At 63.6% G+C, this 57,671-nt stretch carries 50 protein-coding genes, 1 tRNA gene and 1 riboswitch (1 of these 52 running past the window's edge); of the genes, 29 read left to right on the top strand and 22 right to left on the bottom strand.

Translation table 11 applies throughout. The features are described 5' to 3' along the window. From M3B90_RS07510 to M3B90_RS07500, 3 genes are all read right to left on the bottom strand, one after another. Positions 1-7: the 5' portion of a creatininase gene (locus tag M3B90_RS07510; protein ID WP_259889508.1), read on the bottom strand. 836 nt of this gene lie to the left of the window's left edge; the window shows 7 of its 843 coding nt (coding positions 1-7); it begins with the start codon at positions 5-7; the stop codon falls past the left edge of the window. A gap of 117 nt (positions 8-124) precedes the next feature. Continuing rightward, on the bottom strand, positions 125-1,372 hold the full coding sequence (locus tag M3B90_RS07505) for an aminopeptidase P family protein (protein ID WP_259889505.1): 1,248 nt from the start codon (positions 1,370-1,372) through the stop codon (positions 125-127). A gap of 16 nt (positions 1,373-1,388) precedes the next feature. Further along, positions 1,389-1,526, bottom strand: a complete 138-nt coding sequence (locus M3B90_RS07500) for a hypothetical protein (protein WP_259889503.1) — start codon at positions 1,524-1,526, stop codon at positions 1,389-1,391. A 184-nt stretch (positions 1,527-1,710) separates the two neighbouring features. Here M3B90_RS07500 and M3B90_RS07495 point away from each other — a divergent pair, with 184 nt between their 5' ends. The 4 genes from M3B90_RS07495 (at position 1,711) to M3B90_RS07480 (ending at position 6,341) form a co-directional block, all read left to right on the top strand. After that, positions 1,711-2,964: a carboxylate--amine ligase gene (locus tag M3B90_RS07495; RefSeq protein ID WP_259889500.1), complete on the top strand. Its 1,254-nt coding sequence runs from the start codon at positions 1,711-1,713 to the stop codon at positions 2,962-2,964. A 231-nt stretch (positions 2,965-3,195) separates the two neighbouring features. Continuing rightward, positions 3,196-4,494, top strand: a complete 1,299-nt coding sequence (locus M3B90_RS07490; RefSeq protein ID WP_259889498.1) for a glycosyltransferase family 4 protein — start codon at positions 3,196-3,198, stop codon at positions 4,492-4,494. After that, positions 4,491-5,276: a TVP38/TMEM64 family protein gene (locus M3B90_RS07485; RefSeq protein WP_259889496.1), complete on the top strand. Its 786-nt coding sequence runs from the start codon at positions 4,491-4,493 to the stop codon at positions 5,274-5,276. Before M3B90_RS07490 ends, M3B90_RS07485 begins: the two co-directional genes overlap by 4 nt. A 6-nt stretch (positions 5,277-5,282) precedes the next feature. Further along, on the top strand, positions 5,283-6,341 hold the full coding sequence (locus M3B90_RS07480; protein ID WP_259889494.1) for a glycosyltransferase family 4 protein: 1,059 nt from the start codon (positions 5,283-5,285) through the stop codon (positions 6,339-6,341). Here the strand turns inward: M3B90_RS07480 and M3B90_RS07475 are convergent. The 4 genes from M3B90_RS07475 to dnaK all read right to left on the bottom strand — a co-directional run bounded on the left by M3B90_RS07475 (position 6,338) and on the right by dnaK (position 10,461). Continuing rightward, positions 6,338-6,775 carry a heat shock protein transcriptional repressor HspR gene (locus M3B90_RS07475; RefSeq protein WP_259889492.1) on the bottom strand — a complete coding sequence of 146 codons (438 nt, stop codon included), beginning with the start codon at positions 6,773-6,775 and terminating at the stop codon, positions 6,338-6,340. The genes M3B90_RS07480 and M3B90_RS07475 overlap by 4 nt on opposite strands. 32 nt (positions 6,776-6,807) lie before the next feature. Next, positions 6,808-7,812, bottom strand: a complete 1,005-nt coding sequence (locus tag M3B90_RS07470; protein ID WP_259889490.1) for a DnaJ C-terminal domain-containing protein — start codon at positions 7,810-7,812, stop codon at positions 6,808-6,810. A gap of 139 nt (positions 7,813-7,951) precedes the next feature. Further along, positions 7,952-8,602, bottom strand: a complete 651-nt coding sequence (locus M3B90_RS07465; protein WP_259889487.1) for a nucleotide exchange factor GrpE — start codon at positions 8,600-8,602, stop codon at positions 7,952-7,954. Next, entirely contained in the window at positions 8,599-10,461 is a 1,863-nt protein-coding gene (dnaK, locus tag M3B90_RS07460; protein WP_259889484.1) for a molecular chaperone DnaK, read from the bottom strand. Before dnaK ends, M3B90_RS07465 begins: the two co-directional genes overlap by 4 nt. A 302-nt stretch (positions 10,462-10,763) precedes the next feature. Here dnaK and M3B90_RS07455 point away from each other — a divergent pair, with 302 nt between their 5' ends. Then, positions 10,764-11,324, top strand: a complete 561-nt coding sequence (locus tag M3B90_RS07455; protein WP_259889482.1) for a methylated-DNA--[protein]-cysteine S-methyltransferase — start codon at positions 10,764-10,766, stop codon at positions 11,322-11,324. Between the two features lie 47 nt (positions 11,325-11,371). On the opposite strand, the gene M3B90_RS07450 is transcribed toward M3B90_RS07455, so the two are convergent. Genes M3B90_RS07450 through M3B90_RS07435 form a run of 4 tightly spaced genes read right to left on the bottom strand, consistent with a single transcriptional unit; the run spans position 11,372 to position 14,830 of the window. Next, entirely contained in the window at positions 11,372-12,160 is a 789-nt protein-coding gene (locus tag M3B90_RS07450) for an amino acid ABC transporter ATP-binding protein (protein ID WP_311199956.1), read from the bottom strand. Beyond that, on the bottom strand, positions 12,147-12,833 hold the full coding sequence (locus M3B90_RS07445; RefSeq protein ID WP_259889480.1) for an amino acid ABC transporter permease: 687 nt from the start codon (positions 12,831-12,833) through the stop codon (positions 12,147-12,149). The genes M3B90_RS07450 and M3B90_RS07445 overlap by 14 nt, the downstream gene beginning before the upstream one ends. Before the next feature lie 21 nt (positions 12,834-12,854). Then, complete coding sequence (locus tag M3B90_RS07440; RefSeq protein ID WP_101686840.1) at positions 12,855-13,658, bottom strand: transporter substrate-binding domain-containing protein; 804 nt, start codon at positions 13,656-13,658, stop codon at positions 12,855-12,857. Positions 13,659-13,693: 35 nt separating this feature from the next. Then, positions 13,694-14,830, bottom strand: coding sequence for a PLP-dependent aspartate aminotransferase family protein (locus M3B90_RS07435; protein WP_259889476.1), 1,137 nt, complete (start codon positions 14,828-14,830; stop codon positions 13,694-13,696). 280 nt (positions 14,831-15,110) lie between these two features. Here M3B90_RS07435 and M3B90_RS07430 point away from each other — a divergent pair, with 280 nt between their 5' ends. After that, positions 15,111-15,836, top strand: a complete 726-nt coding sequence (locus M3B90_RS07430) for an ABC transporter ATP-binding protein (RefSeq protein ID WP_061211270.1) — start codon at positions 15,111-15,113, stop codon at positions 15,834-15,836. Further along, positions 15,833-18,388, top strand: coding sequence for an FtsX-like permease family protein (locus tag M3B90_RS07425; RefSeq protein ID WP_259889474.1), 2,556 nt, complete (start codon positions 15,833-15,835; stop codon positions 18,386-18,388). Before M3B90_RS07430 ends, M3B90_RS07425 begins: the two co-directional genes overlap by 4 nt. A 167-nt stretch (positions 18,389-18,555) precedes the next feature. On the opposite strand, the gene M3B90_RS07420 is transcribed toward M3B90_RS07425, so the two are convergent. Next, positions 18,556-19,635 carry an ADP-ribosylglycohydrolase family protein gene (locus M3B90_RS07420; RefSeq protein WP_259889471.1) on the bottom strand — a complete coding sequence of 360 codons (1,080 nt, stop codon included), beginning with the start codon at positions 19,633-19,635 and terminating at the stop codon, positions 18,556-18,558. A gap of 191 nt (positions 19,636-19,826) precedes the next feature. Here M3B90_RS07420 and M3B90_RS07415 point away from each other — a divergent pair, with 191 nt between their 5' ends. Continuing rightward, positions 19,827-20,648, top strand: a complete 822-nt coding sequence (locus tag M3B90_RS07415; RefSeq protein WP_259889469.1) for a hypothetical protein — start codon at positions 19,827-19,829, stop codon at positions 20,646-20,648. 70 nt (positions 20,649-20,718) lie between these two features. Here M3B90_RS07415 and M3B90_RS07410 read toward each other — a convergent pair whose 3' ends face one another. After that, complete coding sequence (locus M3B90_RS07410) at positions 20,719-21,735, bottom strand: YeiH family protein (RefSeq protein WP_259873608.1); 1,017 nt, start codon at positions 21,733-21,735, stop codon at positions 20,719-20,721. Positions 21,736-21,875: 140 nt separating this feature from the next. On the opposite strand from M3B90_RS07410, the gene M3B90_RS07405 reads away from it, so the two are divergent. The 6 genes from M3B90_RS07405 to M3B90_RS07380 all read left to right on the top strand — a co-directional run bounded on the left by M3B90_RS07405 (position 21,876) and on the right by M3B90_RS07380 (position 28,467). Beyond that, positions 21,876-23,870 (top strand): M13 family metallopeptidase, encoded by a 1,995-nt coding sequence (locus M3B90_RS07405; protein ID WP_259889467.1) that lies wholly within the window; start codon positions 21,876-21,878, stop codon positions 23,868-23,870. Positions 23,871-23,873: 3 nt separating this feature from the next. After that, positions 23,874-24,458 (top strand): hypothetical protein, encoded by a 585-nt coding sequence (locus tag M3B90_RS07400; protein ID WP_061211265.1) that lies wholly within the window; start codon positions 23,874-23,876, stop codon positions 24,456-24,458. Between the two features lie 46 nt (positions 24,459-24,504). Further along, a riboswitch (TPP riboswitch) is annotated at positions 24,505-24,610 on the top strand. A gap of 53 nt (positions 24,611-24,663) precedes the next feature. Next, positions 24,664-25,308 carry an ECF transporter S component gene (locus M3B90_RS07395; protein ID WP_061211264.1) on the top strand — a complete coding sequence of 215 codons (645 nt, stop codon included), beginning with the start codon at positions 24,664-24,666 and terminating at the stop codon, positions 25,306-25,308. Continuing rightward, positions 25,305-25,913 carry an ECF transporter S component gene (locus M3B90_RS07390; RefSeq protein ID WP_259889464.1) on the top strand — a complete coding sequence of 203 codons (609 nt, stop codon included), beginning with the start codon at positions 25,305-25,307 and terminating at the stop codon, positions 25,911-25,913. Before M3B90_RS07395 ends, M3B90_RS07390 begins: the two co-directional genes overlap by 4 nt. Further along, the gene (locus M3B90_RS07385) at positions 25,910-28,075 is read left to right on the top strand and encodes an ATP-binding cassette domain-containing protein (RefSeq protein ID WP_259889463.1); all 2,166 of its coding nucleotides are present in this window, start codon (positions 25,910-25,912) and stop codon (positions 28,073-28,075) included. Before M3B90_RS07390 ends, M3B90_RS07385 begins: the two co-directional genes overlap by 4 nt. Further along, complete coding sequence (locus tag M3B90_RS07380) at positions 28,072-28,467, top strand: ankyrin repeat domain-containing protein (protein ID WP_061211262.1); 396 nt, start codon at positions 28,072-28,074, stop codon at positions 28,465-28,467. The genes M3B90_RS07385 and M3B90_RS07380 overlap by 4 nt, the downstream gene beginning before the upstream one ends. Here the strand turns inward: M3B90_RS07380 and M3B90_RS07375 are convergent. Beyond that, complete coding sequence (locus M3B90_RS07375; protein ID WP_061211261.1) at positions 28,455-29,465, bottom strand: N-acetylglucosamine kinase; 1,011 nt, start codon at positions 29,463-29,465, stop codon at positions 28,455-28,457. The two genes, M3B90_RS07380 and M3B90_RS07375, sit on opposite strands and share 13 nt — an antisense overlap. A gap of 130 nt (positions 29,466-29,595) precedes the next feature. On the opposite strand from M3B90_RS07375, the gene M3B90_RS07370 reads away from it, so the two are divergent. The 8 genes from M3B90_RS07370 to M3B90_RS07335 all read left to right on the top strand — a co-directional run bounded on the left by M3B90_RS07370 (position 29,596) and on the right by M3B90_RS07335 (position 39,166). Next, positions 29,596-30,900 (top strand): sugar ABC transporter substrate-binding protein, encoded by a 1,305-nt coding sequence (locus M3B90_RS07370; RefSeq protein ID WP_061211260.1) that lies wholly within the window; start codon positions 29,596-29,598, stop codon positions 30,898-30,900. An 89-nt stretch (positions 30,901-30,989) separates the two neighbouring features. Beyond that, complete coding sequence (locus M3B90_RS07365) at positions 30,990-31,958, top strand: carbohydrate ABC transporter permease (protein ID WP_016664252.1); 969 nt, start codon at positions 30,990-30,992, stop codon at positions 31,956-31,958. Continuing rightward, the gene (locus tag M3B90_RS07360; protein ID WP_082738649.1) at positions 31,955-32,821 is read left to right on the top strand and encodes a carbohydrate ABC transporter permease; all 867 of its coding nucleotides are present in this window, start codon (positions 31,955-31,957) and stop codon (positions 32,819-32,821) included. The genes M3B90_RS07365 and M3B90_RS07360 overlap by 4 nt, the downstream gene beginning before the upstream one ends. Positions 32,822-32,830: 9 nt before the next feature. After that, the gene (locus tag M3B90_RS07355; protein WP_259889462.1) at positions 32,831-34,330 is read left to right on the top strand and encodes a glycoside hydrolase family 3 N-terminal domain-containing protein; all 1,500 of its coding nucleotides are present in this window, start codon (positions 32,831-32,833) and stop codon (positions 34,328-34,330) included. Further along, complete coding sequence (locus M3B90_RS07350) at positions 34,327-35,550, top strand: anhydro-N-acetylmuramic acid kinase (protein WP_259889460.1); 1,224 nt, start codon at positions 34,327-34,329, stop codon at positions 35,548-35,550. The genes M3B90_RS07355 and M3B90_RS07350 overlap by 4 nt, the downstream gene beginning before the upstream one ends. Beyond that, positions 35,543-36,541, top strand: a complete 999-nt coding sequence (gene murQ / locus M3B90_RS07345) for an N-acetylmuramic acid 6-phosphate etherase (protein WP_259889458.1) — start codon at positions 35,543-35,545, stop codon at positions 36,539-36,541. The genes M3B90_RS07350 and murQ overlap by 8 nt, the downstream gene beginning before the upstream one ends. 10 nt (positions 36,542-36,551) lie before the next feature. Beyond that, positions 36,552-37,463, top strand: coding sequence for a MurR/RpiR family transcriptional regulator (locus M3B90_RS07340; protein WP_016664247.1), 912 nt, complete (start codon positions 36,552-36,554; stop codon positions 37,461-37,463). A gap of 122 nt (positions 37,464-37,585) precedes the next feature. Beyond that, a complete protein-coding gene (locus M3B90_RS07335) occupies positions 37,586-39,166 on the top strand; it encodes a glycoside hydrolase family 10 protein (protein WP_259889456.1) in 1,581 nt (526 codons plus the stop codon). 104 nt (positions 39,167-39,270) lie between these two features. Here the strand turns inward: M3B90_RS07335 and M3B90_RS07330 are convergent, their stop codons facing one another. Genes M3B90_RS07330 through M3B90_RS07310 form a run of 5 tightly spaced genes read right to left on the bottom strand, consistent with a single transcriptional unit; the run spans position 39,271 to position 42,911 of the window. After that, the gene (locus M3B90_RS07330; RefSeq protein ID WP_259889455.1) at positions 39,271-40,239 is read right to left on the bottom strand and encodes an isoaspartyl peptidase/L-asparaginase family protein; all 969 of its coding nucleotides are present in this window, start codon (positions 40,237-40,239) and stop codon (positions 39,271-39,273) included. Positions 40,240-40,260: 21 nt separating this feature from the next. Beyond that, positions 40,261-40,761: a GNAT family N-acetyltransferase gene (locus tag M3B90_RS07325; RefSeq protein ID WP_259889514.1), complete on the bottom strand. Its 501-nt coding sequence runs from the start codon at positions 40,759-40,761 to the stop codon at positions 40,261-40,263. A 1-nt stretch (position 40,762) separates the two neighbouring features. Beyond that, positions 40,763-41,770 (bottom strand): Fpg/Nei family DNA glycosylase, encoded by a 1,008-nt coding sequence (locus tag M3B90_RS07320; RefSeq protein WP_259889454.1) that lies wholly within the window; start codon positions 41,768-41,770, stop codon positions 40,763-40,765. Between the two features lie 17 nt (positions 41,771-41,787). After that, positions 41,788-42,252, bottom strand: a complete 465-nt coding sequence (locus tag M3B90_RS07315; protein ID WP_259889451.1) for a ribose-5-phosphate isomerase — start codon at positions 42,250-42,252, stop codon at positions 41,788-41,790. A gap of 38 nt (positions 42,253-42,290) precedes the next feature. After that, the gene (locus tag M3B90_RS07310; protein WP_259889450.1) at positions 42,291-42,911 is read right to left on the bottom strand and encodes a disulfide bond formation protein DsbA; all 621 of its coding nucleotides are present in this window, start codon (positions 42,909-42,911) and stop codon (positions 42,291-42,293) included. A gap of 109 nt (positions 42,912-43,020) precedes the next feature. On the opposite strand from M3B90_RS07310, the gene M3B90_RS07305 reads away from it, so the two are divergent. The 4 genes from M3B90_RS07305 to nagE all read left to right on the top strand — a co-directional run bounded on the left by M3B90_RS07305 (position 43,021) and on the right by nagE (position 49,620). Next, positions 43,021-44,799, top strand: a complete 1,779-nt coding sequence (locus M3B90_RS07305; protein WP_259889449.1) for an ABC transporter ATP-binding protein — start codon at positions 43,021-43,023, stop codon at positions 44,797-44,799. Then, positions 44,796-46,643 carry an ABC transporter ATP-binding protein gene (locus M3B90_RS07300; RefSeq protein ID WP_259889448.1) on the top strand — a complete coding sequence of 616 codons (1,848 nt, stop codon included), beginning with the start codon at positions 44,796-44,798 and terminating at the stop codon, positions 46,641-46,643. The genes M3B90_RS07305 and M3B90_RS07300 overlap by 4 nt, the downstream gene beginning before the upstream one ends. Positions 46,644-46,852: 209 nt before the next feature. Then, positions 46,853-47,515: a DUF402 domain-containing protein gene (locus M3B90_RS07295; RefSeq protein ID WP_259889447.1), complete on the top strand. Its 663-nt coding sequence runs from the start codon at positions 46,853-46,855 to the stop codon at positions 47,513-47,515. Between the two features lie 110 nt (positions 47,516-47,625). Continuing rightward, positions 47,626-49,620 (top strand): N-acetylglucosamine-specific PTS transporter subunit IIBC, encoded by a 1,995-nt coding sequence (gene nagE / locus M3B90_RS07290; RefSeq protein ID WP_259889445.1) that lies wholly within the window; start codon positions 47,626-47,628, stop codon positions 49,618-49,620. A gap of 64 nt (positions 49,621-49,684) precedes the next feature. Here the strand turns inward: nagE and selB are convergent, their stop codons facing one another. The 3 genes from selB to M3B90_RS07275 form a co-directional block, all read right to left on the bottom strand. Next, positions 49,685-51,490 (bottom strand): selenocysteine-specific translation elongation factor, encoded by a 1,806-nt coding sequence (selB, locus tag M3B90_RS07285; protein ID WP_259889444.1) that lies wholly within the window; start codon positions 51,488-51,490, stop codon positions 49,685-49,687. Positions 51,491-51,500: 10 nt separating this feature from the next. Continuing rightward, complete coding sequence (gene selA, locus M3B90_RS07280; RefSeq protein ID WP_259889443.1) at positions 51,501-52,856, bottom strand: L-seryl-tRNA(Sec) selenium transferase; 1,356 nt, start codon at positions 52,854-52,856, stop codon at positions 51,501-51,503. A 110-nt stretch (positions 52,857-52,966) separates the two neighbouring features. After that, positions 52,967-53,061, bottom strand: a tRNA-Sec gene (locus M3B90_RS07275). A 40-nt stretch (positions 53,062-53,101) separates the two neighbouring features. Here M3B90_RS07275 and selD point away from each other — a divergent pair. The 3 genes from selD to M3B90_RS07260 form a co-directional block, all read left to right on the top strand. Beyond that, positions 53,102-54,142, top strand: coding sequence for a selenide, water dikinase SelD (selD, locus tag M3B90_RS07270; protein ID WP_259889442.1), 1,041 nt, complete (start codon positions 53,102-53,104; stop codon positions 54,140-54,142). A gap of 39 nt (positions 54,143-54,181) precedes the next feature. Continuing rightward, positions 54,182-55,630, top strand: coding sequence for a beta-N-acetylhexosaminidase (locus M3B90_RS07265; RefSeq protein ID WP_259889439.1), 1,449 nt, complete (start codon positions 54,182-54,184; stop codon positions 55,628-55,630). A 375-nt stretch (positions 55,631-56,005) separates the two neighbouring features. Continuing rightward, positions 56,006-57,671, top strand: a 1,666-nt coding sequence (locus M3B90_RS07260; RefSeq protein WP_259889437.1) for a Rib/alpha-like domain-containing protein, incomplete at its 3' end; no start/stop codon positions are given.

The raw sequence follows: 57,671 nt of genomic DNA, 5'->3' as shown, positions 1-57,671 counted from the left end.
TTACCACGGTCAGCTCCTGGTGACGGGGAGGGACAAAGAGTTTCGAGCACAACTGACGAAAAGAGCCTAGGCGGCGCGACCTCCAGGCGGTTGCCGCGCCGCGTGTTGCTCACAATGCGAGACCTCAGGCCGGGATGATGTTCTTGTCCGGGCCGTACGGGAACTTCGTGATGTCCTCCGTCGAGTCCTCACCCACCACGACGATGTCGTGCTCACGGTAGCCGCCAGCGCCCGGCTGGCCTTCCGGAATCGTGATCATGGGTTCCATAGAAACGACCATGCCGGGCTCGATCACGGTCTCGATGTCCTCGCGAAGCTCGAGACCCGCCTCACGACCGTAGTAGTGCGAAAGCACGCCAAACGAGTGGCCGTAGCCGAACGTACGGTTCGGAAGAAGTCCGTAATCGACATAGATCTTGTTGAGTTCGGCAGCGATGTCTTTACATACCGCACCCGGCTTGATGAGCTCGAGGCCCGCCTCATGAACTTCAACGTTAATGTCCCAGTAGCGACGAGCCTCGGGGCTCGGCTCTCCCACGAAGAGGGTGCGCTCGAGAGCGGTGTAGTAGCCCGACGTCATCGGGAAGCAGTTAAGCGAGAGGATGTCGCCAGCCTCGAGCTTGCGGGTTGTCGGCCAGTTGTGCGCACCATCGGTATTGATCCCCGACTGGAACCACACCCACGTATCGCGCACCTCGCGGTGCGGGAAGGTCTTCGCGATTTCATGCACCATCGCCTCGGTGCCCGCGAGCGCAACTTCGTATTCGGTGACGCCTGGTCGGATGGCCTCGCGGATCGCGTCGCCGCCGAGATCTGCGATACGTGCACCGTGCTTGATGACCTCAATCTCCTCGGCACTCTTGACCATTCGCTGTCGCATCGACTCGAGCGAGATATCAACAAGCTCCGCGCCGTTCAGAGCGTTTTCGAGACGGCCACGAAGAAGGGTGGGAAGCGAATCGTCCTCGACGCCAACGCGCTTTGCGGTGACGCCCGCGCGGCGCAAAGCTTCCCGGATGCCTTCGTAGTAGTTGTCACGGTTCCAGTCGGTATACACGATGTTGTCGCCGTAGCTCGTGCGCCACGGCATCCCCGCGTCTATGTTTGCGGAAATCGTGCACGTGCTTTCCTGCGTCACGACGAAGGCGTAGTGGCGCCCGAAGTACGTGAAGAGGAAGTCGGAGTAGTACTTGATGCCGTGGAAGCTCGTGAGAACAACGGCGTCAAGGTCTTTTACCGCCATGATGTCGCGAAGGCCGTTGATCCGGCGCTCCATTTCGGCATCGGAGAAGGTGAGCTTCTGCTTTTCGCCGTTCTGGATGGTCTTGAGAGCTTCGAGTTCGGATACGGAGGTAGCGGGCTTCTCAGTCATGGATTTCTCCTTTGGCTCACGCGAGGTTTTCGCGGATCGGTACGCAGCGCTGCGTAGGGGCGATCGCGCGGATGGGCTGCGCTGAGCATCGCGCGATCGGTGCGGCCGGACATCCCGGCTGCGGCACGAGGAGCATCGAGTACACAACTTGCATAGTTGCATCCTCGGTTGCATTCTCGGCAACCCTGTTGCATTACCAGTATGCACCTGTTCTCTGAAAATGTCACTGACATGCTCCAGACACTTTCGACGAACAAAATTGAGAGCCGCACAAAACGCTCCACTAAACTGGCTCGGTCCATGCATCACTGCCGACAACGAACGACCAGGAGTCCCACGTGACACCACACTTTGACGTAGTCCTCCTCGGGGGCGATATCGGGATCTATGGGCTCGCAAGGGCCTTCCACGAGGAATATGCGGTCACGTCAACCGTGGTTTCGCGCGTGATCGCCGGCCCGGTTGCACATTCCCGCATTCTCGAGAACCGCCCCGTGGGGGCCGAGGGGACTGAAGCAGATCTCCTTGCGGAGCTCATTCGCGTGGGCAAGGAGAAAAAGGCCACCAAACCCGATTTGCCGATTCTCGTCCTCCCAAATGCGGACTGGCTCGTCAAATTGCTCAACGACAACCGTTCGCTTCTCGAGAAGTGGTACATCCTTCCCACCCTGACGGCGGAGGTGATGGAGCAGGTGTCGGATAAGGCTGAGTTTGCAAAGCTGTGCGCTACCGCATCGATTCCCACTCCTCGAACGCTCACGATCGATTTTCGACCGGAGCACCGAGGGAGTGACGGCACTCCCGTCATTCCCGAGATCCCGTTCGAGTTTCCCATCGTTGCGAAGACTGCCTCATCCGCCGCATATGCGCACCTCCACTTTGAAGGCAAGCGAAAGGTCTACTCACTCAAAGCCTTGAGCGAGCTCGAAGAGCTCGTTCGCACACTCGATAACGCGGGCTTCAACGATCGGTTCGTCGTTCAAGAAATGATTCCCGGCGACGACACGTGCATGCGATCGGTGACGGCGTACGTGGATTCCACTGGAGAAGTCACACTTCTCGGTGGAGCCCAGGTGCTCCTTGAGGAGCACACACCGGGGGCACTAGGAAACCCGTGCGCAATGGTGACTGCCGATCTTGGAGATCTCTTCGACCACGCCGTCAGTTTTCTTTCCACAAGCGGCTACCGAGGCTTCGCTAACTTCGACATCAAAGTTGACCCGCGCGATGGGACTGGCAAATTTTTCGAAGTGAACCCCCGCATCGGGCGAAATAACTACTACATGACCGCCGCCGGTGCCAACGTCGCGAAAGCCATCGTCACCGATACGGTCGATCACGCGCGACTCCCGCGACTCGAGGCCGATAGCGGCATTCTTTACTCGGTCGTTCCCCGCCCTCTCTTGATGCGATACATCATCGACCCCGTACTGAAGTCTCGCGTTCGTCAAATTCCACGCTCGAGGCGCACTAACCCCCTTGCATCGCCGGTGGAAGGCTCGCGGCGCCGCGCTTATGTGGCCCTCGCGCTCCTCAATCAAGTCAAGAAATTCGCTCAGCACTACCCGCGCCCTTCGGCAAACGGTTTCTAACCCCGGGGCTTTTCCGGGAAAACTCCGGGGTGGCGTTCGCCGCACTCCCCCACGCGGCACATAGTCTCGAAGGGCGAAGTGTTGTGGCCGCGCATCCGCACCCTGCGGGTTTCGAGCATCGCTCAGGAGCGAGACTTCAGCCCCGCGGGTATGGTTTCTCAGTCTCGAGGATGATCGAGTCGATCCTCAAGGCCGATGTGCCCACAGGCCTCCGCGACTCACGATGGAGACATGATGATGCACAGAAGTGATCGAGAGCCTCTCAAGGTCCTGATTACAACCGACTGGTATGAGCCGGTTGTCAATGGGGTCGTCACTAGCGTTCTCACGCTCAAGAAGCAACTCGAAATGCTCGGTTGCGACGTGCGCGTCTTGACCCTCGCCGAGTCCCTCAGGTCGTCCTCGCGCGATGGCGTCTACCGCCTCGCTTCTCTCAATGCCTCGATGTTCTACGACCATGCTCGCATCTCGGTACTCCCAAACCGGAGAATCCGCCGCGAAATTGAGCAGTGGCACCCGGATGTCATTCACTCACAGTGCGAGTTCTCGACCTTCCTGTGGGCCCGCACGATCGCCAAGGCCCTGCGCATCCCGATCGTGCACACGTATCACACGATTTACGAGGACTACACCCACTACTACGCGCCTACGAAGACCATGGGCAAGAAAATGATCACGGCCTTCTCGAAGAAGTTCTGCGAGCAGGTGAGTGCGGTTATCACTCCGACGGCCAAGGTGGAAAGGCTTCTGCGCGGCTACGGAGTGACGCAGCCCATCGCCGTGATCCCCACCGGTCTTGATCTTTCTCGCTTCCGCGCCGCTCACTCGCGCGCCGACCTTGAACGCAGTCGCGAAATACGCCGTGAACTTGGGATCGCCTCGGACACAAAAATTCTCGTATCGGTGTGCCGCCTCGCAAAAGAAAAGAGCGTGGACGATGTTCTTCGCCACCTCGCAAAAGCGCGCCCCGCGAACACCGTGTTCGTTCTCGTGGGCGATGGCCCCCTGCGCAATGAGCTCGAAGATCTCGTGGATCACCTTGGCATCAGGGATATGGTGCGCTTTGCCGGTTTTCGCCCGCCCGAGGAAGTCGCCGACTACTACCGCGTGGCGGATCTTTTCGTCTCCGCATCGCTTAGCGAAACTCAGGGCCTCACGTTCATTGAAGCCATGGCGTGCGGCGTTCCGCTCCTGTGCCGCAAGGATGATTCCCTCGAGGGCGTGATCCTCGAGGGCAAAACGGGTTACACCTACGAGAACTCGGCTCAGTTCGCCGCGCGCCTCGCCGACATCCTCGAGGATGATGCGTTGCGCGCGCGCATGGCAGCCTGCGCTACTGATCGCGCCGCCAAGGTTTTCTCGGCTGATGCCTTTGGCCAATCGGCAAAAGAGGTCTACGAACAAGTGCTTGCAAGCGTCGGAACCGGGCGCCGCCGCACCCCGCTGTCCTTGAAGATTTCCACCCACCACGAGGCTTCAGCACCAAAGCCCCGCCCCACGAGCACCGGAGAAGAGCGCCTGGCCGCATGAGTGCACACGAGGACACCACGACCACGCCCCCCACGACCTCCTCTCCCGCATTCCCGGGGGCCGAAAAGATCCCGTTTACACCGACTGAGCGGTCAAGGACCAACTCCGCACCGGCGGTCGAACGCCGCGAGGATGGAGCCGCGAACGAACCCCACCATTCACGCTTCGGTGAGCACGCAGCCGAACGCGTCACGGCCCATAAGAAGGCCATTCAGATCGCGGTCAAGGTCATGCCATTCGTGGGCCTCGCCTTTTCGATTGCGCTCGTCGCGTGGGGTATCCATACCGGCACTCTTGAATCGCTTGAATCCCTCCAGGCGTATATCGACTCGCTCGGCATTTGGGGCCCGCTCGGTTTCATGGCTGCAAGTTTCGCCTCGGTCATGTTCCCCATCATTCCCGCCGGCCTTCTCGTCATCGCCGCGCCCGTGTTATTCGGGCCGATTGAAGGCACGATCTACAACTGGATCGCGGTGTGCGCGGGCTCGATCACGAACTTTATTGTGGCGCGCCAGGTGGGCATGGCCCTTATCGAGGCGATGTTCAGCGAGAAAACGATCGAGAAGTATCTTGGCTGGACGCGCAAGCCTGGCTTTACCACGGCCTTCGCCGCCGCGATCGTGCTCCCCATCGCCCCCGACGACCTCCTGTGCTACCTGGCGGGAACCACGAAGATGAAGTTCTCAACGTACACGTGGATCATCCTGCTCGGGAAGATTCCCACCCTTGTCGCGTATGGCCTGGGCATTAGCGCCCTCGTCACGCGATTCCTTCCCTGGTAAACGCGCATGTCTATCACCAAACCCAGCATTCATGCGTTCTCCAAAGCTGATTCCGTCGCGGGCCAGGGCGTGGGAAGCGCCTATCTCGAGCAAGTGGCGCTCATAAGCGCCGAGCTCGGCAATGAGTTCGATGTTCTTCCTCGCGCGCGACTCGGCAACTTCGGCGACATCAACCACTTCCATTCGATCAACCCCGAATACCGGGCCGCGATTCCGTTCGCGAAGCGACACGGAGCAACCCTCGCCCACGTCCATTTCATCCCTGAAACTGTCGACGACTCGATCGCGATGCCGAAGCCTGCGCGCTGGGCGTTTTACCGCTACATGCTCAATTTCTACCGCGCAGCTGATGCACTCGTGACGGTCAACCCGTGGTTCATCACGGCACTCGAAAACCAGTACGGCTTCGATCCCTCCACGATTACGTTCATTCCCAATTTCGTCTCCGAAGAGCAATTCCATCCCCTCGACCGCGACGAGAAAACTGGGCGCCGACGCCGCTCATGGGGTGCGGAAGAAGGCCGCTTCGTCGTCATGTGTGCTGGGCAATTGCAAACCCGCAAGGGTTTCTTCGACCTGCTCGAGGTCGCGCGCGTGATGCCCGAGGCGCTCTTCGTGTGGGCGGGCGATTTCTCGTTTGGGCGCATCACGAGCGGCTACGAGCAGATCAAGAAAGCTAAGGAGAATCTCCCCGCGAACGTCAAGCTCATCGGGCTCGTCCCTCGCGAGGAGATGAATGAGTGCTTCAATGCTGCCGATGCCTTCTTTTTGCCGAGCTATGAAGAGCTTTTCCCCATGACAATCCTCGAGGCCATGGCGACCGACACCCCGATCGTCGTGCGCGATCTCGTGTACTACGAGGGTGTGCTTTTCGACCATGCGACGAGGGTCCAGGCGGGTCGGGGCGAGATCGACGGTTTCGTCAAGGCACTCACGAGGCTCAAGGACTCCCGAGACGCATACGCGAAGGCACGGGAAGCTGCACGCGAGGGCGCCGCTCGGTATTCTCGGGGGTCAGTCGCACAGCAGTGGCGAGAGTTCTACAGGGGCCTCCTCAAGCGCTAGCGAGAGGCGCCTCCCGGCCTCCACACGACGAGCGCTCCCGCCTGGCGACGCCTCGGCCTTTGGCCGCGGCGAATCGCCTCGACCTCGCCAGTTTGCGAAGTCGCGAAGATGCGGCTATCGCGGCGGCGCTGTTCATCGCGCTCCTCTGTCACCTCGTCGAGTTCGGCGCGAAGCCTCTCGACCTCGTTTTGCAGCTCGAGGATGCGCTTAATGCCCGCAAGGTTGATGCCTTCTTCCTGAGAGAGCGCCTGAACTTGCCGAAGCTGCGCAATATTCCACGCGCTATAGCGCCTCCCCCGCCCTCGGGTTCGCTGTGGCGAGACGATCCCGAGGCGGTCGTAGGTGCGCAGGGTCTGCGGGTGCATGCCCGTGAGTTCGGCCGCGACCGAGATGACGAAGACGCCCGCGTGTTCATCGAATCGTGACTGCGCCATGTCTCCTCCTCTCGTCGTCGAACCATCTGCAGTTACTTGGCGGCAAGCTCCGCAAGATCTGCCCGGGGATTGAAGTCACTCGTGGCCTCGGCAAAGTCGCGAAGCGCCTTTTCGGCATTCTCGTCCAGCGTATTGGGTAGCGCGATCGTGAGAGTGACGAGTAGATCGCCCTCGCCCTTCTTCGTGCGCACGCCCTTCCCCTTTGCGCGGAGGGTACGCCCCGCAGGAGTGCCCGCGGGAACCTTCATGGTCACGTGCCCACCTTCGAGAAGCGGCACCCGCACCTTCGCACCGAATGCTGCCTCCGAGGCGGTGATGGGAATTTCAACGCGAAGGTTGGCCCCATCCATGGTGTAGAGCGGGTGGGGTGCAACGTGGGCGGTCAGCATGAGGTCGCCGGGAGCACCACCACTCGCCGACGCCTGCCCTTTGCCCCTGAGGCGGATCTTTTGCCCGTCGTGCACGCCCGCGGGGATGCGCGTCGTGATGTTCCGCCCAGCCGCGCTGAACGACACCTCGGTCCCGAGCACGGCGTCGCGGAAGCTCAGCTTCACGCTCGCGGTGACATCCGCACCCTTTTGAGGTGCTTGGCGACCGAAGCCGCCATTGGGTGAGAACCCAGCACGGCCCGCGCCACTGGCGCCGCTAAAGCCGCCACCGCCGAACATCCCCATGATGTCCTCGATATTGACACCGCCCGCGCCACCGCCGAAGCCTCCGCCGCCGGTAAAGGCACCGAAGAGGTCCTCGAATCCGCCGCTCGAGGCACCTCCGGGCCCCGAGGCGAATCGAGCGCCGCCCGCGCCCATCGCGCGGATCGCGTCGTATTGCTTGCGCTGCTCAGCGTCGTTCAGGATCGAGTAGGCCTCGCCTACTTCCTTGAAGCGCTCTTCTGCTTTGGCATCCCCGGGATGCCTGTCCGGATGCAGCTCCTTCGCCTTCTTGCGATAGGCCTTCTTAATCTCTGCTGCGGAGGCGTCCTGGGAGACGCCGAGGATCTTATAGAAATCCTTGCTCAGCCACTCTTGCTGGCTCATGGTGTCTCCTCGTGAAAAGTCGTGATCAATGGAGCGAGGCGGCGGGTTGGTGTTCCCGCCGCCTCGCGGTATGGAGGGAAGCGTCGGACTTCCGCACGCACCCGGGTGGGCACGCTTTGGGGCCGACGCTTACCTCGCGTTAATTCGGGCCGACGGTTCCCACGCGTGCCGGGCGCAGGACGCGCTCACCCATCATGTAGCCGGGCTGCATGATGACGTCGAGGCTCGTTTTTTCGGCCTCCTCGCTGCTCGAGTGCATGAGCGCCTCGTGCTTCTCGGGGTCGAACTCCTCGCCTTTCTCACCGAAACGCGTGAGGCCGTGCGCGCCGAGCGCTTCCTCGAGCTTCGTCGTGATCGACGCGAACGGTGTGCCCTCGGTGATGTCGCCGTGCTGGCGAGCAAGCTCGATGTCGTCGAGCACGCTCAAGAGCGAGGTGAGAACCTTCGCGACGGCCTGCTGCTGGCCCACGACGGCGCTCTGTTCGATGCGCCTACGCGAGTTCACGTACTCGGCCTGGTCGCGCTTGAGCTGCTCTTCGAGCTCGGTGACCTTCGCCTTGAGCGCTTCGGTCTCAGCGACCGCGCCGTCGTAGAGGGCTCCCGCTTCGGCGGAGAGATCGTCGACCTCTTCACCGCTCGCAGGGGTCTCGGCGTTTTCGGGGGTGTCCGTGGCGGGCGCCGAGGCTTCCTCCGGCGCGCCGCCATCGTGCTGCTCGTTCATTTCTGGCTCCTCGCCTTTCGTGGACGTGCGCTTATCGGTGAACGTGAACGGTTTGTCGTTCTCGCTCACTTGTCGTCCTCGTCGTCAACGATCTCAGCGTCGACGACATCGTCGTCTTCGCTCGAGCCCGCGTCGGCGTTCTCGGCTCCCGCGGCGCCTGCTTCCTGCTCAGCCTGTGCGGCCGAGTAGATCGCGGTGCCGATCGCCTGGAGCTTCTCGCTCAGGGTTTCGCGTGCCGATTCGAGGTCGCTCGTCGAAGCGTCTTCTTTGGCGAGCAGTTCCTTGGCTTCCTTGATCGCGTCTTCGACCGCGGTCTTGTCGGCATCCGGAACCTTGTCACCGTTGTCCTTGAGGAGCTTGTCGCCCTGGTAGGTGAGCTGCTCGAGGGTGTTGCGGGCGTCGGCGTTCTTGCGACGCTCCGCATCCTCGGCGGCGTGCGCCTCGGCGTCCTTCACCATGCGGTCGATCTCTTCGTCCGAGAGACCCGAGCCGCCCGTGATCTGAATCGACTGCTCGTTACCGGTGCCGCGGTCCTTCGCGGACACGTTCACGATGCCGTTGGAGTCGATGTCGAAGGTCACTTCGATCTGCGGCATGCCGGCGGGTGCCGGTGCGATTCCGGAGAGCTCGAAGGTGCCGAGCAGCTTGTTGTCACGCGTGAACTGACGCTCACCCTGGTACACCTGAATGGCGACCGAGGGCTGGTTGTCGTCAGCGGTCGAGAAGACCTCGGAGGTCTTGGTCGGGATCGCCGAGTTGCGCTCGATGAGTTTGGTCATGAGCCCGCCCTTGGTTTCGATGCCGAGCGAGAGCGGCGTGACGTCCATGAGGAGCACGTCCTTGCGGTCGCCCTTGATCACGGCGGCCTGGAGCGCAGCGCCGTATGCCACGACCTCGTCGGGGTTGACGCCCTTGTTGGGCTCCTTGCCGGTGAGCGAGGTGACAACCTCGGTCACGGCCGGCATACGGGTCGAGCCACCCACGAGGATGACGTGGTCGATGTCGGAGACCGAGACGTCGGCATCTTTGATGACCTGGTGGAACGGCGCCTTCGTACGCTCGAGAAGATCGCTTGTGAGCTCTTCGAAGTGCGAGCGTGTGAGCTTCTCGTCGAGGTGGATCGGGCCGTTTTCGCTCATCGAGAGGTACTGAAGCGAGATGTTGGTCGAAGTCGAGCTCGAGAGCTCCTTCTTCGCCTGCTCAGCGGCTTCCTTGAGGCGGTGAAGCGCGATGCGGTCCTTCGAGAGGTCCACACCGTCCTTGTTCTTGACCTGGCCCACGAGGTAGTCAACGATGCGCTGGTCCCAATCGTCACCGCCGAGGCGGTTGTCGCCCGCGGTCGCGACGACCTGGATAGCCGAGCCGTCCTCATCCTTCGAGATCTCGAGGAGGGAGACGTCGAACGTACCGCCACCGAGGTCGAACACGAGGATGCGCTCGTCGTCCTTACCCTTTTCGAGACCGTACGCGAGAGCGGCGGCGGTGGGCTCGTTGATGATGCGCAGGACGTTGAGGCCCGCGATCTGGCCGGCGTCCTTCGTGGCCTGGCGTTCCGCGTCGTTGAAGTAGGCGGGGACGGTGATGACCGCGTCGGTCACGGTCTGGCCGAGGTAGGACTCAGCATCGCGCTTGAGCTTGCCGAGGGTTCGGGCCGAGATCTCCTGCGGGGTGTATTTCTTGTCGTCAACTTCGGTCGTCCAGTCGGTGCCCATGTGGCGCTTGACAGACGAATACGTACGGTCAACGTTGGTCGCGGCCTGGCGCTTGGCGACTTCACCGACGAGGACTTCGCCGGACTTCGAGAAGGCCACAACCGAGGGGGTCGTGCGAGCGCCTTCGGCGTTCGCGATAACGGTGGGTTCGCCACCTTCGAGAACGGCGACAACAGAGTTGGTGGTGCCGAGGTCGATTCCTACTGCCTGTGACATAAGTGTTCTCCTTCCGCGTGTGCGACCGGTGGATTCCTGTGGTGGCCGCACCGCTATCAACTTGGCTGTGCTCAAGAACGCGATTAGTCAACGCTCCCCGAAGTTGGGTTGTCAATCGACGTATCACTCAACTTGAGTTCATTAGGCTCAACTCTTCTACTGGCGAGCTTATTCCACAGATTTCTACATATGCCTCACGTCACATTTTGTGCGCACTTGCGCCCATAAAAGGGTTCCAAGGCACACGTGTCACAATCACCACAGCAGCTTCACCCACCTTCGAGCACCAGAAAGATACGGCCATGCCCACCCACTGCGCAGCTCCGCTCACGCTCGAATTCACGGAAATCGCCTCCCCGCTCGGGGCGCTCACGCTCGCCGCAACCGAGCGAGGCCTCGTGCGGATCGCCTTCGATAGTGACGACGTCACGGCCACCAAAGCCCTCACCGAAGCCCAGCTTTGCAAAGCCGCGCACGCCTCAGCTCAGGCACCCGCATTCGAGCCCCACGAGGTGCTTAGCGCGGCTAAGGATCAGATCCTCGACTTTCTCGACGGCAACCGTCGGACCTTCAGCTTCCCGCTCGACCGCTCCCTTTCCCAGGGGTTTCGCCGCACGGTGCATGAGGCAATCGAACAGATCGGCTTCGGCGAGCAGCAAAGCTACAGGTGGATCGCAGAGCGCGCCGGCAACCCCAAAGCGGTGCGCGCAGTGGGCACGGCGTGCGGCACAAATCCCCTCCCGATCGTGGTCCCGTGCCACAGAGTCATAAAATCCGACGGCAGCCTCGGCGGCTATAGCGGCGGGATCGAGAAAAAGCGTTTCCTGCTCGCACTCGAGGAGGGCGACGCGCCACGTGCGTGACGCCGCGAAATGGCAACCGTCGGCCTCTCCCCTACCGTTTCGAACTCCTAGACGGACCCCACGACGCTCACAAAACGCTTGAGGCGCTCATCCTCAGAGTTGAAGAAGTGTTCGGGATCGCCGTCGAAGAGGATCTTTCCTTCCTCAAGAAACACGACGCGGTCGGCAACGCTTCGCGCAAACTGGAGCGAATGCGTCACAACGACGAGGGTGCGGTGCTCGCTCGCGAGAGACGAGAGCACCGCGATAACCTCGGCGGCAAGCTCCGGATCAAGCGCAGACGTCGGTTCGTCGAACAGGAGATAGTCGGTACTCAACGCAAGAGCGCGGGCAATTGCAACCCGCTGCTGCTGACCGCCAGATAGCCGCGCGGGATAGGCGTCAATCTTGTCCGCAAGCCCCACGCGCTCGAGGGCGCGAATACCCAGCTCACGCGCGTGGGCCTTCGACATCCCGCGCGACGTGATCGGCGCAAGCGTCACGTTCTCAAGAGCCGTGAGGTGCGGAAACAGGTTGAACTGCTGGAACACCATGGTCGAGTGACGCCTGATTTCGCGGACCTTCTGATCCGAAAGCTTGCCGCTCACGTCTATCGGGCCACTTCCGAAATCAAGCGTGCCCTCATCCGGCTTTTCGAGCAGGTTGATGGAACGCAAAAGCGTGGATTTACCCGAGCCCGAGGGGCCGAGCAGAACGGTCGTGCGCCCCGGCTCGATGTCAAGGTCGATGTGATCGAGTGCGGTAAGCGCACCAAAACGCTTCGTGATCGAGCGCAGCCTCAGTGGGCTGCGCGCCTCACCCGCATTGAGGTCAGCAGAGGTCTCAGTCGCGCTCAACGTACACGCTCGCTTTCTTTTCTAGCCACGCCTGCACGAGACTCAACACGGAAATAAGAACAAGGTAAATCGCCGCTACGAGGACGTAGAGGTAGAACGGCTCGAACGTTGCGGCAGCTCGCTGCTGCGCCACCATGAACATGTCGAGCAGCGTAATCGTCGAGACGAGGCTCGTGCCCTTCACGAGGTCAATGAAGTCATTGCTGAGCGGTGGGAGCGCAATGCGGAAAGCCTGCGGGGCAATCACCCTGAGGAACGTCGTGCGGCGATCGAGATCGAGCGTCGCCGCCGCCTCGAACTGACCGCGCGGGATTGAGAGGATTGACGCGCGCACCGCCTCGGAAGCGTAGGCCCCACTGTTCAGGGCGAGGGTTCCGACGGCCGCAGTCCACGGGTCGAGCACGAGCGATGGGACGAGCTTCGGTAGTCCGTAAAACACGATGAAGAGCTGCACGAGCAGAGGCGTTCCGCGAAACACCCACACGTACAGCCACGCGATCGCCTTGAGCGGACGGAAACGCGAAAGTCTCGCGCTGGCCGTGATGATGGCCAGCACGAGGGCGATCGCAAAAGCGATGAGCGAGAGCGGAATCGTGACCTTGAGGGTCGCGAGGAGCATGGGGCCAATCGCCCCTGCCCACACCTCTAGGGCTCGCGAAAAATCAATATTCACGAGGGAATCTCCGTGGGGCGCTTAGTTCTTGGGAGTGAGGTCAAGCCCGAGCCAGTCCTTGTCGATCTTTGCGATCGTGCCATCGTCGAGGAGCTCGGTAATAGCCTCGTTGATCTTCTCGGTGAGAGGACTGCCCTTCTTGAGCGCCCCGGCGATAAGAACCTCGGTTTCAAGCTTCTCGTCCAGGACCTTGATCGGCGCGTCGGGGTGTTCCTCAAGATAGGTGTCGAACGCAACGACCTCGTTCGCCGTGACGTCGGCTCGGCCGCTGGACACAAGTTCGACCGATTCGGCGAAGCCCGGGGATGCGACAATTTCGGCCCCCGCGTCCGTCATGACCTGCCCCCAGTTTGAGGTGGTCGTCTGCGCCGCGCGGCGCCCCTTGACATCGGCGAGAGACGTGATGTCCGAGCCCTCCGGGACGCCAAGGCGACCCTGGGTCTGTGCATAGGGAACAGTAAGGTCAAAAGCTTTCTTGCGCTCATCGGTCACGGCGACGTTGTTCATGACGAGGTCGTACTGCCCGGCATCGAGGCCAGCAAGCAAGCTGTCCCATTTCGCCTCGACGTATTGGACCTTCTTGCCGATCTTCTCGGCGATCGCCTCGACGATGTCGATCTCGAAGCCCACAAGCTTCCCCGAGTCATCGTGGAAGTTGTACGGCTTGTACACGCCCTCAACACCAACCTTGAGCACGCCCTCTGCGGAGCCCGAGCCACCGGCCTGCTTTCCACCATCGGACGAGCCGCATGCGGCAAGGGCCAGGGCGGCAGCAGAAATGCCGGAGGTCGCAAGGATTGAGCGGCGCGAAATGGAACGAGACATAGTGAGCTCCTTTATGAGAGTGATGGGGAAAGTGGCTACTTCTGCGCGGCGTCGAGCGCCTTGGCAAAGTCAGCCAGGAGGTCGTCGATATTCTCGATGCCCGCACTGAAGCGCACGAGGCCATCGGTGATGCCAGCACGGTCGCGTGCGGCTTGCGTCATGCCGTCGTGGCTCATCGTCGCCGGGATCGACAGAAGCGATTCGACTCCTCCGAGACTCACGGCGAACGAGGGGATTTCGAGCGCATGGAGGAACTTCTTGAGGTCGTAGCCTTGCGCGAGTTCGAATGAGAAGACGGCGCCGATACCTTGGGCTTGACGCTCGTGCACCTCCCGTTCAGCCTCGCTGAAGGACCCGGCTGAGAGCACCGTCTGGACTGCGGGGTGATCGCTCAAGAAGGCGACGAGCTTCTCAGCGTTTTCTTGCTGACGGGCGATGCGCAGCGGAAGAGTCTTGATGGCCTGGAGAAGCCGGAAAGAGGTCAATGGTTCGAGTACGCCGCCGAAGACCTTCTGGCTGAGACGAATGTTCTCGGCGAGCTCGTCATCATTCGTCGTGACAGCACCCGCAAGGAGGTCGCTGTGGCCGCCGAGGAATTTGGTCGCGGACTGAACGACGAGGTCCGCGCCGAAGTCGAGGGGTCGCTGGAGGACCGCGGTCATGAATGTGTTGTCGATGACGAGGAGAGCGCCGTGCGCGTGGGCGAGCTTCGCGAGGCGCTCGATATCGACGACGCGAAGCGTGGGGTTGCCGGGTGTTTCGACGAAGATCATGCGCGTGTTCTCGCTCAGGTCTTCGCTCGTAATAGAACCGAGGTCGTCGAAGAACGTGCCCGTCAAGCCAGCGCGAGGGAAGATCTTTTCGACGTAGCGGAAAGTGCCGCCATACACGTTGGATGAAAAGAGCACTTCGTCACCCGGGCTCAAGAGGCTGAAAACCGAACTCACTGCGGCCATCCCGGTCGCAAAAGCGAATCCGTGTTTCGCTTCCTCGAGGCTCGCGATGACCGACTCGAGGTCGGCGCGCGAAGGGTTCGAGCCGCGTTGATAGGCGTAGTCACCGCTCACCGAGTCGATATCGAGTTCAAAGGTCGAGGAGAGGTGGACGGGCGGCACTACCGCCCCAAACTCGCTTTTGCGCGGCGCGAGAATGGCCCGGGTATCAATATGCATGTCTCTCCGCAGTCCTTCCATAACTCAGATTGCTGGACACACAAGCGTTAACCATAGCTTATGTACCCCATAAGCATGTCAATACTAGGGGTCTCGCTGGCGAAAACCAAAAAATCTGTGACGCACTATGACGCTCCAAAAGTCGCAATCCCCCTCAATCTCAAGTATGAGATCCCCTCAGAACATCCGCGCCTCGAGACTGTTGCCTCAGCGCTTACGCTCGCGAAGAATAGGAAATGTCTGACCGATCACACCACCCCGGACATTCAGAGGAGTACCCATGTCCACAACAGTTCCCCCCTCTCCCGTCGCCGTCAGCGCGCGCGGGGTCACCAAGACCTACGGAAGCGGCAGCAACCAGGTGACTGCTCTCAACGCAGTCGGGCTCGACATCCGTGCCGGAGAGTTCACCGCGATCATGGGAGCCTCGGGCTCCGGAAAATCGACTCTTCTCCACTCCCTCGCCGGCCTCGATTCAATCGACTCCGGGACGATCGTGGTTGAGGGCGTCGACATCACTCAGCTCTCGGACTCGCAGCTCACAACCCTCCGCCGCGACCGAATCGGATTCGTCTTCCAATCGTTCAACCTGTTGCCCATGCTCACGGCAAAGGAGAACATTCTTCTCCCGCTTGAACTCGCCGGCCGCAAGGTGGATGAGCAATGGTTCGGGATGCTTGTGCAGCGCTTTGGTCTCGCCGAGCGCCTCGGGCACCGCCCCAGTCAGCTCTCGGGTGGCCAGATCCAGCGCGTCGCGCTGACGCGCGCTCTCGTCACGCGCCCCGCTGTCATTTTTGCCGATGAGCCCACCGGCAACCTCGACTCGGCTTCGACCGAGGCCGTACTGAGCTTCTTGCGTGAGAGCGTCGACGTTCTCGGCCACACCGTCGTCATGGTGACGCACGAAGACGACGCTGCCCACAGGGCAGATCGCATCCTTCGCATGCATGACGGCAGAATCGTCGCCGATGAGTACATCGGCCAGAAAGCGGTGCAGGCACAGTGAGTACTCTGAAACTTCAGCCGCGGCGCAGGCACCTCGCCGCCGCCATCACGATTGCGCTTACGAGCGCCTTCATCGCCATTGCTGTTCTCGCCGTCGGGTTTGTAGGCGAAGCTGTCAAAGCCCAAGTCACGGGACCTGTTCAGGGGGCTAGTGCTCTCGTACAGCCGGCTTTTACCACAGAGGGCGACGCCGCTTCCGCCTCACCCGAGGCCATCGGGAAAGTGGACGGTGCCGACGGCGCCTTCTATAAGACTGACAACACGTTCGCGATCGCACTCGACGAGGGAGAGACAGGCAAAGAAAACCCACTCGATTCCAAGGGAACGTTTGTCAAGGTAGACGCGGTTCGCCCCGGCGTTGATGCCCACTACGTCGAAGGCAAAGCCCCTAGCGGAGACCACGAGGTTGCCGTCGATACGTCGTTTGCCAAAAAACGCAATCTGAAGGTTGGAAGCCAGATTGGGGTGCAGTCGCTCGACTCCGGCCAGACGCTTACCTTTACCGTCGCTGGCATTAGCCAGCCGCAGCTCGCGCAGGTCCTCAATCCCGGGGGTACCCTCACATTCGGCACCGCGGGCATCGACACCCTCACGGCTCTTGGAGGGGATGCCTCCGAAAAAGCCTCCGACTACTACACGATCGCCGTCGTCGCCAAGCCCGGCGTGAGCGAAGAAGAGTTGGTGAGTAACCTCAAGGCTGCCGGGTACGACGCCGCGACCGTCACGGAATTCCTGCAAGAGGCGAATCTCATGGCGTTGACCGTCGTGACCATGCTCTCGGCGCTTCTCGCAGGCTTCGTCCTGATCGCCATCGCGACGAGCGCGCTCGTCGTGACGAACTCGTTCGCCGTGACGATGGCGCAGCGCAGGCGATCGTTCGCTCTCGCGCGTGCGCTCGGCGCAAAACGCCGACAGGCGATGTGGGCGATCGTTCGCGACGCACTGCTCGTCGGAATCATCGGCTCAATTCTCGGCATTGTCCTCGCGTACCTCGCCTGGTGGGCGCTCCTTCTCGTGGGCCGCTTCACCTACTCCGAGGCTCTACCCGTCGTCCCGGGATTGAATATCTTCGCGATTCTCGTCCCGATCCTCGCCTCTCTCATCCTCGCGGTCTGTGCATCGGTGTTCCCGGCCATCAGCGCGTCTCGCGTGAAGCCTCTCGAGGCGCTGCGCCCCGCGGAGATCGCCTCCGGTAAGCACGCGTCGCTGATTCGCACGATCTTCGCGTCTGCGGTTGTTGCGCTCGGTGTCGTTGTCTCACTTGGCTCGTTCGTTGTCGAAATTGTCCTCAAAGACAGCGAGTTCATGATCCTGATTTCCATGCTGTGCGCATTCCTTGGGTGCCTCACGATTCTTGTCGGTGTGATCGGGCTGCTGCCGGCGCTCATCCCGCCGGTGGCGAAACTCGGCAACGCACTCGCCTCCGCCCTCGGTTTCACGAGCGCACGCTTCGCATTTTTGAACCTTGCGCGACATCCGAAACGCACGGGCATCACGATGTCGGCGCTCATCATTGGCACCACTCTCATGGCGACAATGGCCTCCGGTGCGGTGACCGCTCAAAACACATTCGAGCATGACATCACCGACCGCGTCCCTGTCGACACCATCATTGCCGCCACCGACCTTCCCGCTGGTTTCCTCGAGAAGGTTCAAAAGACCGAGGGTGTGGACACCGCTCGCCAGGTCCCCACGGCAGAACTGCCATTCGACGCGGGCGCGATGACCGTATACGCCCCCTCGGCGGAGGACCTGCAGGAGGTCGCTACGTCGGACTCGATCGAGGTTCCACCGCCCGGAGAGCTGCACATGGGCAAGGCTCGCGCGGAACGGTTCCATGTTCACGACGGCGAGACGGTCACTGTCAACGCGAATGATGGAAGTGCACGCGAAGTCACCGTCCGTGTCAAGGGGAAACTGTCAATTTCCCTGGTGGCCCCCGATACCCTCAGCGGGCTTGGGATCGACGAAGGCAAAGCGGTCTTCGTCAAATTCGCGGCCCCCGATTCCCCACAGAGGGCTCACACCACGTCGATCCAACTCACCGGCGCACTGAGTGAACTTTCTAATCAGCTGCCTCCCGAGACCGTCACGGCAACGTCCTTCGATGGGGCTCAGCGCGAGGTGATGGCAACAGTGATCCAGACGCTCCTCACGATCACCGTCGCGCTCCTTGCGGTTGCCGTCGTGGTCGCGATCGTCGGCGTCGCGAACACCCTCAGCCTGAGCGTGATCGAGCGTTCAAGCGAGTACGCCCTGATGCGTGCGCTCGGCACCTCGAAGGGCGCGATCCGCGCGATGCTCGTATGGGAAGGTATTTTCATTGCCTTCCTGGGCTCACTCGTTGGCGTGCTTCTAGGAACCGCTTTCGGAATGTTCGGCGTACGCTCGCTTCTCGCGGGTGAGTTCGACTTCTACCCGGCAATTCCGTGGCTGTATCTCCTCATGATCCTACTCGCCGGACTCGTCGCAGGCGTTCTCGCTTCAATCCTGCCCGGAATGCGGGCGAGCGCGACGGCACCGGCCCAGGCACTCGCGCAGCGAGACGAGTAGGCATCAGCGTCACACCATAGGGCGGCCGCGCCCACGCGCGGCACGGGCGGGAACCAGTGCGTGCACACTGCTTCCCGCCCGTCTTTTGCGTCAATGCGGAAACGCACAGGGGCAAACCGGCAACGGGGCCGCGCAGCACCTATCTACCCCCTCGAGGGAGGGAGCAATCACGAGGCGCCAAATCGCTCAAGCACCGCCAGAGCGAGCTGCGCCAAGTCCTTCTCGGTAAACCCGGGCCAGCCATTGAGCGCACGCCGCCACACGGGATCGATAGCCTTATAGCCCACGACGGCGCCCGCGAGCGCACCCGCGATTGCCGCGACCGTGTCGGTATCGTTTCCACTGCGCACCGCCGCTTCGACGACGCGCGTAAAGTAGGCGCGGCGCTCGAACTTGTCCTCGGGAACATCCCCCGCATGGCACAGGGCCGAAACCGCTCCTTGGAAGGCGTGAATGACCCACCCGTTTCGAGCGAAATACGCGGGCGGAGCACTGTGCGCCTCGGCGATGAGGCCCCTCCAATAGTCACGGCGTTCAGGCGTGAGGCGGCCAAGGCCAGCATCGATCGTGAGCTCGCCGGTGAGAATCGCGTGACGAATAGCGAAGCTCCACAGGACTGCCGCCTCGATCGTCTCGAGGTCGACGTGCGTAAGCGTGTTGACGAAAACAACGGCGCGCTCGAATTCGTCCTCGCTCGCGAGGAGGTACGGAAGAACAACCGAATAGGCGCGCATGAGCCCGCCGTTGCCAGCGGTGTGATGCTGCGCTTTGTGGATCGCACGGGCCGCCTCGTGCATGTCGCGGCCAGAGGGCACGCTGTTGCCGTGCGATTGCGCGGTCTCGAGGGCGGCGAGCAGCACGTTCGAGGTGAGGATCCCGATGTCGGGGGTTTCTCGCGACCACTGGTACCAGCCGGCGGCGATCGCGTCGAGAGAACTTTCGCTCGTGAGCGAATCACCGTGGATCTCGTGGGCGGCCGCCCGCATGATGACAATCGCCATCGCCGTGTCGTCGGTCCACTCCCCCGGCTTCCAGCCGAGCTGCCCGCCACCGGTCATGGCCACGTCGTCGGAATCCGCAATGGGAGGCTCGAATTCGTAGGGCGCTCCGAGAGCGTCGCCCGTGGCAGCGCCGAGTACCGCGCCGAGTGCGCGTTCGCGCTGCTGCTTGCTGAGGCTGTGCGGATCGTGCGGCCGTTCAGGTTCCCGGGCCGCCGTAGCCTCGGTTGAAGGGGCGATGTCCGACAATTTCAATCCCCTTTCGTTCCCGTGAAAACTCGTGCGGTGTGCGCACGGGCGGTGTTGGCGCCGCCCTGCGCACACCGGTCACGCCAGTTTAAGCCGCGTTTCTCGCATTTTCCTGTACCCAATGGGCAAATGCGCATCGGCTCACTACGCTTGGAAGGCGCATCCGGTACCCGGCTGACCAAGGAGATTGTGTGAGTACAGCGCCTGAGCCCGCCCACGACGTGGATCCCGGCACTGATCGTTGCTCGTGCGGCAGCGACCACGACCACGGCCCCACGGGCAACGACATCGTTCACGCGCTCGGGCGTGGTTTCGCCATACTTTCGCTGCTCACCCCGCTTCTCGCTCTCGTGCTCGCTGCAGCGAGTCTCGCGGCGACACCGACCTCAACGGGCGTGGTGTTCCTCGGCATCGGCCTTGGCCTCGTTCACCTCGCTCTCATGCTTGTGGCGGGCATGGTGGGAACTAAGAAGGGCGCGGCGATGACCCGCTCGCCATGGTTCCTCGTGGGCCGTGTGGCGATTGAGGAACTCGTGAGACTGCTCGTCTGTCTGATTGCCCTCGTGACCCTGAGTTGGCAGTGGACTGGTGCGCTCGGCCTGTGGATCGGTGTGGGAGCGATGCTCGTGTGGGCGACCCTCGCGACCGTGCAACTTGCCGCCTCTCGCCGGCGGATCACGCGGCCCTCGGACTGGTCGAAGGAGACTGTCCTCAGCATTCTCGACGGCGGCATTTCGGTGCGGCGCGCGATGTGCGTACGCTTCCTCGACATCGCCGGGTTGTTCCTGTTCCAGCTTGGCGCCTGCACGCTCGTGACAGCGGCCCCCATCATGACGGTCGCGACGATCGTTCTCTCGATCGCCTCGGGCCTTTCAACGCTTATCGTGCAGAGCCTAAGCCCGCAACGCCGCAAGAACTCCCCGTGGGCGTTCGCCCCGTTCGCTATCGGCATCGTGACGGCCGCGCTCGCGGTCATTTTCGTGCTCGCGCCAGGAATAGCCGCGCTCGCCTAAATTTCCCTATCTCATCCTCGCTGGCGCGGGTCGAGAAAAGCCGGGCGCGGTGGGGCGGTTCCGACGCTTGCTACGCGCCCATCGCTCCCGAGAACGCAACCATGGCGAGCGCCAACAGGGCAATCCAGACGGTGCTCATGGCACCGAGGAGAACGGGCTTCCCGCCGACGCTGATCAGCCCCTTGATTTTCACCCCGAGCCCAAGCGCGAACATCGCCGCCGCAAGCAGCCCTGTCTGCAGGAGCTTGACTCCCGCAAGCGCCTGCGGGGGCATGATGTGGAGCGAGCCGAGACCAACCATCACGAGGAAGCCCACGACGAAAAGTGGCACGACCGGCGGGCGCTTTGTGCTCTCGCGCAGCGTGCCGCGTGAGCGTGCTGCGAGGGAGAGCGCGACCGCGACGGGAGCGAGAAGCACCACGCGCGTGAGCTTGACGATCACTGCGACCGAGAGGGCCGAGGCACCGTAGGCTCCTGCGGCGGCGACGACCTGCGCGACCTCGTGAGTGCTCGCCCCGATCCACGTGCCGCCCGCGCTTTCTCCCATGCCCATCGCGTGCGCGGCAAGCGGCGCGAGCGGAATCATGAGGGTACCGAACAGCACGACGAGCCCGATCGCGGTGGCAACTTCCTCTTCGTTGGCGTCAGCGATATCTTCAACGCCGGCAACGGCGGCCGCACCGCAGATCGAGAAGCCGCACGCAATCAGGATCGACAGTGGGCGGCTGATGCCCAGGGCGCGTGCCATGGCGAGAGTGCCGAGGATCGAGAGGGTGACGACGAGGATGACGCCCACGATCACGCGCCAGCCGAGCGAAAGGATGTCCCCTACCGCGAGCTGCAAACCGAGCAGCACAATCCCGACGCGCAAAAGCTTCTTCGCCGTGAACTGGATGCCCGCGCTCCACGACTCCGGAATTGTCCAGAGGTTCGTGAGGAGCGCACCGAGCACGATCGCGATGAGCAATGGGCTCACCGCGGGTGCAGCGAGGTTCACGATCACCGCGAGGACTGCGACGAGCACGCACGGCACGAGTCCGGGCACGAGAGAGGGTGAAGAGACGCGGGAAGAAGATGAAGCTGGCACGGCCTCATTCTAGGAATCCAGGCGTGCTTGCTCAGATTTTCGGGACCGTAACGTGACACATCCACCCTTCCCAAACCGCAGATCGTTAGGGTGGAGGCAACCGTCGGACACCCCGATTTCCCCTATCCCGGAGGAGACACATGACCTCGCCCGAATCCCAGACCGGCCTCGATCTCACCCAGATCGATGAGTCCGTTCGTCCGCAGGACGACCTCTTCGGCTTCATCAACGGTGCGTGGCTCGCCTCGGCTGAGATCCCAGCCGATAAGCCGAGCTACTCGGAGTTCATGCGCCTGCACGACCTCTCTGAGGAGCGCGTGCGCGGCATCATCGAAAAGGCCGCGGCCTCGAACGCCCCGGCCGACTCGAATGAGGGAAAGATCGGCGCGCTCTATGAGCTCTTCATGGATGAGGCTCGCTTGAACGAGGTGGGCACGCGCGATCTCGAGCCGCAGCTCGAGCGGATCCTCGGCCTCGCCGACCGTTCAGCGCTCACGAGCTTCACTGGCGAAGCAACGGCCCCCACCGGCATCATCGCTCTGTACGTGTGGACAGACGCCAACAACCCCGACCGCTACCAGGCTCAGATCGGCCAAGCGGGCCTCGGGCTTCCCGACGAATCGTTCTACCGCGACGAACAGTACGGGGCGATCCGCGAGGCCTACGTTAACTATCTCGCGACCCTTGCCGACCTTGCGAAGCTCCCGGGGCGAGCCGGGCTCCCCCAAGGCGATGCGCGCGCACTGGCCGAAACCGTCATGGATCTCGAGACTCGCATCGCGAAAGAGCACGTCGACGTCGTGCGCCGGCGCGACAGCGAGAAGTCGAACAACCCGATGAATGTCGCCGAGCGCGCCGACGCCTTCCCGAGCTTCGACTGGGACGCCTACTTCGAGGGCGCTGGCGCGAAGGCCGAGTGGGTCGAGACCATCAACATCAACGAGCCGGAATACACGGCGGCCATTTCGAAGCTGTGGGGCAGCGAAAGCCTCGAGAACCTCCGCGCGTGGCTTGCACTCCACGCGATCGACGCGGCTGCGCCCTACCTGAGCGATGAATTCGTGAACGCCCACTTCGCCTTCCACGGCGCCACGCTTTCGGGCACCGCCGAGATCCGCGAGCGCTGGAAGCGAGGCGTGAGCCTCGTGGACTCCGCTCTCGGCGAGGCGTTGGGTGAAAAGTACGTAGCCGAGTATTTCCCGCCGGAGGCGAAGGAACGCATGGAGCATCTCGTGGAGGCCCTCATCACCGCCTACCGCGAATCGATCTCCTCGCTTGAGTGGATGACCCCGGCGACCCGCGAAAAGGCCCTCGCGAAACTCGAGAAATTCACGCCGAAGATCGGCCACCCCGAGACCTGGCGGGATTACTCGAGCCTCACCATTGATCCCGATTCACTCCTTGCCACCGTCGGAAACATCGCGACGTTTACCCATGACTACGAGATCGCAAAGCTTGGGCGGAGCGTCGATCGCGGCGAGTGGCACATGACCCCGCAGACGGTCAATGCCTACTACAACCCCGGCGCGAACGAAATCGTGTTCCCCGCGGCAATCCTCCAACCCCCGTATTTTGGGATCGATGCGGATGATGCCGTGAACTTCGGCGGGATCGGCGCGGTGATCGGCCACGAAATCGGCCACGGCTTCGACGACCAGGGCTCCAAGTACGACGGCGACGGCGCGCTCAAGAGCTGGTGGACCGAGGCTGACCGCGAAGAGTTTGAAAAGCGCACGCGCTCACTCATCGCCGACTACGACGCGATGAGCCCGCGCAATCTCTCGGATGAGCATCACGTGAACGGCGCTTTCACGATCGGCGAGAACATCGGCGATCTCGGCGGGCTCACGATCGCGCTCAAGGCGTATCTCAACGAGGTTGGCGAGGCGGCACACGAAGTGGGGGCCGACGGTTACACGGGCATCCAGCGCCTCTTCCTTTCGTGGGGTGCGGTATGGCGCGGCAAGAACCGCGAGGCCGACGCCATTCGTCGCCTCACAATCGACCCGCACTCGCCCATGGAGTTCCGCGCGAACGGGGTCGTGCGCCATATTGATGCCTTCCACGACGCCTTTGAGGTGAAGGAAGGCGACGGGCTCTTCCTCGCCCCCGAGCGCCGCGTGAGCATCTGGTAAGCGATGGCGCACAAGCACGAGTACCTCACTCCGTATGAGGGCAGGGTGAGGCCGGGGCGGGTCGCGTGGGCCCGCGTCGTCCTCACCCTCGTGATCGGCGCGGCAATCTGCCTGTTCGTGTTGCTGACCTTTGGCGACCCCGGACTCGGCACCGCTATCCTCCTCGCGATCGGTTTCGCGGGGTATGCACTATGGGCGTGGATGCGCACGTCGATCGGGTTCGTCGTAGACGAGCGTGGCCTCACGCCGAAGCTCGGCGGTTTCCTCGCGCGGCCCACGTGGCCGCTCGAGGACTTCCGCACGGTGCAGATCCGCGTCGTTGCACCGGAACGGGTCGGCTCACTCGTGGGCAACATCGGGCTCGGGCGCGCCGAAGTCACGGTCTCCCGCATGGATGAGGTACGCCCGGTGGCGCCGCTCAAACCTCGCACGCTTGTGGGGCCGCAGGCCGACACTCGGTTTGCGGTCACCCGCGGCGGTGAGCTCGTGGAGATCATCGGCCGAGACGGAGGGTCATACCTGCTCAGCCCCGAGCACCCGCGCGAGGTCGCCGAGGCGATCGCGAAGGCCATCACATTTGCGCGCTGAGCACTCGCGGCCCTGCCCTCACCTGCCTGTACACTTGTGGGCGTCATCCAACAGACAGGGGAGCACCGACCGGTGCTGAGAGTGCGCAAAGGGCGCTGACCCTCGAACCTGATCCGGTTAGCACCGGCGTAGGGAGTCGGGATTTCTCGCATGCCGCGGCCACGCCGCTTCACGGGCATGCCCCTTCCGAGTGGAAGGAGTGGTGATGACCGATCAACGCACAGCGCGAGCGGGCTTTTCCGAGCGCATTAAGTACCGCACGATTGATCTCGTCGTGATCGTCATGGTCGGCGTAGCCTTCGGCGTCGCCTTTGCCGGCTACGCGCACCTGTACAACCTTGTGGCCCCTCTCACCGCGGTTTTCCCCCCGCTCGAGGGCCTCCTCACTGGCTTCTGGTGCCTTCCTGCTCTCGTCGCGATGTTGATCGTTCGCCGCCCAGGCGCTGCCTTCGGCGCGGAAATTATCGCGGCGTGCCTCGAGGCGCTCCTCGGCAGCCACTTCGGTGTCGGCGCGCTTATCTCCGGCCTCATCCAGGGCGCGGGTTTCGAGATCGCGTTCGCGCTCTCGGGGTGGGCGAGTACGAGCGCTGCGGTTGTGATTGGCGGCTCGCTTCTGTCGACCCTCTTCGAGTGGCTTTACGAGATCACCGCCTACTTCCCCTCGTGGTCTGCGGGCTACAAAGTCATGCTTCTCGTATTCTTCTGGATCAGCGCCCTCACGCTTCTCGCTGCCCTCGGGCGCGCTATCGTCACGGCGCTCGCGAAGGCCGGCGCGCTCAATCAATTTCCGGTGGGCAGGGACTTTACCGTCTCTCAAGCCCCGCGTGGCGGTTCTAGAATCGATGCATGATGACCACAGCTGCTCCTGATAACCATTCCGCTTTTCGCTACCGCACTATCGATCTTCTCGTTGTTGTATCGATGGGCCTGATCGCGGGCGTCGCGTTCTTTGCCTACGCCGCCGGTCTCGGCGCACTCAAGCCCGTGTTCTCGCTTTTCCCGCCCAGTGAGGGCATCGCCGCGGGTCCGTGGGCTCTGCCGGCGGCGCTCTCGATGCTCATCGTTCGCAAACCGGGCTCGGCACTTGGCACGATGTGGATTGGCGCGGTCATCGAGGCACTTCTCGGCTCGCACTTCGGGTGGACGGTGCTCATCTCGGGCGCGATCGTTGCGATCGGCTTCGAGGTTATGGGCGCCGCCACGAAGTACGCGAAGCCGTCGTTTAAGTGGGTTCTCGCAGGTGCCTGGATCTCGATGGTTTTGCAGTGGATTTGGGAGCAGTTCGTGTTCTTCCCGAGCTGGGCCATGCCGTTCCGCTTCGCCCACCTCGCACTGTTCATCATTTCTGGCGTCATTCTGCTTGCGTTGCCGGCGCCGGCAATCGTGCGCGCGCTTGCGAAGACCGGGGCTCTCGGGAACTTCGCACCCGGGCGTGAGGAGGCCGCACAGCGGTGAGTGAGAGCCCGACGCTTGCCTCCACCCGCCGAGCCGTGGGTGTGGGGATCGATGACTTCACCTATACGCCACCGGGGCGTAGGGCCCCGGTTCTTTCTGGCCTTTCCCTCCAGATTGATGCGGGTGAACGCGTTCTCCTCACGGGTGCGAGCGGCTCGGGAAAATCGACGATTCTCAAGGCCCTGAGCGGCCTCATTCCCGAGGACCCACCGGAAGGGGTCGACCCCTCGGCCCCGCTCCCCGAGGCATCTCCCGTGCCGGGCGTCGCCCTCATGGTGCAAAATCCCGTCCACTCGTTCGTGGGCGCGACGACGGGAATCGATACCGCTTTCGGCCCGGAAAATGCGAGCGTTGATCCCTCACGCATGCCCGCAATGGTGCGCGATGCACACGCCGCGGCCGCGTTTTCTTCTCCGCTCGATGCCAACCCCTACCACCTTTCTGGAGGGCAGCAGCAGCGCCTCTCCCTCGCGGGCCTGATCGCCACCGGCGCCGGGGCGATCGCTCTCGACGAACCCCTTGCGATGCTCGACGCCAAGACGGCACTCGCGGTACGCGACGCCATTTGCGAAGCAACCGAGGGCCTCACCCTCGTCGTTGCGGATCACCAAGTGGAGCTCTGGCGCGACCACGTCGACCGCGTCATCCGCATAGGTGCGGGCGGTCAGATACTTGAGGACGCTCCCGCGGGGGCATGGCGCGCGGACGACTCTCGCGGCGAAAGTGCGCTCGGCAGCGAACAAAAGCCGCTGCGAGGAGGCAACGAGGGTACCGCCCTCATTGACCTCGAGGTTCCCGCGACGCTCGAGGGCCGCACGCTGTTTGCCGGGCCCGTTCACGTCGAGCTTTACACCGGGGAACTCGCCGCGCTCACGGGTCCGAGCGGCATCGGCAAGTCGACCTTGATCCGCTACCTTCTCGAGGAGACCCGTGAACGTACGGGTAGGGGGAAGCGCGCAGCGAAAAGGGCGCCGTTTCGAGCCGCATGGCTCCCGCAAAACCCCGAGCAGAGCTTCGTCGCCCGCACCGTCCTCGACGAGGTGAAAGCCGGCGCCGAGGATCCGAGCGACGATGAGGCCGCACGGGCGTGGCTTGAGGCGACAGGCCTCGCCCACCTCGAATCCGCCGGCCCCTTCACACTTTCAGGGGGCGAGCAGCGCCGCCTCGCCTTCGCGACGGCACTCGCCTCAGGCCGCGACATTCTCGTGCTCGACGAGCCGACGGTGGGCCTCGACGACGCGGCGTTTGGCGCGGTGGCTGAGCTCATTGCTCGCGCACTCGTCAGCGGCCGCGCGGTTCTTGCGGCCACCCATGACGAGCGGCTCGTGCGCGCGTGCGACCGAGTCATTGCCCTCGAGGCAGCGCCGGGGCGTGACGATCTCCGAGAGAGTATCGCGTGCCAGCAACCGTCGGACCCGTCCCCCGCTCCCCCAATCCCGCGCGTTCCCCACCCGCCGCGCGCCGTCGCTGCCGATAAGCTCAATCCACTCACGATCCTCGCGGTCGCTGCTTTAGCCTTCGCTGGATCGTGCGGAATGCACACGCTCGCGCCGACGCTCACGGGCACCATCCTCACGCTCACGCTCATCCCTCTCGCCTGGCGCACTCCAGCCCGGCTCATGGCGCGCCTTGCACCAATCGTGCTCGCGGCGCTCACCATCGCGTGGTCGGCCGGGATTCTCTCCGGCAGGCCACTCGGCGAACTGTCGACATGGCAGAGTGCCGGCGTCGAGGGCCTGAGAATCTTCGCCATGGTCGGCCCCGGCGCGATCCTTCTTGAAGGTCTAGACCCGACCCGCTTCGGTCAGGCTCTCGCCCAAAAGTGTCATGTTCCCGCGCGGTTTGCGGCAGCCATGAGTGCGGGCCTTGCGCGGCTCGGACACGTGTTTTCGCAGTGGGGCGACATCGTCTTTACGCGCCGCATCCGGGGCATCCAGCAGCGCAATTCCTTCGCGCTCTACGCCGGTGCAACGTTTGCGCTTCTCGTCTCGACGCTGCGCGGCGCGGAGATCCAAGCTCTCGCGATGGACGCGCGCGGATTCGCGACGGCGCAACGGCGCACGTGGGTCCACGATGCGCGGTTCACGTGGCACGATGCGTGGGGCTTGGGACTCGGGATCGTCCTGCTGGCCGCGCCCATCATCGCTACGCTTGTGGCATGAGTGACAACACCGCGCCCCAGCCCGGTACCGACGCCGATGAGGCCGCCGCACTCGCGCGCGCCCTCATGGACGCTGCACGCGAGGGGAACCTCGATATTCTCCGCCCCGCCATCGAGGCGGGAATTCCCCTCAACATGCAAGATGCAGACGGCAACACCATGCTCATGCTTGCCGCGTACCACGACCACGCGGCACTCGTGAAGCTGCTTGCAGAGCACGGCGCGGACGTCGACCTTCTCAACGACCGTGGCCAGAGCCCGCTCGCGGGCGCCGTATTCAAAGGTTTCGACGACGTGGTCGCGGTGCTCGTCGAAGCTGGTGCTGATCCCGATGCGGGAGTGCCCAGCGCGCGCGAGAGCGCTCGGTTCTTCTCCCGCGCCTACGCCTTCTGAAGACGTGTTTCCGCGCGCGCTAACGCAAGCGCACCGTCGAGCGGCGAGGCAGCCTCACGCACGTCGAACCCCTCGCGTTCGAGCGCATAGCGCATGAGATCCCCTATCGGGCCGCGAGCGGTGAGGACACTACCGGCGAGGACGACACTCACGGGTGAATTGCCGCGAAGAGGATCCGCGAGCGCAAGGGCCCCCTCGAGGAGACTGTCCACGGCTTGCGCGACGATCTCGCGTGCGACCTCGTCACTTTCGCCCTCGCCGAAATGACCGAGCTCGGTCACGATCGGGGCGAAACGCCCGTACTCGGCCGGGGTCAGGTCGTAGGCTTCACGGATGAGCGCTTGGCGTGGGTCGAGCTGGGCAGCGGTGTCACGCGGGTTGAAGCCCAGCGCCGCGCATACACGGTCGGTGAGGGCTGTCGAGCTCCCGCGCGCGTCGAGGTCCGCCGCCACTGCCTCGAGCGCGCGCTTGCCAAGCCACACGGCCGAGCCGACGTCCCCTAGCAGCCATCCCATGCCATCACGGCGCACCGACTCCACGCCCCGGACATAGCTCACGCTTGCCGCGCCGGTGCCCGCGAGAACGAGAACGCCGGTGGGTCGTGACGCGGATGCCGGGAAGGCACTCGCGAATGCCGTGCACAGGTCATCGACGACACGAACGCTCGCGGGATCGACCTGGATGTGGTGAGAGGCCGCTTGCGAGACAACGGCCTCACGCACGAGCGCCTCGATGCGCTCGTGGCGGGCGGGCCCCGCTCCAGATATGCCGAAGACGGCCTTTTCCAGGGTGCTACCGGTGTCGAGCGGGGCGAAGGCGCGCGCAAGTGTCTGCTCGAAGTGCTCGAGCGCGTCGGGCCCGGAGGACCTCACGTTAAACCCCGCGCCCTCGACGCGGACCGGCGTGAAACTCTCGCCACTTCGCCCATCGGCTCCCTCGATTGCGAGGCGCGTGTGGGTCGCTCCGACGTCGGCACCCAGAATCACGGAAATCGGCATGTCAGCAGTCCTTTCGGTCTCGCCCAGTATGTCATCCACCCCACAAGTTGTGGTAAGTTTCATCTTGAGGCATACGGATGAAATATTTTTTCACGACGGTGCCCGTCCCCCATAGCTCAAAGGAGACACTATGATCACCCGCAGGAACCTCATCGCCACCGGAGCGCTCGGCGCGGCCACCGTGGGCCTCGCCGCGTGCGGCAATTCGGGCGGTTCCTCCTCCAACCCCACCGATAAGGCCGCCAACGACGGCAAGACCATCACCCTGTGGATCATGGAGGGCACGAACGCCAAGACTGACGAATACGTCAAAGCCCTCCAGGAGGAGTTCACCAAGCACACGGGCGCGACTCTCAAGGTCGAGGTCCAGCCGTGGGATGGTGCGCACGACAAGTTCGTGACCGCCATGGCGGGCGGCACCGGCCCCGACGTTGCGGAGATCGGCACAACCTGGACTCCCGAGTTCGCGGATGCAGGGGGCCTCGACGACCTCACGGAAGACGTCAAGAAGGCCGGCATCGACTCTGACCTCGTCGATGCACTCAAGGAAGCGGGCACGCTTGACGGCAAGCTGTATGGCATGCCGTGGTACGCGGGCATCCGCTCGATCCTCGCGAACAAGGAGATCCTCGAAGCCGCGGGGGTCAACTCCCAGCCCCAGTCGTGGGATGACCTCCTCGCCATGATCGATACCCTCAAGACGAAGAACCCCGACGTCATCCCGTTCCCCGTCAACGGCGGATCCCCCTTCGCTCTCCTCCCCTTCATCTGGGGAGCAGGCGGCGACATCGCCGAAGGCTCCGGCAAAGACTGGAAGGCCACCATCAACGAAGCGCCCGCAGTCGAGGGCCTCACGTGGTACACCGACCTCGCCCTCAAGCATGGCTCGTCGACCGAGGCCGCCTCGACCTGGAAGGAGACCGACTCCCTCAAGCAGTTCCAGGAGGGCAAGGTCGCCATGTTCATCACCGGTTCGTGGGTGCCCGCAACCGTGAAGGCAAGCGACGAAGAACTGTTCAACAAGCTCACGGCTTTCACCATCCCCGCCAAGGACTCGGCGATCGCCGCCAGCTTCGTGGGCGGTTCCCACCTGTGCCGGTTCCTGGACTCCGAGGAGCCCGAGCTCGCCTTCGAACTCATCAAGCTCATGACAACCGGCGAATTCGCGACCCGGTGGAGCGAAGAGACGAACTTCTTCCCCGGCACGAAGTCAGCGCTCGACGAGACCATCGAGAACGGCACCGACCTCACAAAGGTCTTTGCTTCGCAAATGACCGAGGCCGGCAAGTCCGTACCCGTTACTCCAATGTGGGGCCAGATCGAGGGCAAGAAGACCCTCCCGAACCTCCTGAGCAACGTGCTCGCCGGTGGCCAGGCTCCGCAGGCTGCCGCTGATGCTGCCGCTAAGGAAATGGACGGAATCTTCGGCGCCTAAGCCGCATTTTTGTTCACCGACCATCGCTCGGGACCCACTCGCTGAGGGCTGGGTCCCGAGCCCCCAGCTCACGTCCGAAAGCTTCCTCGATGACCACCATGAACGACACTCACGAGAGTGCGCTGCCCCCGGCTGACACGAGCCGCTCGTCACGACTGTCGATGTGGGCGCGCCGACACTTGCCGCCGTGGCTGCTCCTTGCGCCCGGGCTCCTCACGCTCGCGGTCCTGTTGATCTTCCCCCTGTTTCGCGTATTCGACCTCTCGCTTCAGGACTACGGCCTGCGTAACCTGCTGAAGGGCACCACCAACTACGTGGGCTTCGCCAACTATTCGGCGATTCTCAGCGACCCGCATCTGTGGACAACCGTGCTTCCCAACACCGTCGGATTTGCGGCCGTGTGCGTGGTGCTGACGATGCTCGTGGGTGTTGCCGTTGCGCTGTTTCTCAATACGCTCTCGCTCACGTGGCGCAACATCTGCATCGGCGCGATCATGGTCGCGTGGGCCGTTCCCGCGCTGACCGGCACGTACGTGTTTGTGTGGCTTTTCGACCCCACGAGCGGGTTCGTGGCGAGCGTCCTTGAATCACTCGGGCTGTTCACTCCGGGCAGCGCCAACTGGTGGGATTCTCGCCTCGCGTTTTACGGAATTGCCGCACTCAATGTCGTGTACCACGGCTTTCCCTTTATCGCCGTGACGACCCTCGCCGGGCTCCTCACGATCCCGGAGTCCCTGTATGAGGCCGCGAAAGTCGATGGCGCGAGTGCGTTCAAGCGCTTCACGAACGTCACCATCCCGATGATCCGCCCGATCCTCGCCGTGTGCATCATCTTGTCGACGATTTGGGACTTCAAGGTCTTCACGCAGATCTATCTCATGCCCGGCGGCGATGGGTCGAACAGGCACATGATGAACCTCGGCGTGTGGTCCTACACCGAGTCGTTTGGGCAGGGAAAGTACGGCATGGGCTCTGCTATCGCGGTACTTCTCACTCTCGTCCTTCTCGCGATCTCCGTGGTCTACATGCGCGCACTCATGAAGGAGGATGAACTGTGAGCACCACCGCTTCGACAGGCGCCACACCCGCCAATAAGAAGAACCCGCTTCGCCCCGCAAATATCGCGAAGGCGTTCGGCATCGCCCTTCTTCTCCTCTACGCGCTCTTCCCGTTTTACTGGATGCTCACGACCGCTGTGGACACGCACGCAAACTCTCGCGGCGCGGGCATTTTGCCTTCGGGCTTCACCCTCGATCACTTTAAAACTGTCCTGATCGACGCGAACTTCTTCGAGTACATCAAGGTCTCCCTCATCGTCGCGGCCGGCACCGTGCTCCTGTCGGGTGCAATCGCGCTGTTCGCCGCGATTGGCGTCGCTCGCTACCGCTTCCGCCTTCGCACCGTCGTGCTCGTTCTCGTGCTCATGGTGCAGATGGTGCCGCTCGAGGCTCTCGTGATCCCGCTGTTCCTCCAGGCGCGCACCCTCAACATGCTCAACTCGCTCCTCGGGCTCGTGATCGTCTATCTCGCCTTCTCGCTTCCGTTCGCGATTTGGAACCTCAAGGGTTTCGTCGCCGCGGTCCCGAAGGAACTTGAGGAAGCCGCCTACATCGATGGCGCCGGATGGTTCAGGATGTTCTTCTCGATTCTCCTGCCGCTCGTCGCCCCCGGTCTCGTCGCCACGAGCGTGTTCGCGTTCATCACCGCGTGGAACGAATTCATTTTTGCCCTCACGTTTATGACGGACTCTTCGAAGTACACGGTAGGTGTTGGCCTGCGGACGTTCTTCACCCAGAACACGGCCGACTGGGGGCCGATCATGGCCGCCTCGACCATCATCGCGCTTCCCGTTGTGATCTTCTTCGTCCTGGTCCAGCGCCAGCTGTCGTCGGGGCTCACGGCAGGCGCGGTCAAAGGTTAGAAGGTGACCATGTCTCAGTCTCGTTTTGATGCCGATGCTCTCGCCCCGCTTCTCGCGTCTTTTCCCGGCACGGACGTCCCTGAATGGCTCGCGAAGGCGCTCGAGGCCGGACTCGGCGGTGTGTGCCTGTTCGGGTACAACACGCCGAATACGCGCGAGGCCCAAAGGCTCATCACCCAGGTGCGCGAGGCGAGTTGCACAGAGCCGATCGTCACGATCGACGAGGAGGGCGGCGACGTCACCCGGCTCTATGCGGCGCGCGGCGGCGCGTTTCCAGCAGCCCGTGGTTTCGGCGACATCAACGATCCCGAGCTTTCGCGCGAATACGGCGAGGCCATCGGACGGGTGCTTGCCGCGATTGGCGTACGCATGAACTTCGCCCCCGTCGCAGACGTCAACACGAACCCTGCAAATCCCGTGATCGGTGCCCGCAGTTTCGGCACGTCGCCGGGGCTGGTCGCGCGGCATGCGCGGGCGGTGTGCGAGGGGCTTTCGCGCGCGGGAGTGCTGAGCTGCGCGAAGCATTTTCCCGGGCACGGGGACACTGCGGTGGATTCGCACCTGGGGGTTCCGACGGTCGCCCTGTCGCGCGAGGACGCCCTCGCCCAGCATGTCGCGGCCTTCCGCGAGCTCGGCAGCGCGCCCGATGCCCTCATGACGGGCCACGTGTGTGTGCCGTCGCTCGGTGATGGGCCCGCAACGATTGCCCCGTGGTCGTATTCTCTCGCTGCGCAGACCAATCCCGATGCGCTCGTCGTCACCGATGCTCTCGACATGGGGGCGATTACCGAATCGGTGGGCTACGCGGAGGCAACCGTGCGGGCGCTTGAGGCAGGTGCGCACCTGCTGTGTCTTGGGACGTCGATCCGCCGCGATGGCGAGAACATGCTTGTCGAGGCCCACGACGCGATCGCTGAGGCTCTTCGTTCGGGGCGGCTCGATCGCGGTGAGCTGCGCTCGCGCGCCGAGCGCGTGCGCACGACATTCGCGGGCCGCGCGAGCGCGTCTGCGTGCACCGCGGAGGCACTCGAGAGTGCGGAGGCTCATCTCGAGGCAGTTGGCGAGCGTGCCTCTCGACGTGCGGTGCGGTGGGCACTCGAGTCGTCGCCTGTCGCGGACCAAGTTTCCACCGCAGCCATCGTCGATGCGCGTTTCGCGCACGATTACGCGGCGGGTAAAGGGCGCACCTTCCTCGCGCCGGTACTCGAGCATCGAGATATTCGTCTTCTACCCGCAGACCCGCCGCCGGGCTACGAAAGCCCGCAGGTGACGTTCGTGCTCACTCGGCTTGGCTCGGCGAGTGACGCGGAAACGGCTCGTCTCGAGCAGGCCGCCGCGAATGCACACGAGTTGGGCTCGCGCCTGATCGTCCTTCACACGGGTGTTCCGGAAACGGCACCGCTCCCCCACACGCTCTCATCGCCCGCCACCGTTCTTCTCACCTATGGTGCGAGTCGGGGCGTCATGAACGCCGCAGCCGATCTCGCTTTGGGAGAGGTCGCGCGATGAGGATCCTCGGTCTCATGACGGGCACGTCGGTTGATTCGGCGGATTTCGCCCTCGTCGATTTCTCCCGCGACGGCGACGTGCTTCACGCACGCGTGAAGAGCTCGGGTGAGCGCCCGTGGCCCGAAGCGCTTCGCGGCCGCGTCCTCGAGGCCGTGACCAGCGCGAGTGTTCCCTCGCTCGCGGAACTCACACTGCTCGATGCGCACGTTGGCGAGTTCCTCGCTGGCGTCGTCACAAGCGTGCGCGAAGATGCGCGCGAACTCGGATCCGACACACCACTCGATCTTGTCGTCTCGCCCGGGCAAACGCTCTTTCACAACGTCGAGGGCGGGCGCACCCTCGCGACCCTCGCCATTGGGGACGCCTCCCGTATCCACGCCGCAACCGGGATTGCGGCGCTGAGCACCGTGCGCAGCGCCGACATCGCCCGTGGCGGGACCGGCGCGCCACTCGCCCCTCTCCTCGACCAACTCCTGCTCGGCCCCGACGGCGGATGCGCGGTGAACATCGGTGGCATAGTCAATGCGACGCTGTGCACCCCGGCAGCCGTCGGACCAACCGCTCCCCCGCTCGTGCGCGCGGGCGACACGGGCCCCGGTAACGGGCTCATCGACGCGGCCGCCGCCCTTCGCACTGGAACGGCGTGCGATACGGATGGCGCCCGAGCCGCCGCCGGACGTGTGGACGACACCCTTCTTTCAGCGCTGCTCGCCGACCCTTACTTCGCACTTCCCTTTCCGAAGTCCACGGGCAGGGAGTATTTTTCGCCGGCGTGGCTCGATGCTCGCGCACGCGAAGCGGGCATCGACCTGGACGTGCTTAGCACGGAAAACCTGCTCGCGACGCTCACGGAACTCACTGCCCGCGCTCTCGCCGATGCGCTCAAGGCCGAAGTGGGGCGCGAGCCTCGCACGCGCCTTCACGTGACCGGCGGCGGCGCCCACAACCCGACCCTCATGGCCCGCATCGAAGCCCTCCTACCCGGATGTACGGTGACTACGGGGCCGCTTGGCGGCCTCGACCCCGACATCAAAGAGGCGTTCCTCATGGCCCTCATCGGCTACTACTCCGCGCACGGCCTGCCCGGTGCTCTGATCGATGCCACCGGCGCGACAGAGCCCGCTGTCCTCGGTCAGCTTACCCCGCCGCACGCCCTGCGCACCGTCCCGCTTTCGACAACCGCACCCCGCCAACTTCTCGTGAAGGATTCCCGTGACTGATTCACAAGGCCCGCTCACTCCGCTCGTCCAGGTGCACTCGCCTACCGAAGAGCGCAATCCCCGCTCGCGCGACATCGATACGCTCGCATCCGAGCAGGTTGTCTCGCGCATCCTCGCGGAAGATGCCACGGTCGTCGCGGCCGTGCAAGCACTGACCCACGAGATCGCGCGCTTGACCGACCTGTGCGTGGACGCCCTCACGAACGGGGGCCGCGTGCACTACGTTGGCGCGGGCACCTCGGGCAGGCTCGGGGTTCTCGACGCAGTCGAGCTTCTGCCCACGTATAACGCTGACTCCGACATGTTCGTCGCGCATCTCGCGGGCGGGGACGTTGCGATGATGAAGGCTGTCGAGGGCGCCGAAGACAGCGAAGAGCTCGGCGCGAGTGTCATTGCGGACCACGCGGGTGAGCACGACGTCATCGTGGGCCTTGCCGCGAGCGGCCGCACCCCGTACGTGAAGGGCGCCCTTGCGGCGGCCCGCGAGCGCGGACTCGCGACAGCGCTCGTAAGCGCGAACCCGAATGCGCCGCTCGCGGCGCTTGCCGATGTGCCGCTTCTCGTGAACACGGGCCCCGAGGTTGTCACGGGATCGACCCGCATGAAAGCTGCGACCGCGCAAAAGGTGCTCCTCAACGCCCTGTCGACGTCGGTGATGGTGCGTCTCGGCAAGACCTTCGAGAACCTCATGATCGATGTTCGCGCGACGAATGAGAAGCTCGTGGCGCGCACGGTGCGCATCGTGCGCGAAGCAACGGGTGCGAGTGAAAACGACGCGCGCGCGGCACTTGGCGCGACCGAGAACAACCTGCGCGCCGCCCTCGTGCTCCTCCTCGCTGGAGCCTCGCTCGAGCACGCTCCGGAGGCCCTCGAGGTGCTCGCGCAGTTCCCGCCTTCTGCCAAGCGCCCGGGGGACGCCTCGGGGATTCGTTCGGCAAGCGAAGCCTTGCGCGCCCGCGTGGGCTCTCCGACGGTCGCCGAGGAACGATAGGCACCCCACCATGACCGCCGAAGACTTCCAGCGCCCACCGGCACGTGTCCTCGATGCTCTCGAGGATGCCGCTAAGAGCGAGTCGCGCACCCTCGCGCGCGCGAGCCGCTACCTCTTGGATCACCCCGACGAGGCCCTCGCTCGGCCCATTGCCGAGATCGCCGCGGCCTCTCGCACGTCGCCCGCGAGCATCGTGCGGCTCGCCACGAGCCTCGGCTTCAGCGGCTTTAGGGAGTTGAGGGCCGCGTTCCGTGAAGACCTGGCGTTTTCGCGCGGGCGCGCGACAACCATCGCGGGAGGCGATGAGCGTGCCGCGAGCGCGCTTGCCGCCGACATCGACCCGCAGGACTCCCTCGAGGCGGTCGTCAAGAAGGTGGCGTTTGCCGATTCGCGCGCGGTTGCCGATACCGCCGATGCCGTGAGCATCAGCGAACTCGAGCGTGCGCGCACGTTGTGCACGAGAGCCCGCCAGGTGGTGACGTTCGGTGTGGGAGCTTCCGCGTTTGCGGCGATGGACCTCGAACAAAAACTCGCGCGGATTGGGATGCGCGCCACGAGCTACGTGGATGCCCACCAGGCTTTGCCTGCGGCGTCGCTCATGGGCGACGGTGATGTCGCGGTCGGTATTTCGCACTCCGGCGAAACGCTCGACATTCTTGATTCGCTCGCGATTGCGCAGGATGCGGGCGCAGCCACGATCGCGATTACGAATGCACCGTCGAGTGAGATCGCCCGCCTTGCCGATATCACGCTGCTGACTCACGCCCACGAGTCGGAGCTGCGCTCGGGAGCGACGGCTTCAAGGATTGCGCAGCTTACCGTCGTAGATTTCCTCTTTGTCGCCATTGCGCAAATGCGCATGGACGAGGCTCACGAGGCGCTCGCGCGCACGTATTCCGCGGTCTCGGCAAGGAGGCGGTAACCCACACCACCGGCGCTTCATCCCTTCCACTTTCAGGGTGGGGAATACTGCAGGTCAGGGCCCGCATTCGGCACTTAACGTCGTTTCTCCACCGTCACGAGCATCTCAACGAGGAGACCTTCATGACTCATCTTTCACGCCGTTCATTCGTGACCCTCTCCGGCGCCGCCAGCGCGGGCGCCTTCGCCGTCGCGATCGGTGCGGTCCCGGCCGTCGCATCGCCTTCACCGCAGGAGCCGAGCGCCTCCGACGCAGCCGTGGCCCCACGCGCACGCGAGTTTCGCGCGATGTGGATCGCCTCCACCGACAATATCGACTACCCGAGCCGCACCGGCCTCAGCGTCGAGGACTCCAAAGCGGAATTCCTCGCCTGGCTTGACCTGGCGAAAGAACTCAACCTCAACGCGGTGATTTCGCAAATTCGCCCGGCTGCCGATGCCTTCTGGCCCTCGCCGTATGAACCGTGGTCGCAGTTCCTCACGGGCGAACAGGGCAAGGACCCGGGATTTGATCCCCTCGCATTCCAGATCGAGGAGGCCCACAAGCGCAACCTCGAATTCCACGCGTGGTACAACCCCTTCCGGGTGTCGATGACCGAATCCGTCGAACACCTCGTCCCCGACCATCCAGCGCTCGTGAACGAGGAGTGGGCATGGGCGTACGGCACGAAGACCTATTTCGATCCGGGCATCCCAGAGGTTCGCGAGCACTCGCTACGCGCGATCATGCACTCGGTCGAGCACTACGACATCGATGCGGTCCACTTCGACGACTACTTCTATCCGTACAAGGTTGAAGGTAAGGACTACCCGGACCAGGCGACCTATGAGCGCTACTCGGATGGCACGCGTGCCCTCGACGACTGGCGCCGAGAAAACATCACGCTCTTCATCCGCGAGATGCGCGATCGTATTCGCGCGTGCAAGCCGTGGGTGAAGTTCGGTATCAGCCCGTTCGGCATTTGGCGCAACAACACGAGCGATCCCGCCGGTTCTGCCACGAGCGGGTCGGAGAGCTACGAGATCATTTGCGCGGATTCGCGCGCTTGGGTCAAGGATGGCCTCGTCGACTACATCAATCCGCAGATCTACTGGCCGATCGGGCTCGAGGTCGCCGACTACGCGGCACTCGTTCCCTGGTGGAACGATGTCGTCGAGGGCACAGACGTCGCACTCTACATCGGCCAAGCGATGTACAAGCAGGCCTCGGGCGCAATCGAGGATCCGGAAGAGATGGCACGCCACCTCGACTTCAATCGCGACTACCCGCGTGTCGAGGGCGATGTGTACTTCTCGGCGAAGTCAGTGCGTGATGAGCGAGACGGTGCGATGGGCGAGGTCGTTCGCCGCCACTACGCCCATCCCGCGATCGTGCCTGTCATCGCTCACATGGGAGGAGCCGCGCCGCGCACGCCAAAAGGCCTCAAGGTGCGTTGCTCGCGCGGTAATGCCGTGGTCGAGTTCAATCGCCACCCTCATTCTGAGGCGACGAGTTTCGCGCTCTACCGGGTCTCGGGTGCGCGATTCAATCCCGCCGAACTCGCAGTTGGCCGCAACCTTCTCGCGTGTGTGCGCGCCGATGAGCAGGTCGTGCGCCAGAGCGTTCACGTTGAGGGGGTCGCGGGCGGTGACTGGATCGTCGTGACGGCGCTCGATCGTCTGTGGAACGAGTCTGATCCCTCGAAGCCAACCCGCGCACGCTGACCGGGGCTTCTATGCATCTGGATGAGGGTGCAGAAAACGGGCACATCGCTTCGTTTTCTGCACCCTCACCGTTTGGGGCGTGCGACGAAGGGCGCGATTGTTCACTAGAGGTGGACGCGCACCTCGGACCCGTCACGGTACGCCGAAAACATCATGGGAGAGTTATGAGCGATGACCATTTCCCCGGTGGGCAGCACTGCGATGAGGCCTCCGCTCGAGCCCTTTTCGGTGAGGGTCTCCTCGATGGTGGCCGCAACGGCAGAGGGAAGGTCGCAGCCCGCATACCTCATGCGTGCAGCAACGTCGTAGGCCACAACGCCGCGGAGGAAGGCCTCGCCGTCCCCCGTACATGACAGCGCCGCGAGTCCATCGCGCGCGTACGTGCCCGCCCCGATCACGGGGGTGTCCCCGATCCGACCGACATCCTGCGCGCTGATTCCTCCGGTCGAGGTTGCGGCGGCGAGGTGGCCGTTCGCATCAAGGGCCACGGCTCCGACGGTGCCGTGCCTCGGGCCGCTCTCACTCTTGTCGAGCAGCCGTCGCAGCTGTGCGAGGCGCCGCTCGGTGACGAACCACTCGGGGTTTGCGACCTCGAGGCTCCACTCACGCACGAGCTGCGCTGGCGGATCGACGATCATGACGTGATCGGTGTGTTCCATGACGGCGCGCGCCGCACGCACCGGGCTCTTGGCGTGCTGACTCGCGAGAACGGCCCCGGCAAGACCGCTAGCCCCGTCCATGACCGAGGCATCGAGTTCGGCACGGCCGTCTTTCGCGAGCGCCGCGCCACGTCCGGCATTGAACAGCGGGTTCTCCTCGAGCGATTGCACAGCAGCGCAGCACGCCTCGAGCGCGTTTCCGCCGCCCGACAGTACCGCTTCACCGGCCGCGTGTGCCTCGCGCAGGCCACTCGCGTAGTCAGCCTGTTCACCGAGCTCGAGGATGCGCCCACCGGCGCCGCCGTGAATCGCGAGCGCCCACGGCTCGGCGCTCGCCCGGTGAAGCGTAAGGGTGGCTGGTGGCTGGACGTTCTCCTCGCCGACTGTGCGCGCGGCGGAGACGTTTGTGCTCATGTGGCTCCTCCTCGAGATTGTTTACGGATGCCGGTACTCCATCGTGTAGTGCGCAATGCCGGCTTCCTCGAATTCGTCGCTCACGGTCACGTATCCGAGCGACTCGTACCAGCCCTTGAGGTACGACTGCCCGTGGATCACGATTTTCTGTGTGCTCTCACGTTCCTTGCACAGGTCGATCGCCGCGGCCATGAGAGCGCCGCCAAAGCCGCCGCGGCGCGCGCTCTTCGCGCACGCGAGGCGCCCGATTCTCATGCAGCCGTCGCCGGGGAACACACGAATCGTGCCAATCACATCGCCGTCTTTTTCCCACCAGAGCGTGATCGTCGAATCCTCGCGATCGAGCCCGTCAAGCTCCTGCTCGCTCGTCACCTGCTGTTCGAGGATGAACACGTCTTGGCGCAGCATGCACAGCGAGTACACGATTTCGGGATCCATGAAGCTGAGGTGGGACGCCTTGAGCTGGGCGCCGTCGGGCCGTGTTTCAAGGGTCCGCATCTCATACTTGGGGTGCCGGTTCATCTCATTCACCTTCCCGAGTGTAGGCCCAGCTCGCTGCACTGTTCACGTCCGTCCACCCCGCTTTGCGCACGCGGCGCCGCTGGCAGCGGGGGCACCAGTAGAGCGCGCGCCCCGCGAGGTCGGCATCGCGAATGTGCGCTTCGCACACGCGGCACGGGAAACCCTGGCGGTGGTACACGTAAAACGATTCCTCTCGCGGAACGGCCGCGGGGTCATCGTCCCCGTTTTGATACACGGGCACGGTGCGCTCGTTGAGCTCGCGGTGGATCTTGCGATGCTCGGGCTGGGTCGTGACGATGCGACCCGTGCGCTCGCCGTAGGTCATGAGCGGCACGAGATCCTCCCACAGCGCCTCGATCAGCGGTGCCGTGAGCTCACTACCGGGTACATACGGGTCGAGCCTGGCGCGAAATAGCAGCTCGGCGCGGTAAATGTTGCCGATGCCCGCGCATACGCGCTGGTCCATGAGAAGCTGGCCTATGCTCTGGCGGGATTTTTTTATGCGCCGAACGAACTCGCCCGGGTCCGCGTCATCGCGAAGCGGATCGGGCCCAAGCCGCGCGAGCACTGCCTCGCGTTCGGCCCCATCGATCACGCGGCACTGGTTCGGCCCCGTCAAGTCAGCAAGCCCCTCCGTTCCGCGAATGCGGAGTCGGACGTTTGCCCCGGGCACAATCGAGGCCCAGGAACCGTCGGACCCCACCTCAAGCCCCCTGCGGGGCGCCCCGATCGCGCGCACCTGATGAAAACTCTCGCTACCCGCGAAAGTCCATGAGCCATACAGCCCGAGGTGAATGTGAATGAATCGCACCGGGTCGGCGTCGCCGTGAGGAGCGAAGCCCAAAAAGAGGTGCTTGCCGGCCGCCTCGGCACGCGCCATGACCCAGCCATCGAGTTCCGCGGCTCCTTGCTCAAACCGGCCCTGCGGTGAGGAAAGCCGCACCCGGGTTTTCCCGAATGCGGCGTTCATCGCGCGTGCGAGCCGGTGAATTGTGTGCCCCTCGGGCATCACTCACCGCCCTTTCGTTAGCGCTTGGCGTATGTGCCCGTCTTCTCGTATTCGGCGATCTTGCCGATGCGTCGCACGTGGCGTTCGTCGCCCGAGAAGGGCTCGTGTACAAACGTCTCGATGAGGCCGATGAGCTCGTCCTCGCTGTGCTGACGCGCACCAACGGCGATCACATTCGCGTCGTTGTGCTCACGTGCAAGCTTCGCGGTGGCCTCATTCCACACGAGGGCCGCGCGCACGCCCTTGACCTTGTTTGCGGCGATCTGCTCGCCATTGCCCGAACCGCCGATCACGATGCCGAGGCTCCCCGGGTCCGCAACGACGGCCTCCCCACAGTCCGAGCAGAAGGGCGGGTAGTCATCGAGCGGATCAACCTCGAACGCGCCGTGATCGATGACCTCATGGCCCTTCTCCTCAAAGACGGTGATGAGCCGGTTTTTGAGGTCATAGCCGGCGTGGTCGGTGGCGATGTGAAGGCGCATGAGCGGCCCTTTCTTCTGTGATCGAAATAGAGGAAGCTTCAGGAGAAGTCGAGACCGCCGGTGCGGGCACGTTTGAGTTCGGAGAAGCCACGCACGGTCGTCATCGCGGCGAGACCATCGAGCAAGGCGCCGGCTTCCTCGCCTCGCGGAGCGCGCGTTAAAACGGGACCGAAGTATGCGGTGCCGGAACCGAAAGAGATCACGGGCGTGCCCACGTCGTCACCAACCATCTTCTGGACTTTCGCCTGTTCCTCGCGCAGCTCGGCCTCGTAGGTGCGACCTTCCCAGTGCTCGAGGTAGGAAGCATCGATCCCCGCTTCTTCGAGCGATTCACGCGCGATCTCAAGGTAGTCGTCCTTGCGGTCCTGCACGTGGAAGCGCTCGCCCCACGCCGTGTAAAGCTTCGAGAACGCCTCCTGGCCGAGTTCACGCTGCACGGCCATGAAAAGGTGTGCGGGGCTCAGGGTCTGGTCAATGAGGGCGCGGTAATTCGGGTCGAGATCGCGGCCCTCGTTGAGCACGTAAAGCGACATGATCGAAAAGCACGGGGTGTATTCGGGGCGCTCTTTCACGGCGTGGAGGAGCCAGCGGCTCGTCACCCACGCGAACGGGCACGTGGGGTCGATGTAGAGGAGAACGTCGCGGTTCGTCGCGCTCACGGTGCTGTCCTTTCGTGGCGATGTCATACCGCCCTATTGTGGCAGACGCCACGGGGCGTTTTCCGAGAAGCAATTGCGACACCTCGTATTTCTTGGTTAACTAATGGGAATGAGTGAAGCGCCCGTGAGCACCGAAAACATCCGCGCAAAGAAGCGCGCGAAGCGCCATGCCGCGGAAGCGCACCTCAGCAAAAGCGAGCTGCGCGAGCGGTCCGTCATGCGCGCGATTCTGCGGCGCAATTCCCGCCCACTCACGTGGTTCATGGTGCTCGCGATGGCGAGCGAAGCGATCAATATGGTCATCCCCATCGGGATCGGCCTCGTGATCGATCACGGCATCTTTAAAGCCAATCTGTGGCTCACCGTGGGCGGTGCCGCGGGTCTTGCAGGACTCCTGCTTCTCTCCAACTGGTGCTGGGCGCGATTTTTCGAACCGATCATGGAGATCCGAGCGCGCGAGCAGCACAATCTGCGCCTCGCCGTCACCGCGGCTGCCCTAGACCCCGCGTCCCGACAGATCGATCGCCCCGCAGGGGAAATCCTTTCAATCGCGACCTCGGATGCTGATCGCGCTCCCGATGTCTTCGACATGATGACGGAGGCCGTGCCCGCGTCGATCGCCGTCGTGGGGGCAGGTGTGTGGCTCACGGTCATGAATCCCCTCGTGGGGCTCATCGTTTTTGCGAGCCTCGCCCTGCAGGTGGTGATCTTGCGAGTCGTCACGCCGATCCTCTCCGAAAAGTACGACAACCAGCAGTCACGCGCTGCCGACGCTGCCGCGACCGCGACAGACCTCGTCCACGGACTTCGCGTGCTTCAGGGCCTCGGCGTGCAGACTCGCGCCCGCACCACGTATCGCACTCGGTCACGCACCGCCCTCGATGCCGCGCTCACCAACGCTCGCTTTTCAGGTCTTTCCGACGGCCTCATGCTCTTTACCTCTTCGATCATGATTGCCGCGGTCGTCGTCGCCTCGGGTACGCTCACGCTCGAGGGCGCGATGTCGGTAGGCGTGTTCATCTCGATTGCGGGTCTCGTGCGCAACCTTTCGGGCATGATGGCGGGCCTCGCCGGGGTGCCCGTGTGGTGGGCGAGCTTCTCGACCTCGGCGCGCCGCATCCGCCACCTCCTGAGTGAAATGGGGCGAAGCATCACCGAACCCGCGCTCAATTCTCTCGTCAAGGCCGGCTCGCCCGAGGCCCTTTCGGCACGCACGGAGCCCACTGCTCCCCCACGCCTTCCGGGCCTCGGTGAAATCTCCACCCCTCTTCTCGGCACCGTGCGCGATTCTCAGATCGTCGCACTCGTTCCGGAATCCGCTTCCGACGCCCGCCTCGCCCTCAGCGAACTTTCTTCGCTCGACATTCCGCGCGAAAGCCTCCTTATCGAGCCGCACGCGGTCGACCTTTTCGATGGCACGCTGCGCGAGCAACTCGACACAAAGCGCCCCGCTCCAGGCAATTCACCCGGCACGACGAACGATCCCGATACCTGGGCGCACGCGGCTCTCGAATCCGCAGGTGCAGATGATCTTTTGAGGATCCTGCCCGAGGGGCTCGACACGCGCATCCTTGACCGCGGCGCGAACCTCTCTGGTGGCCAGCGCCAGCGCCTGGCTCTCGCACGCGCACTCGCGGCGGATGTTCCCGTGCTTGTGCTCAACGACCCGACGACCGCGGTCGACGCCGTGACGGAACACAAAATCGCCCAAGGGGTGCGCGAGGCGCGCAAGGTCGAGGACCGCATCACGGTGCTCATCGCGAAGGCTCCGGCGTTTCTCGATCAGGCCGACCGCGTGCTCTTCGTGCGAGGCGGCGAGGTAAGCGCCGAAGGCCCCCACCACGAGCTCATGCACGCCGAGGCATACCGGAAGGTGGTGCAACGATGAGCGAAAACAGCACGCGCACAGCAAACACTGCGAGCGAAGCCGAACGCGACCTGATCGCCTCGATGGAGGCCGAAGGCGACGTGGCGCGCCAGCTTTCGCGCCACGCGGAGCTCCTTCCGATTGCTTCCTTCGGTGAGACCGGCCGATTCGTACTCGGCCGGCTTCGCGACTTCACTCCTCTCGCCCTCGGGATGCTTGCGGCAACCATCATGGCCGCGCTTGCAGGTGCACTCGGCCCGTACTTCATGGGGCGCGCGGTAGACGTGGTCACGACCGGAGGAACTACTCAGGCGCTCTGGACCATCGCCGGAATGCTCGTCGCAGCGGGCGCCGTCCAAGCGCTCGCCTCGGCTCTTTCACGCGCCCTCATCTCGGGACTCGGCCAGCGCCTCCTAGCGGGAATGCGCGAGGATGTGATCGACCGCGCCCTCGATCTGCCCACGCAAACGATGGAGCAGGCGGGCATCGGCGACGCACTCTCGAGAGTCGCCGATGATGTCGATGTGACCGCGAAAGCCGTCAACAACATCGTGCCGTGGCTCGTCACGGTGATCTTCCAAATCACGGTGACGTTCATCGCGCTCGTCATGATCAGCCCGTGGCTTCTCATTCTCGTTGTCGCGATCATTCCCTTTTACGTGTGGGCACTGCGTTTTTACCTGCCGCGTACGAACCGCATTTATCGCGTCGAACGCATTGCAAAGGGCGCGCGTGCACAGGGTCTCCTTGCCGCAATCAATGGCGCCCCGACCGTGCACGCCTACGGCATCGAAGAGCGCGAGACGCGGCACGTTGGTGCGCTCAGCGCCGCCGCCTACGCCCTCGTGTTGAAATTTTTCCGGCTCATCGTCCAGGTCGTGTGGATCATGATGATCCCCGAAACCCTCGCCGTCATTCTTGTGCTGCTCATCGGGTACGCGACCGTCCAAGCGGGGCTCATGCCCGTGGGGCTCGTGGCCTCGGCGTGCATCTACATTGTGACGCTCTTTTGGCCCCTTCAGTCGCTCATCTTCTCCCTTGACGACGTTCAGTCGGCCGCGGCGAGCCTTACGCGCATGGTGGGGGTCATCACCTCGATCGACCCCGCCGCTTCGCCTGGAGAGGAAACACCCGTGGATGGGTCGATTCGAATCGAAGGCGTCTCGCACGCCTATAGCGATAACGGTCGCATTGTGCTCGCGCCGATCGACCTGACGATTCCGGAAGGCGAGACGGTCGCACTCGTTGGAGCATCCGGTGCGGGCAAATCGACCCTCGCGTCGATCCTTGCGGGAACGCTCACCCCGCGCTGGGGTCGCGTGTTCCACGGCGGCGCCGATCTCGCACACGCCAACCTCGAAGCCGTGCGCTCGCACGCGTCAATCGTGTCGCAGGACGTGCACGTGTTCCACGGAACGCTCCGTGAGGATCTGAGCCTTGCGATCGACGAAGCAAGCGATGACGAGCTGTGGAGCGCCCTCGCGCGCGTCGGCGCGGAGGAATGGGCACGACTCCTCCCCAAAGGTCTCGATACCGAGGTCGGGGAGAAAGGCGCGAAACTTTCTGCTGAACAGGGCCAACAGCTCGCGCTCGCACGCATCGTGCTCCAAGACCCGGCGATCCTCATCATGGATGAGGCGACGGCCGATGAAGGCAGTTCAGGCGCGCGAGTGCTCGAACGTGCGGCCCTCGAGGTTGCGCGCGGGCGCACGACGGTCATCGTCGCGCACCGCCTCTCTCAGGCGAGGGAAGCCGACCGGATTTTTGTCATGGACGATGGCAAGGTCGTGGAATCGGGAAGCCACGACGAGCTCGTGGCGCTCGACGGACGGTACGCCGAGCTGTGGAGCGCCTGGTCACGCTAAGGACGCTCCACATTTCAAGGCTGAGACCACCCTCCACCTCATCGTCGGCTTCTGGCGTTCTTTGACGCACCGTGAAGGACGGCACTCGCGTAAGTCGCCCGCACTCCGGTAGGCTCGGGGCATACTCGTTCCCCTCCCGGGGCACATATGACTTCGCGAAAACGGCCCGCCGTGGAGCATCCGGGAGGCTTATGGGCCACGGAAGAGTCATGAATACCCAGAAGCGTTGGTCCGCTGGGGACCACGTGACCTGGACGTACTACACGCACGCACACGAAACCATCACAGTGCGGCCGGGAACCGTCGTCATTGATGACGGCCGCGGCATCGTCGTGTGGATCGCCCCGGGCACGGAGGTTCTCCTTCCCGTACTCGAATCAGGCGCCCCGCTCAGGCGCGCGGGCGACGAGGGCATGTTCACCGCTCCTCGAACGCAATCAAAACAGCTGTGGACCGGCAACGGCATCCTCATGATTGGGCTTCCCGATAAACCGTATTCCGTGTGGCTGTTCTACAAGGATGACGGCACTCTCGGCTGCTATTACGTGAACCTCGAGACCTCGCTTGAGCGCACGGAGGAAGGGGTGCGTTCGCGCGATCTCGTTCTCGATCTCGTGGTACTCCCCCGCCACGACTATCACTACAAGGATGAGGACGAACTCGAGGGTGCCGAGCGAATCGGTTACTTTAGCCGGGACATGGCGGAGCAAATTCGGGCGTGGGGACGCGAGGCCGAACGCGACATCGAAGCCTGGGGCTACCCCTTCAACGCGGGCTTTGAGTATTTCTTCCCGAACCCCGCGTGGGACCTGCCTAAGCTCCCCGAGCACTATTCGTGGGACATGGACCTTACTCACGCACGCCGCCGCTGATCGCCTCATCTGGCGAAGCCCCGTAGTATATTCCTCACCCGGGCGTAACCACGCCCGCTTTCAGCCGCGCGAGGATGCGCGTACTTTCCCCCTTGGAGTGATGTCTCTTGATGAAATTCTTCCAGCGGCTCGGCAGGTCCCTCATGCTGCCGGTCGCAGTGCTCCCCGTTGCCTCGATCTTTTCGGGGCTTGGCTACTGGATTGCGGGCGCCACGGGCGACCCCAACAACGTTATCGGTGCGTTCCTCGCGGCGGCGGGCGGCGCTCTCGTCGACAACATTCCTCTCCTTTTTGCGATCGGTGTCGCGATCGGCATGCCGAAGAAGGCGGACGGCGTTGCCGCCCTCGCTGGTCTCACCTCGTGGCTTACGGTGACCTCCCTGCTCAAGCCCGAGACGATCATGAAGTTCCAGGGCCTCAACGACGTTGCCCAGGTCGATCCCGCGTTCGACAAGGTCAACAACGTGTTCGTCGCTCTCATTTGCGGCCTCATCGCCGCATGGAGCTACGAGAAATTCAAAGATACTGAGCTCCCCGACTTCCTTGCGTTCTTCTCGGGCAAGCGCTCGGTCGCGATCATGTCGGCGCTCTTGTCGCTTGCCGCAGCGCTTGTGCTCATGTTCGTGTGGCCCCTCGTGTTCGGTGGACTCGTCGCTTTCGGCGAGTGGATGCTTACGCTCGGCCCGGTTGGTGCCGGGCTCTACGGCTTCTTCAACCGCCTTCTCATCCCACTCGGCCTGCACCACGCCCTCAATGCTGTGTTCTGGTTCGATATTGCGGGCGTGAACGACCTCAACAACTTCCTTGCCGGCAACGGAACGCGCGGCGTGACCGGCCAGTACATGACGGGCTTCTTCCCGATCATGATGATGGGCCTTCCGGGCGCTGCGCTCGCGATGTATGTCACCTCAAAGCCGTCGAAGAAGAAGGCCACGGGCGGCATCCTCATCGGCGCCGCTTTCGCCGCGTTCCTCGTCGGCATCACCGAGCCTCTCGAGTTCCTCTTCATGTTCCTCGCGCCAGGTCTCTACCTCATCCACGCGATCTTCATGGGCATCTCGATGGGCATCACCGCCGCCCTGCCGGTTCGTTCGGGCTTCGGATTCTCGGGCGGTTTCATCGACCTCGTACTCCAGTGGGTGAATCCTCTCGCGATGAACCCGTGGGCGATCTTCATCATGGGCGCCATCTGGTTCGTCATCTACTTCCTCGTGTTCCGTTTCGTGATCCTCAAGTGGGATCTCAAGACCCCGGGCCGCGGCGCCGACGAAGATGAGGATGACGAAGAAGGCTCCTCTCGAGCCACGGGTGCGGACAAGTACATCGTCACTGCCGACCGCTTTATCGAGGCTCTTGGCGGCAAGGGAAACATCGACGAGGTCGAGAACTGCGCAACCCGCCTTCGCCTTAGCCTCAACGACGTTTCTCTCGCCGACGAGGAAGCCCTCAAGGCCGCCGGTGCGACAGGCGTCATGAAGCCTGGAGGAAACCTCTACCAGGTGATCTACGGCCTCAACGTGCAGTTCGTGAAAGACGCGATGGATGGCCTCATGGACGGCTCGATCGAGCCTCCCGCGCCCGCGGATGAGGAAAACATTGCTGAGCCGGCTACCGTCGGAACTGCCGATGGCTCGACAGCCGCTACCGCCCAGCCAGCGGAGGCTTCCACCGCGACTGCCGTTGCGGAAAAGCCCGAGTTCGCGCTCGTGCGCATGCGCCAGCCCCTCGAGGGTACGGTCGTTCCACTCGAGGACGTTCCCGATTCGACGTTTGCCGATCGCCTCCTCGGCGGCGGCTCCGCGATCGATCCGAGCGGTAACCAGGTCGTGGCCCCCGCTGCCGGTGTGGTCTCGCAGGCATTCCCGACGGGCCATGCCGTGGCGCTCACGCTTGATGATGGCGCCGAGGTTCTGATCCACGTGGGCCTCGACACCGTGAAGATGAACGGCGAAGGCTTCACGCTCCACGTGAAGAACGGCGATCGAGTCGTCGCGGGCCAGCCGCTTGTGGACTTCGATCGCGCGAAGATCGAAGCCGCGGGCTACAAGGCGATCACGCCGGTCGTGATCCTCGGCCACGCGGATTCGACAATCGAGTTCGTCTAAGCACGCGCTCTTCATCAACAACGCACTCCCCGTCCGAGCCCGTCTCGGTGCGGGGAGAGCGCTTTTAGCGCACGATCTCGCGATGCCCCGCGTCGATGCGGCGCGTCCACCCTTTTTTGTCGAGGTGCTCGAGGAGCGGAATCACGGTGCGCCTCGTCGTGCCGAGCGCCCGGCGCGCCTCCGAGGTCGTAAACGGCTGCGGCAACGCTGCGAGCTCACGCATCGCGAGCGCGGGCGCGGTGGGCAGCAGCACGAGGTTGTCATTCGGCTGGCCGATCCTCAGGAGCCGCCCTTGTTTCGCCGCGGCCGCGAGCTCTTTCGCACCAAGACCAAGAGCTGCGAGATCGCCGAGTTCGGGGGCGTTGAACGGGTCGTTCTTGAGCTTCGCTTCGAGCGCGGCAACGCTCGCTTCTGCTTCGCCGAGGCCCACTTCGATCGCCGGATCGACAATGAGCCCATCGCGCTCGATGAGCTCCGACTTCTTCACGACCATCGGCAAAAGTTCGAGGGCGGGAAGCGCGAGGGCTTCGACCGCTTCTTTTCGAGAAAGCCCCGGACGAAGGGGATTTGCCTTCGCGGCAGCCGCAACGCGCTCGTGAAGCGCACGGGCACTGCGGTCGAGGAAGGCGACGCTCACGAGCCAGCCGCCGTCGGACACACACCCCTCGAGCTCATCAGAAACCTCAAAGCCCATTTTCCTGAGGTCTGTTTCGCGCATGGCGCCGCGCCGCTCGATTTCCCCTCGTACGTCCCCGCGCTCACTCATGTGCTCGAGCTCGCTTTCACGCGCGCTCCCCGCGCCGCGCCTGCGCAGCTCCGGTGGGTCCACGTCGAGAACGCGCACGCCCCCAAGGACAGCCCGCTCCCCCGTGCCGCGCATGACGAGGCGATCGCCGATCACGAGCGGCAGGGGAACATCGAACGTGAGGCGCGCGTGGTCAGCGCCGAGGGGGCGCACGCGCGCGGTCACAGCCGCGCTGCCCACGTGGATCGTGGTTTCGCGCGGGACGTCATCGAGACTGTCGCCGCTCACGCTGCGCACGTCCACGACACGCGTGAGGTGGAACGCGCCGGGCGTAAGGAGCACGTCGCCGCGGTGGATCTCGCTCGCGGCAACTTGGCGAAGGTTGAGGGCCGCGCGACTCACGGGCTCGACGGCCTCTTCGCTCGCGCCGCGAGACTGCACGCCGCGCACGCTCACTTCTCGCGGCTCGTTTCCGCCGTAGCGGGTGCTCACGAGCTCGAGCTCATCGCCCGCGCCCACGCTCCCGGAACCGAGGGTTCCCGTCACGACCGTGCCTGCTCCGTCGATCGTGAAGGACCGATCAATCCACAGTCGCACGTTGTCGTGCGGCGAGGGGGTTCCGACGGTTGCCACGAGTTCATCGAGCTCGCGCCGCAGTTCGTCGATGCCTTCGCCCGTCACGCCCGAGACGCCGCATGCCGGTGCATCCGCGAGCCCCGTGTCGGCAAGTTCGCGCCGCGCTTCAGCGATCACGGTGTCAACCCGTTCGGGGGCGCGGTCGGCGCGCGTCACGACGATAATGCCGTGGGAAATACCGAGGGCCTTCACGGCGTCGCGGTGGTCGCTCGATTGCGCGCTCCAGCCCTCATCGGCGGCAACGACGAACAGCACAATGGGCACGGGCCCGAGCCCTGCGAGCATATTGCCGATGAAGCGCTCGTGTCCGGGAACGTCCACGAAACTCACGCCGCGCCCCGAAGGAAGCGTGCACCACGCGAAACCGAGGTCGATCGTGAGCCCGCGGCGCTGCTCTTCTTCCCAGCGGTCCGTCTCGATGCCCGTGAGGGCGCGAATAAGGGTGCTTTTGCCGTGGTCCACGTGTCCGGCTGTTGCGATGACGTGCATGGCATCCTTCCTAGCGCGTGAGGAGCGCAGCGATCGCGCTCGCGAGGGAGTCGTCCTCCGATTCGGGAATGCAGCGCAGGTCCACGAGGCAAGCGCCATCGTGCGTCGTCGCGACGATCGGCCGCTCGAGGCTGCGAAGCTCTTTCGCGAGGCGCTCTGGAACGCTGAGCGCCCATCCGGGGATCGGGACTTCGGCGCCGCCGCCTCCACCCACGCGGCCATCGTGCGACACAACCTCGCACGGCTCATTCGTGCGCTCCCGAATCGCGTGCGCGAGTTTTTCGGTGCGGGCTTTGAGCGCGTCGGGGTCTGTGTGGAGTGCTTCGAGCACGGGCGGCGTGGGCCCTCCGACGGTTGCCTCGAGCGCAGCGAGCAGGAGTTTGTCCGCGCGCATCGCCCGCGCGAGGGGGTGGCGGGCCACGCGCTCGACCCACTCCTTCTTCCCGAGGATGAGCCCCGCTTGGGGGCCGCCCACGAGCTTGTCGCCGCTTGCGAGCACGAGGTCCGCGCCGCTCTCGAGAGCCTCGGAGAGTGTTGGCTCATCAGGAAGCAGCGGCTCTGGTGCGAAGAGGCCCGAACCGATATCGACGATGAGCGGGAGGCCGCTCGCATGCGCGAGCTCGGCGAGGTCCGCAACGCTTGCGGAACACGTGAAGCCCTTGATGACGTAGTTGCTCGCGTGGATTTTGAGGATCGCCGCGGTGTTGTCACCGAGGGCGGATTCGTAGTCGGCGAGGTGCGTGCGGTTCGTCGTGCCGACCTCGCGAATGTAGGGGCCCGTAGATTCGATGAGTTCGGTCAGGCGGAACCCCGCGCCGATCTCGATCATCTCGCCGCGGCTCAGCACGATCTCGCGCCGCTCCCCCACTGCGGGGCCCGCAAGGGCTGTAGCGATGAGCGAGAGCGCCGCGGCACCGTTGTTGACTGCCAGTGCGTCTTCCGCTGCGGGGCACGCCTTGAGGAGTGCCTCGCGCGTAGCGGTGCCTCGCTTGCCGCGCAGTCCCGTTTCGAGATCAAATTCGACGTCCACATAACCGGCCGCTGCCTCGAGAGCCTCGATGGCCTGGGGCGAGAGCGGAGCGCGCCCAAGATTCGTGTGGACGATGACACCGGTCGCGTTGAGTACGGGGACAAATGAACTCGCGCGCCCTTTTTCGACCGCGGCAATCACGGCGCCCTCGACCTCTTCCGGCGCAATTTCTCCCGCCCTTGCGCGGCCCTGCGCCTCGCGCACAACCTCGCGCACGCGCTCTTCTCCAAGGCGTGACTTCGCCGCTTCGACTTCTTCAAGCGCGAGCAGGGCATCGGTGCGCGGAATCCGCCGCCGCGGATCGTCGCCTACTGCCGGGGACGCGGTTCGTGACATGTCGCGGGCACCTTCGCTCAAAACTCGGGATCGCGGGTGGTGTGGCAAGCGTCGGAATCAATCCCCACGTGCCACGCGCGCCCCACCCGAACGAGTGAGGCGCGAAAGCTTGGCGGAGGCGGATGGGAATCGAACCCACCATACCGAGCTACTCGATATCACCGGTTTTGAAGACCGGGGCGCCCACCAGGACACGTACGCCTCCGCGCACGAATCTACCAGTGAAAACACCTAAAGTGGAACGCATGAACGTCAACGAGGATCTCCCCACCGCGAAACCAGACTTCAGCAACTACCCGCGCCTCACAACGATGGCGCACGGCGGTGGCTGCGCGTGCAAGATCCCGCCGGGCGAGCTCGAGGACGCCGTCAAGGCGCTCACGGGCCAGACGTTCGACTCGGTCATCGTAGGGCTCGATGATGGCGACGATGCCGCCGCGGTGCGCGTGCGCGGGGATCTCGCGGTGCTTTCGACCGCTGACTTCTTCACGCCCGTCGTCGATGATCCGTACGACTGGGGCCGCATCGCCGCCGCGAACGCGCTTTCGGATATTTACGCGATGGGCGGCGAGCCCGTCGTCGCAATCAATCTCGTCGGTTGGCCGCGCGAAAAGCTTCCCATGGAGATGCTCTCGGAAGTGCTGCGCGGCGGGCTCGACGTGGGCCGCGAAGCGGGTGTTCCCGTGATCGGGGGACACAGCGTGGATGATCCCGAACCGAAGTACGGCCAGGCCGTCACGGGCATTGCGAAGCCCGACGCTCTCCTGCGCAACGATGCGGCCGAGGCTGGCCTCCCTCTTACGCTCACGAAACCAATCGGCGTGGGGCTCTTGAACAACCGGCACAAGGCGACCGGCTCGAGCATCGAGGAAGCCGTGAAATGGATGACGACGCTCAACGCCGAGGCCTCGAAGAAGGCCCTCGACGCGGGCGCAAAAGCCGCGACCGACGTGACCGGATTCGGCCTGCTTGGACACCTGCACAAGATGGCGCGCGCCTCGGGTGTGAGCGCTGTCGTTGAGCGCACGGCGGTGCCGGCGATGGGCGATGCACTCGACGCACTCGCGGGCGGCTTCATTTCGGGTGGCACGCGGCGCAACCTCGACTGGGTGCGGCCCTCGCTTCGCGTGGGCTCGGGCATCACGGAAGAGGACCTGCTGTTCCTCGCCGATGCGCAGACCTCGGGCGGTTTGCTCATTGTTGGGGAGATTCCCGGATACCCCGTCATCGGTGAAATTGTGGCGGCGAGCGAGGATACGCCCGCGGGTAGCGTCCAGGTTCGCTAGGCACCGTCGGAAAAAGAAACTGAACGAAAGGCCCGCGCCGTGAAAACCGCCCTCGATATTCCCCTCATCCCCTCCCCCGCACACCTCGACGAGCGTGACGGCGCGTGGGAGGGCACCGCTCCTCTCGCGACGCTCACGTGCGCTATTGCGGAAGGGTTCGACGCCGGGGAGTTTGAGCTCGAGATCGGCGAAAGCACAATAACCGCGCGTGCCGGAAGCGACGAGGCCCTCGTCAACGCGCGGCTCACACTTGAGCAGATCGCCGAGCTGTGCCGTAACGGCGAGGAGGAGCACGTACGGATCCCCGCTTTGATTCTTCGGGACCACCCGCGGTTTTCGTGGCGCGGCCTTCACATCGACCCCTGCCGCCACTTCCTCCCCATGGAGGAGCTGCGGCGCATCGTCGACGTCATGGGGCTTTACCGCCTCAATATTTTGCACCTTCACCTCACGGACGATCAGGGTTGGCGCATCGAGATCGACGGCTACCCGCGCCTCACCGAGGTTGCCGCATGGCGCGAGCGCACCGTGATCGGACATCACAACGTGAAAGACCCGAGCGCCGACCAGTACCTCGAGGAGCGTCACGGCGGCTACTACACGCAAGCCGAGCTGCGGGACCTCGTGGCGTTTGCGCGCGAGCGCGGCATCACCGTTGTGCCCGAAATCGATCTTCCCGGCCACATGCAGGCCGCGATCGCTGCCTATCCCGAATTCGGCGCTTGGCCGAAGGTGCAGCACAAGGTTCGCGACACGTGGGGCGTAAGCGAGCACGTGCTTGGCGTGAGCGATGAGGCCTTCCGGTTCGTGAAAGACGTGCTCACGCAAGTGTGCGACATCTTCGATGCGCCCTACGTGCACATCGGCGGGGACGAGGTTCCTCGCGTCGAATGGGAGAACAACCCTGCCGTTGAAGCGAAGCTTCGCGAATGGGGCATGAGCGAACCCGGAGATGTGCAGCAGAAATACACGCAGTTCGTTCATGCGCTCCTTACCGAACGCGGCCGAGCCATGGTCGGCTGGGATGAGCTCCTCGAGGGCGAGCTCCCCGAAGGCACGGTCATCATGAATTGGCGCTCCGCGGAGACGGTCGCGGACGCAGCGCGCCGCGGGCACGACGTCGTCGTCTCGACCGCGCCCACGCTCTACTTCGACTTCCCGCAGTCCGCGGACCGCGAGAGCGAGCCCCTCGCCGCCCGCTGGGGCGGGCACGTGTCGACCCTCCAAAACGCGTACACAGACCCGCTCCTCCCCACCGACCTCACGAGCAAAGAATCCGCCCACATTCTGGGCCTCCAGGCGCAAACGTGGTCAGAATTCATCCCGAATGCCGAGCACCTTCAGTACATGCTCTTCCCACGCCTGTTCGCCCTCGCCGAGCGCAACTGGAACGCCAACCCTCCTGCTTTCGAGGACTTCCTCAAGCACATCCCGGCACACCTCGAGATCCTCGAGCGCAAGGGGCTTCGTTACCGCGCCCTCCGCTGACCGCACGCTCGGTGGCCGATAAGTGAATTTCCCATAACAATATGGTCACGAGAATCGACTCAAGCGCCCGAAAAACCGAGCGCTCACCGCAGATTTTGGCCATCGTGGGCCTCAAATTTCCGGCTTCGCAGAGCTCATTTTCGCGACCAAAACCTGCCGCGTTCGCGCGCCAACACTTCCCAAATGCCAGCATGACCTGCATCTTTACGCGACTTCCCTAGCGCTCACCTTTGACATCCAAGCCCCGCGAGGCCGCACCTCTACCTCGCCGAAGCATCCACACCACCGGCAACTCTTGCCGTTCATCCGGCCTGCCTATACTCCCATTTCAGGCGTTATGGACGCCCTGATCCCCTTTTCTCATTAGGAGCCGCCATGGTTTTCGATGCTTTCCGTAAGCAGCCCTCCACTGACGCATCCCCTGCCGTCACGCCCCTGTGGCGCCGCGGCGCTGCCTCTCTCGCCCTCGGCGCCATGCTCGGCACCACGGGCGTCGCTGGCCTCAGCACCCTGCCCTCGGTCACGCTGCCGACCGCGCATGCCGTAGATTCGGGCACTGCAGAAAACCCCGCCGAAGGATCCATGCACATCCAATACGGCCCTGGTAATGCGTACTACACGAACGTGGAGTCGGTCTCTCCGCCCCAAGATCTCGGCTCGGTTTACGTCGAGCTCACAAGCGTAGAAGATCCGACGCGTGTATATTATTCCGACCCTGCAAAGAACGGCACGTGGCAGACAGACCCCGACGGCAACTACTATCAAGATTTCGGCGGGCAGCCACTCCCTGTAGGGAAATACAAGGCCCGCATCGTTGGGTACAATTCGGATCTCTACCGCCCAGACGCGGGGAGCCACAGTCAAGACGACGACGATCAGTGGTACACAAGGTTCATTGACGACGGCGGCATCGTAGAGGTGGGGGAATCCCACGTCCATGGGTCTTACATCAACTTCGAGCGGAAGATTTCTTCCTACTTCGAAGCAAGCTACGAGACTGATCTGGAAGTTAAGTTCAATGGGAAGGGCTCGATTTCTGGCCCGACGCTAAACGACAAATTCACTCAAGACGATGTGAGCCAGCAGGAGTTTTCCGACCTTCAGGGCGAGAAGGAAACCGCCAAGTACTCCCTCGTCGAGGGCCAGGATCTCCCTAAAGGCATCACCGTCGACGAAAACACCGGCGCCATCACAGTCACTCCTGGCACCCCTGCCGGCGAATACCAACCGCAGGTCAAGGTGACCTACTCTGACGGCACATACAACACTGCTACTGCGAGCATCACTGTTGCACAGGGCACGGTCGACGTAACGATTTTCTACGGTTTGGAACCGCACTTCGGCGGCGTTGAGACTCCCCGGTCGGTACCCGACGATCTTCAAAATGTGTATGTGAAGCTCACCAGCACGGAAGATGAATCTCAGGTCTACACATCCAATAAGGGCTGGAAGTTTGACGAAGATCTTAATGCCTACTACCTGGATTTCGATGACAAGCCACTAGAGGGAACCTACGGCGTTGAGGTTCTTGGCTACACCGACCGTTATTACGAAAAGCCCACTGAAATGTGGTTTGAAGACGGCGATTACGCACACGAAGTGCCTTACCTCGCTACCGGGGACACATACAAAGCCAGTGGCCAGTACTCCGGCACTTATATTGATTTCGGGCGTAAGCTCGCGACCTACTTCACTGAAACCTACCCGCAAGTCGATTTCGTCGAAGGCGAAGGCGGTTCGGTAAAACCCGTTTTTGCTGATGAGGATGACTTTAGTCGCGAGGACTTGGACGAGTATGTCCCGGCGGCAGATGCTCCCACGAAGAAGAGCTTCACTCTTAATGAAGGGGAGCTTCCCAGAGGTTTCACTCTCGATCCGAAGACTGGTGAGATCAAGGTCGATAAGACCGCCACTCCTGGCACCTACACGCTGCCAATCAAGGTGACCTACAAAGACGACTCGTCCGACATTGCCACGGCAAAGATCACGATATCTAAGGCTGACTCCGGAGCTAATCCCGTTACGGATGAGAACACCCCGG

It is taken from the genome of Dermabacter sp. p3-SID358 (assembly GCF_025147465.1).
In the GTDB taxonomy this organism is placed as follows: domain Bacteria; phylum Actinomycetota; class Actinomycetes; order Actinomycetales; family Dermabacteraceae; genus Dermabacter.
Note: the sequence above shows the minus strand (reverse complement) of the source record. Positions and strands in the feature narration are given on the sequence as shown.

Bases quoted from the DNA above. Each gene is read 5' to 3' on its own strand.
- M3B90_RS07505 (WP_259889505.1), bottom strand. From the start codon at position 1,372: ATGACTGAGAAGCCCGCTACCTCCGTATCCGAACTCGAAGCTCTCAAG.
- M3B90_RS07500 (WP_259889503.1), bottom strand. From the start codon at position 1,526: ATGCAAGTTGTGTACTCGATGCTCCTCGTGCCGCAGCCGGGATGTCCG.
- M3B90_RS07490 (WP_259889498.1), top strand. From the start codon at position 3,196: ATGATGATGCACAGAAGTGATCGAGAGCCTCTCAAGGTCCTGATTACA.
- M3B90_RS07485 (WP_259889496.1), top strand. From the start codon at position 4,491: ATGAGTGCACACGAGGACACCACGACCACGCCCCCCACGACCTCCTCT.
- M3B90_RS07480 (WP_259889494.1), top strand. From the start codon at position 5,283: ATGTCTATCACCAAACCCAGCATTCATGCGTTCTCCAAAGCTGATTCC.
- M3B90_RS07475 (WP_259889492.1), bottom strand. From the start codon at position 6,775: ATGGCGCAGTCACGATTCGATGAACACGCGGGCGTCTTCGTCATCTCG.
- M3B90_RS07470 (WP_259889490.1), bottom strand. From the start codon at position 7,812: ATGAGCCAGCAAGAGTGGCTGAGCAAGGATTTCTATAAGATCCTCGGC.
- dnaK (WP_259889484.1), bottom strand. From the start codon at position 10,461: ATGTCACAGGCAGTAGGAATCGACCTCGGCACCACCAACTCTGTTGTC.
- M3B90_RS07455 (WP_259889482.1), top strand. From the start codon at position 10,764: ATGCCCACCCACTGCGCAGCTCCGCTCACGCTCGAATTCACGGAAATC.
- M3B90_RS07440 (WP_101686840.1), bottom strand. From the start codon at position 13,658: ATGTCTCGTTCCATTTCGCGCCGCTCAATCCTTGCGACCTCCGGCATT.
- M3B90_RS07435 (WP_259889476.1), bottom strand. From the start codon at position 14,830: ATGCATATTGATACCCGGGCCATTCTCGCGCCGCGCAAAAGCGAGTTT.
- M3B90_RS07430 (WP_061211270.1), top strand. From the start codon at position 15,111: ATGTCCACAACAGTTCCCCCCTCTCCCGTCGCCGTCAGCGCGCGCGGG.
- M3B90_RS07405 (WP_259889467.1), top strand. From the start codon at position 21,876: ATGACCTCGCCCGAATCCCAGACCGGCCTCGATCTCACCCAGATCGAT.
- M3B90_RS07400 (WP_061211265.1), top strand. From the start codon at position 23,874: ATGGCGCACAAGCACGAGTACCTCACTCCGTATGAGGGCAGGGTGAGG.
- M3B90_RS07395 (WP_061211264.1), top strand. From the start codon at position 24,664: ATGACCGATCAACGCACAGCGCGAGCGGGCTTTTCCGAGCGCATTAAG.
- M3B90_RS07390 (WP_259889464.1), top strand. From the start codon at position 25,305: ATGATGACCACAGCTGCTCCTGATAACCATTCCGCTTTTCGCTACCGC.
- M3B90_RS07380 (WP_061211262.1), top strand. From the start codon at position 28,072: ATGAGTGACAACACCGCGCCCCAGCCCGGTACCGACGCCGATGAGGCC.
- M3B90_RS07375 (WP_061211261.1), bottom strand. From the start codon at position 29,465: ATGCCGATTTCCGTGATTCTGGGTGCCGACGTCGGAGCGACCCACACG.
- M3B90_RS07370 (WP_061211260.1), top strand. From the start codon at position 29,596: ATGATCACCCGCAGGAACCTCATCGCCACCGGAGCGCTCGGCGCGGCC.
- M3B90_RS07365 (WP_016664252.1), top strand. From the start codon at position 30,990: ATGACCACCATGAACGACACTCACGAGAGTGCGCTGCCCCCGGCTGAC.
- M3B90_RS07355 (WP_259889462.1), top strand. From the start codon at position 32,831: ATGTCTCAGTCTCGTTTTGATGCCGATGCTCTCGCCCCGCTTCTCGCG.
- M3B90_RS07350 (WP_259889460.1), top strand. From the start codon at position 34,327: ATGAGGATCCTCGGTCTCATGACGGGCACGTCGGTTGATTCGGCGGAT.
- M3B90_RS07340 (WP_016664247.1), top strand. From the start codon at position 36,552: ATGACCGCCGAAGACTTCCAGCGCCCACCGGCACGTGTCCTCGATGCT.
- M3B90_RS07335 (WP_259889456.1), top strand. From the start codon at position 37,586: ATGACTCATCTTTCACGCCGTTCATTCGTGACCCTCTCCGGCGCCGCC.
- M3B90_RS07330 (WP_259889455.1), bottom strand. From the start codon at position 40,239: ATGAGCACAAACGTCTCCGCCGCGCGCACAGTCGGCGAGGAGAACGTC.
- M3B90_RS07325 (WP_259889514.1), bottom strand. From the start codon at position 40,761: ATGAACCGGCACCCCAAGTATGAGATGCGGACCCTTGAAACACGGCCC.
- M3B90_RS07320 (WP_259889454.1), bottom strand. From the start codon at position 41,770: ATGCCCGAGGGGCACACAATTCACCGGCTCGCACGCGCGATGAACGCC.
- M3B90_RS07315 (WP_259889451.1), bottom strand. From the start codon at position 42,252: ATGCGCCTTCACATCGCCACCGACCACGCCGGCTATGACCTCAAAAAC.
- M3B90_RS07305 (WP_259889449.1), top strand. From the start codon at position 43,021: ATGAGTGAAGCGCCCGTGAGCACCGAAAACATCCGCGCAAAGAAGCGC.
- M3B90_RS07300 (WP_259889448.1), top strand. From the start codon at position 44,796: ATGAGCGAAAACAGCACGCGCACAGCAAACACTGCGAGCGAAGCCGAA.
- M3B90_RS07295 (WP_259889447.1), top strand. From the start codon at position 46,853: ATGAATACCCAGAAGCGTTGGTCCGCTGGGGACCACGTGACCTGGACG.
- nagE (WP_259889445.1), top strand. From the start codon at position 47,626: ATGAAATTCTTCCAGCGGCTCGGCAGGTCCCTCATGCTGCCGGTCGCA.
- selB (WP_259889444.1), bottom strand. From the start codon at position 51,490: ATGCACGTCATCGCAACAGCCGGACACGTGGACCACGGCAAAAGCACC.
- selA (WP_259889443.1), bottom strand. From the start codon at position 52,856: ATGTCACGAACCGCGTCCCCGGCAGTAGGCGACGATCCGCGGCGGCGG.
- selD (WP_259889442.1), top strand. From the start codon at position 53,102: ATGAACGTCAACGAGGATCTCCCCACCGCGAAACCAGACTTCAGCAAC.